Source organism: Nonomuraea sp. NPDC048826 (genome assembly GCF_043198225.1).
Lineage (GTDB): Bacteria > Actinomycetota > Actinomycetes > Streptosporangiales > Streptosporangiaceae > Nonomuraea.
The window spans coordinates 53,582-110,003 of record NZ_JBICUQ010000016.1 but is presented as its reverse complement, the minus strand read 5'-3'; the positions used below and the strand labels follow the sequence as shown (position 1 = coordinate 110,003).

Here is a 56,422-nt window from a genome sequence, read left to right as displayed (position 1 = left end):
CGTCGATGAGCAGGGCGCCGTGGGTGCTGCCCTGCACCCCTCGTTGATCCACTTTGTAGTCGAGTGCGAGTCGGTAGCCGAGTTCGCGTGCGGGTTGGGCGAAGTGGGCGGGTTGTTGGTCGGTGTAGGCGCGGTCGACGACGGCGAACGCTGCGGGCATGCCGAGGGTGGGCAGGGGTTTGAGGGTGGTGATGGCGTTTTCGCCGATGCGTTTGCCTGGCGTGTCCAGGACCAGGCCGAGCGCCAACTGCGGGAAGGAGCCGGAAACAGAGCGGGTGCGGGCGGCGACGGTGAGGGTGGCGCTGTAGCCGTACTCGGGTGGGCTGTTTCCGGCCGAGTGGTGCCAGCCTGCGGTGATCTCGGTGGAGGCGATCAGTTCGCCGGTGGAGCGGCGGGCGCGGGGTGGCCGGGCGAAGACCGGGGCGCCGGTGGTGTCGATGCCGACATCGCCGCGGAAGTGACGGAGGTAGCCCCGGCCTTTGGCCCAGCGCACTGGGGTGAGCACCAGCGCGGTGGCGATGTTCTGCAGCAGTTCCCGCTTGTGCGAGTGTGCTGGGTCGTCGTCCTCCCACGCGGTGGCCAGCGCGTCGGCCTGGTGCTGGGGCAGACGGGCGCGCCGATCGTGGCGGGCCGGATCCAGCACGGTGGTCAGCCGGTCGAAGGCCCGGTAGAAGCGGCGGGAGGAGGCGAGCACCTGGTGGATGTCTTCGGGGTTGATGTCGGGCAGGCCGAGCCGATGGCGTGCGGCGGCGGTCAGGCAGAACGCGGCGATCCGCCAGGCTTCGATGAGAGTGGCTTTGCCGGTGTGGTTGATGGACAGCAGCAGGCAGGTCAGCACCGTGGCGATGGGCAGCCCGGGCGGGCCGGGCCTGGGGCCGAGTTCGTCGTCGATCAGCGGCATGATGCCGGAGTCGTCCAGCAGCCGGGCGTAGTGGCTGGTGACGGCGTCGGGGATCTGTGCCGTCTGCTTGGCAGGAGGCCGAGGCCGGGTGGCTCGGGCTCGGGTGGTGCGCGGCGGCCAGGCGCGTGGCTTCGCCGTACTCACATGGCGCGGCCGCGCAGCAGCGCGACCGCGGTGGGCTCGTCCAGGGCGGGGACGAAATGTTGGTAGCGGGCCAGCGCGGAGGCGCTCATCCCGGCCGCGTCGGCCACCACGCCCAGATCGATGCGGGCGCTCAGCAGTTCGACGATCCAGGAGGAGCGCAGTCGGCGCACCGACAGGGCGGGCAGGCCGCCGGTCGGGGTGTGGCGGGCCGTCCAGGAGCTGAACAGGTTCTTGGCGTGCCGGGCGGCGCGCCCGGGCCGGAAGACGAAGGCGTCGCCGGGCCGGTCGGCGGCGTGGACGAGGACGTCCTCCCAGGCGGCGCGGCAGACGATCAACCGCTGCGTGTCGGGGACGGCGACCACGATCGCGCCGCAGTCCAGGCGGCGCAGATGCCCGGTGCGGACGGCGGCCACCTCGCCGGAGGTCAGACCGCAGCCGAAGGCGAGCGCCATCAACGCCAGCGCGTCGCCTCTGGCCTGGCCGGGCAGGCGTTCGGCCCAGCCGCGCAGGCGGCCGAGCTGGGCCGGCGAGTAGGGCGGGCTGACCGTCTTGGGGGCCTTCATCGGCGGCGGCGCTTGTTCGCCGCGTTCCAGCCAGGCCAGCGTGGCGCGCATGTGCCGCAGCCAGCTGCGGTAGGTCTGTGCCGAGCCCGGGGTCAGGTCGGTGCAGCCGGTCAGGACGAACGCGTCGATCGTCTCGTGTCGCAGCCAGACTTCCGGGTCGTCTGGCAGGCCGGAGCGGTGACACCACACGGCCAGCCGTGCGGTCGCGGTGAGCAGCCGCTCGATGCAGTAGGGGGAGCGGTCGGCGCTGGCGGCGACCAGCATGCGCACGTGCCCGGCGATCTGTTCCCATTCCGGCGGGACCTGCTGCGGCCGGTAGCCGGTGATCTTCGCCGAGGTTTCCGCGTCGAGAGTCACACCCCATCCATAGCGGCAGAACAACCTGCCGTTACGGAGGGCGACGACATCTACCGAAAGGAGCCGTTTGCCATGGTCGGAGGACGCGGGCGTTCCCGCTCTCCCCGGGAGTTGGCCGACGACCCGGAGAACTGGCCCCACGCGGACCTGTCCGGCTATCCGGCCGCCGCCGTCGTCCAGGCCATCGCCGCGGCTCTGCAAGCAGTGATGGCCGAACGGGGGCTGAGTTTCCGCCGGCTGGCCGAGGTCAGTGGGGTGAACCGGCAGACCGTCAACGACGTGGTTGTCGGGCGTTGCTGGCCGGACGTGGCCACCATCGCCCAACTGGAGGCCGGCCTGGCCGTCCGGCTGTGGCCCGCTTCGCCCGCCGGGTCCGGTGGAAGCTGACCCGCGCCGGATCCCTTCTCGCCCTGGTGAGGACATTGTCGATCCTTCCCGTCCTGCCTCTGCCGGTGGCTGGGCAGGCGAAATCAGGGCTCGACGTCTCCCCAAGACACCTCGTTCGGGTTACTCTCGGGAATGCGGGAGCCACTGTCGGTTAGTCCTGCTGGTCGCTCACGCAACCTCGGGTGCCGCCGAGGGCCTAATCTCGGCGGCACCCCACTCATCAATCACCTCATCCGGTCACGATGCCGGAATCTCGCCCCCTTCCCAGGACGGGGCGTTGCCGTTCACGCTTGAGGAGATCGCATAGGTGCCGCCCTCGCAGCGCACCAGCCATCCGTCGGCGGCCAGACGCAGCAATCGCGACCGCATCGACTCCACCTTCCCCCGCTCATCGCTCTGGCCCAGCGCCACCACCACATCCCGGACCCGCATCGGCCGCTGCGCCGTGGCCAGCAACGCCACCGTCTGCCGGCGCACCCCCCGCAGCACCGGCAGCAGCGCCGCCTCGACGGGTTCGTCCGCGTCGCTTGGCTTGTCTTCGTGGTGCCGCGCCGATGGTGCTGGATCACCCGGCGCGGCCTCGGCCCCGCGCTCGTCGCCGCGCTCATCGTCCTGGGCTGCCAGGGTCAGGAGCGTTTCGCGGGTGATGGACAGGCGCCGCAGTTCTTCCTCCGCCGAGGCCAGTTGCTCGCGCAATGCGGCGGCCTTCCCGGCGGCGGCCGTCTCGGCCAGGGCCAAACGTTCCAGCAGTGACGTCACATCCGCCTCCATGAAAGGGCGCAGATGCGCCCCTCCCGGTCCGCTTCACGCCATGTGATCCGACAACTCCACACTGTAAGCGGGGAAGCGCTGGCAGTCACTACCGTCAAATAGATCAACATCTGCGTGTGTGATTTCCACCCGAACTGGCACGCTCGCCGGAGCGCAGGAGCTGGCAAGATCTTGAACCCTGTCGCGACCCATGCGCCGAACAGGACAAGGAGCCACCAGATGAAGACCCGACAAGGTGCTCGCGTCGTGTTGTTAGATCACGATGACCGGCTTCTCATGATGCAGGTCCGTAACGATGGCAACATCGTCGTCCCCGGTCATCCCGTGCCAGAGCTGTTCTGGATCCTGCCCGGCGGGGGCGCGGAGCCCGGTGAGAGCCTCCTTCAGGCCGCCCGCAGAGAGCTCTTCGAAGAGACCGGCCTGACCGACGTCGACTGGGGGCCATGCCTGTGGACCCTCGACGTGGACGCCTTCTGGGCCGACCAGCCGCTGCACATGCATGAGAGCTACTTCCTCGCCCGAGTTCGTAACAGCCAAGACATCAGCAGAAACCACCTAGAACCCGCAGAACACGAAACGATCGCCGAACACCGATGGTGGTCGCTCGCCGACCTGGTCACCGCACAGATCACTCACACCCTCCGGCCTCCAGGGCTACCTCTTCTGCTCGCTGACGTCCTGAGCGGGAAGAGACTGCCCAGCGAACCGCTCGCCTTGGACATGTAAGTCAGCCGACGAAGCCGGGAAACGATCACCCAGGATTCGGGAAGCGATCTTCTCAACCCCCTCTACATCCCAGGCCAGACGTACTCGTGAACGCCCCCTTCATGACCGTCCGCCAGTTGCGCTGGATCGCCCTGCACGGCCTTCGCCCTGGCTCGTCGTCTTGGGCGGACAGGGCCAAGACCGTTTCGCGGGTGATGGACAGACGCCGCAGTTCTTCCTCCGCCACGGCGAGTTGCTCGCGCAGTTCGGCCGCCTTCTCAGCGGCAGCCGCCTCGGCTTGGGACAAACGTTCCAGCAGTGACGTCACTGTCGCCTCCACGAAAGAGCGCAGATGCGCTCATCCGACCCAACTTCACGCTGTGTAGTCCAACAACTCCACACTGTAAGCTGAGAAGTTCTGGCAGTCACTACCGCAATCAAGATCAACACCTGCATCCGAGGAGTTGACGGGCGCTCAGTCACCTGCCAACACCGCTACGGAGCGGGCGGAGGGGCCAACATCGCCGCCGGGGAAGGCTGAGGAGTCCGGGGCGTGGCGTGGCCGTGTGCGGATCAGCCGTCGAATTCGAAACCCGCGGCCTCGGCCGCGGCGATAAGCCCGCGCACCCGATCGCCATCCGTGGCGACCGCGCTCATCAGCTCGGCCAGATGCCGCAGCGCCTTTTGATCGTCGCCGTAAGCGCAGAACATGCCGGCCTCCGAGTCGTACTGGAATCGCGCCTCGAGCGTCGGTGCCTCCGTGCTCACGAGGAACCGCCCGATGCCTTCCCAGAAGTATCCGTTCGGCTCGTGACCGGACTCTTCAACGAGTTCGTCCACCTGGGTCGTTCCTGCGTCCAGCAGCAGCGAGAACTTTCCGGGCGCGGTTTCGAGCAATCTCATCGGGCTCATTCGGGGGATCGTCGCACTCTCGGCGGGCGCCGGCAACGTCGGAAACCGCCAATTCCGACGCCGTGGTGTCCCGGCGCGGCCATCAAGCTCTGGTCTGGTGAGGACGCGCAGCGGAGGGACTGTGGGCCCCGCCGAGGAAGGTCAAGGCGCTCGAGCCCGCATGCCAGCCCGGCGCAACCCTGGGAAACGATCACCTCCGAGCCTGGAAGCGATCTTGTTCGCTGCTCTTCCGTCCCTGGCCAGACCTACTCGTGAACACCCCACCGACCGTGGGAGGGTCTCCGGGAACCTGGTCCTTGATGACCGGCCCGCCGACCAGGAGATCCGGTTAGGACGGCGCATTGCCCACTTGGCCCACCGCCCATGAGAAGACGGCGTGTAGACGTTCTTGCGGAACCTGAGTTATGCCCCTTACGAGGCGAGCATGTCGAGCAGCCCACCCACGACAACGAAGACGAACGCCGCCCAGCGGAGCATATGTAGTGGCCGCTGCCGATACAGAGCCCACCCGGCGAGCCTCTCCGCTCCGCCACGCAGGAACCACCACAGTGCTTTGATCTTCAACCACTTCGCAGACTTGCCCAACAGTCCATGATGCTCGGCCGGGACTTGCTCCGCGAGAAACGCCTCGATGCGAGCACGTACGAAAGCGACCTGATCAACGCACATATACCTCGTTTTAGGAGGATGCAGCCTATCCATGTCCTGAGCGTTGTGGCAGTGCGCATTGGGCAACGCCGTCGTCACGCTGGAGTGGAAGTCTTGATAGGTCTGGAGTGAACAGTCCAATCCATGAGGTGCCCTTCGAGGGGGCTCTGAGTACAGGTAGGAGAGAATTACGATCGATGCGGCGGTGTGGGGCATTCCGCCGCTAAGTATCTTTGACCCAACGAGGTCGTCCCATACCGTGCGCTCCAAGCGGGCGATCGCCGATTCCTTCGATCTGTTCTGAGCGTGATCCCAGGCGGCCTTAGCACGTTGCTTCGTCAAGAGGCCGTGGGCGCGTAGCTTTCCCGCGTCGAGCAGATCGATTACGACCGCCAGTCCGCCTGCAAACAACAGGCCCTTGCCGATGCGGCCCCACCACACTATGCCGAGTCCCCACAGTTCCATCTGCGTGGTCGTTCGCCCGTCAAGCCAGGTGGCGATGACGTCGGCTAATCCACTCATCAGACGCTCCTGAACAGTTGGGTCCGTCCCTCTTGGAAGTCCTTCGTATCGGCCCCGCTGTTAGTCGAACGAATCAGCTCCACCGGAGGTGCCCTGTGTCTGGGAATCTGGTCCTCGATGACCGGCTCGCCGACCAGGAGATCCATTACACCGCCGGATCGCCCACCTCACCCACCGCCCCTGAGGAAAAGGAGCATCGCGTGCGGGTCATCACCGCTGGCACGCCGGAGCCGTACGCGCTACGCCTGGTCGCGCACGCCTCCAACGGGCCTCGGCTCGGGACGCTGCCGCATTGCCTCGGCTTCGAGGCCGGGTGCCCGTTGAACGACGTGCCATCGCTGCGGCTCACCTACCCGGCGGGCGGGATCGGCGCCGGCTAGCTGGAGCAGCCCGCCGAGATCGCCGTCGAAGTGGCGGTCAGCGGCGGCCTGTGGCTGGAGCCGAACGACGCCCGCTTCCTTCGGGTCAAGCGGGGAAGCAACGCCACCGATGCCACCGGTGCCCGCACCTACGACTGCCCCGGCTACGCCTGAATGCTGCGCAAGCTGGTACTGCATCCAGGCCCGGTCATGGCGGATGGCAAGAGGTTGTTCTCCGCCGTCAGCGCGGACGCGATCCTGCGCACCTTCCTCGATGAGGGGCAGGCGCGCGGCGCGCTGCTACAACGAGGGCACCGTCCTGGGCGAGGACCTAGCGTCCGGGCTCCGCGATCGCGGTGCGGGGCCCGCCCGAAAAGATCGGGCGGGCCCCGCGGTGGGGATCAGAAGTCCGGCTCGTCGCCGGCGGTCGCGCCGGCGGTGACCGGCTCGCCGTTGGTCTGCTGCTCGGGCAACGTGCTCTCCCACGCGCTGTCCTGGGGCGGGGTGTTCGGGCGGTTGCGCCGGGTCTTGTTCACCTGGGCGGTGGCGTGACGCAGCGACGGGCCGATCTCGTCGACCTCGATCTCGTAGACGGTGCGCTTGTCGCCGTCCTTGGTCTCGTACGAGCGCTGCCGCAGCCGGCCCTGGACGATGACGCGCATGCCGCGGGTCAGGCTCTCGGCGGCGTTCTCCCCCGCCTGCCGCCAGATGTTGGCGGTCAGGAAGAGGCTGTCGCCGTCCTTCCACTCATTCGACTGGCGGTCCATGTACCGCGGGGTGGAGGCGATGCGGAAGCGGGCCACCGCCTGGCCGGTGGGGGTGAAGCGGAGCTCGGGGTCGTCGACGAGGTTGCCGACGATGGTGATGACGGTGTCGCCTGCGGCCATGATGGTTCCTCCTTGTGACGTGATTGCGGCGGATTCCGAAACGAGGCGGGGCGGGAGGCGGCGGAGCGCGGGAGCCCCCGCCGCCCGGATGGGCTAGTAGGGGATCTCGTGGTCGGCGACCGTGGACTGGCGGTAGGCCTCGACGGCCTCGCACACGCATCCCAGGCAGATGCGGCCACCGTCGAGGGTCTGCCAGCTGTGCTGGAGGGTGACCTCGTTGCCGCAGCGGGTGCAGGCGGTGATGTCGGTGACGTAGAGGGGGAGGTCGAGGCTGAGGCGCATGTCCGGCTCCTTTCCGTACGGTGCCCCTGCTGGGCGGCCGTTCCGCGTTTCGGTGAGGGAGGACACGCAGGTGGAAGTGACGGAAGGCAAGGCGGCGGCCCCGTGCGGGCTAGATGTTTTGGCGCCCGTCCCTGCTCTTGCGCCAAAAGATCTTGACCGTACGGGGTGAGCGGAGCGAAAGCCGCCTTGCCTGGAGGAACGTGCCTGCGAGGCTGACCGGTCCGAAATGAGGGGCGGGTGACCGGCAGGGACATGCGGCAGGGCCCGGCGATCAGCGTCAGATCCGGCCGCATGATCAGCGCGGCCTCAGCCACTCTCACGTGACGACGGCGGCGTGCTGACCCGGCTTGGCTGGGCCTGAGCGCGCCCGCTGCCGGACCGGCCCCCCGCGCGCGGCCCGGCCGCGGTCACCGCCGGGGCGGACACGTGCACGCCCCCGCCCCGGGCTGCCGGTGGGTGCGGTCGTTCAGCAGGCGGCATCGAGGTAGTCGGCGAGCGTCCACTGCAACGGCTGGAGCCAGCCCGGCTCGGGGCGCCCCATCCGGATGTCGATCTCGTCGAGCGTGGGCATGTGGTCTCGAACCCTGCCCGGCGGAACCTGGAAATGCAGCGCCATCTGGAGCAGCAGGGCCATCGAGTAGAAGGGTTCTGCCGCCAGGACCTGTTCGACGGCGCGGCGGGCGACTTCCCGCTCGCCTTGGTCCCAGGCGGTGTAGGCCAGCAGGGAGCCGACCGGGGCCAGGAACGCGAGCTCGATCCGTTCGGCCACATCCAGCAGCAGGGCGGTCATGACGATCGGCTCGGCCTGCGAGGCCAGCCAGGCTTCGTCGCGGACGCGGATGATCCGCAGGTCCATGCTGAGGCGGATGGCGGTGGCGTCGTCCGCGTTGCCGCCGTCGCGGTAGCGGCTGATCGTCTGGTGCAGCCGGGACCGGGCCTCGGCTACGATCCGGCCGGTCGGCGGCTGGGTGCTGAGCTGGGTGGCCAGGTCGGTGGCGAGCCGGCGGGTGAGGTGCCGCAGCCGTGCGGCGCGGCCGGCGTTCGGCTGGGGAACGGGCAGGTTGGTGGAGGTCATGACGGGCTCCTTGGTCGGTCGAGCCGCCGCCCAGGGGCCGGTCCCCCGGGACGGCGGACAAAGGCGTTCACGGATGGCACGCGGGCGGGGTGACGGCCACCTCGGCGGGGGTGCGGCTGAAGATCAGGTCGTCGGCGTAGGCCACGGCGGCCCGGTCGTCGCCGAGGAACCAGATGCGCTGCCGGCCGAGGTGATCGACGGTGTCGATGCGGGCCAGGACGGGCATCCACCCGCCGCCGTCCGGGGTGTCGGCGGCGAGGCGGACGTGCCAGCCCGGCTCGATGGCGCGGGCCGACCGGAACTCGCCGGTCATGCCGGCGCCGAATGGTGTCCGAGGCCGAGTGCGGCGGCCAGCCGGGGGCCGAGTTCCAGCGCGTCGTGCACGGCGGGCAGGGCGCGGCGCTGCCAGCCTTCCAGCGCTACTGGCAGGTCGGCGCCGTAGCGCAGGTGCTGCCGCAGGGCGGCGGCCAGGGAGGTGGCCTGCTCGATGCCGTTGTTGGCGCCGCGGGCGGTGTTGGGCCGGACCGGGGCCAGCGCGTCGCCCAGCAGGACGGCGTGGGCGTGGCGGCCGACCGGGTAGACCATCCGCTCGGGCGGGGCGATGTCGACGATGGGGGCGGCGCTCCAGGCGGGGGTGGCCTCGATGATGTCGGCTGCGCTGCCGGGCAGCAGATTCCGGGCCAGGTTCGTCACATGCTCGCGAGCGTGGGGGGTGATCTGGTGCGGCAGAACGTAGGTGCGGCGAGTGGGCGCGGCGCCGAGCAGGGTGCGGAACTCCGGTTCGCTGTGGTTGAGGTTGAGAGTCCAGTCGGTGGCGATGCTGCCGTCGCGCTGGAGGATGGGGAACTGGTGGAACTGGGCGCCGTAGGGCTCCAGCCTCAGGTAGTCGTCCAGGTCCGGGCACAGGGACGGCGACTGGCCGCGCCAGGCGACGTATCCGCCGTAGCGGAGTTCGCGGGCCGGGTCGAGCAGGCGGCGGCCGGTCGAGCGGCGGCCGTCGGCGAAGACCACCAGATCGGCGCTGAGCGGGCCGGCGGCGGCGATTTCCAGCTGGGCGCGCCCGTCGGAACCGGTGGTGAGATCGGTGACGCGGCTGCCCAGGCGCAGCCACCTTTCGGGGAGGCGCTGCAGCAGGGAGGTGTTGATCAGGTGCCAGGCGGTGGAGCGGCCCGGGTAGAAGGTGTGGGTGCGGCCGGCCTCGCGACGGTCGGCGACCTTGACCGCGACGACGCGCTCGCTGGTGAAGGGGACGAACTCGTGTTGCGGGACGCCGATGGAGTCCAGGACGTCCAGGGCGGTGTGCTCCAGGCCGATGACGCCGCCGGCCTGCGCGTGCAGGTGCGGGGAGGCGTCCAGGACGGTGACGTTCGTCAGGCCGGCCTGGTGGAGTAACAGGGCCAGGGTGGGGCCGGTGATGGAGGCGCCGACGATGGCGATCGCCGGCTGGTCGTCGGGCTGGGAGGACGGTGCGGGGCGCGCGGGGGCGAGCGGGGACATGGCAGCTCCTTGCCGGTGGCTGATGGGCTGCCGGATGTGGGGAGCCTGGCGTCGATCTGGCCGAGGCGGCGGGGGTTCCCCTTCCGGCGGCGGCCGTCAGCGACGCGGGGAGCTGCGCGCGCAACCGTGCGTGTCTGGCGGTTCCAAGATGTTTTGCGCCAGCAAAAGATCTATGGATCGCCAGACCTCGCCCTCCGAAGGCCCCGCTGGGCGGGGGCGAGAGCAGGGTTGCGGGAGCGGCGACCGTGTCGCAGGCTGCGAAGCCCGGAAGGGGCACTGTCGTCCTGGCCAGGGCATGCCAGGCGGTCAGCCATTCCCGCCCACGGGACCATCCCCGCGTGCCCGGGGAGCACGGCGCGGCCGATTGGATCCGCGCGGCCGCTTCCGGACCATCCCCGCGTGCGCGGGGAGCACTCTCGCAGTCAGGTGGATGAGGTGCTGCGCGAGGGACCATCCCCGCGTGCGCGGGGAGCACTGGGTGACGCCCAGCAGGTTCTCGCCCTGCCCGGGACCATCCCCGCGTGCGCGGGGAGCACTCAAATTCCGTGCTGGTGCTGAAGACGTACAGGGGACCATCCCCGCGTGCGCGGGGAGCACCTGGGACTCGACGAGACGCAGGCGTTGCGGCTGGGACCATCCCCGCGTGCGCGGGGAGCACCCGAGCCATCGGGCGATGCCCACCGGGACCGCGGGACCATCCCCGCGTGCGCGGGGAGCACCGGTTCCTCAACGTCGAGGAGGCCAAGACCCGGGGACCATCCCCGCGTGCGCGGGGAGCACGACACGCTGGCGTGCATCGTCACACACCAGGCGGGACCATCCCCGCGTGCGCGGGGAGCACGCCACGACGAACCCGGACGGGCCGCAGCACTGGGGACCATCCCCGCGTGCGCGGGGAGCACGACGGCTTCTTCGACGCCTGCTTCTTTCAAGAGGGACCATCCCCGCGTGCGCGGGGAGCACCGGTTCACGGTCGCGTCCCGTCCGCAGACCCGAGGACCATCCCCGCGTGCGCGGGGAGCACCGGATGCGCTCCTCGGCGCCCTCCAGGAGCGGGGGACCATCCCCGCGTGCGCGGGGAGCACGGAAGCTGATCTTCGCCACCGCCCAGGGCAACGGGACCATCCCCGCGTGCGCGGGGAGCACTGGCACAACCACGCGAACATGGTTGACCCTGAGGGACCATCCCCGCGTGCGCGGGGAGCACGAGATCTGCATGTATCCGAGCATCTCGCCGCTGGGACCATCCCCGCGTGCGCGGGGAGCACAGAGTGCCCGCCAGCAGCTTGGACACGGTCAGGGGACCATCCCCGCGTGCGCGGGGAGCACTTCGAGCTGGGCGAGCGGGTCCGCAACGTGGACGGACCATCCCCGCGTGCGCGGGGAGCACACTCGACGACCTGCAGGTTTATCACGCGATCAAGCAGATTTCGAGCACTTTCAAAGAGCTGGACATTTGCCCCATGCAATCCGTATCACTCCAAGTCGGGATGTGTTGGCTAATTACCATCTCGGGCAGATCGTGATCACGAGCTCGGGGTCAACGGCTGACGACTGTTCCCGGAGGTCCCCTCAGCGGTTACGTCAGGCAATTGCATGGTTGTTCAGCTCCGTTGCAGTGGATTTGGTATGAACAGGTCCTCGTCGCTGCCGCCTCACAGCATGATCGAGCATTCGGACGATCAGACGGTGGGGACGCGATGTGAAGTCACGAGTCGACCTGTTCGGGGCGTAGCCCGAACAGCTCCAGGCACTCGCTTGCGCCGTCGACCGTGATACCGGGCATCCGGTGGTGTGCCCACGCGACTGCGTCGAGCAGCATGCGATGCTCGACGACCCTTCTGCCGTCTTCGGCGTAGGCGCGTCGCCCGTTGCCGACGTAGCCGAGCTTGCGCGAGACCCGCTCGGAGGCTGCGTTGCCGTCCACGTAGCAGGTGTGCGCCTCTACCGCGCCGAGATGGGCGAATGCCAGCTCCAGGACGGCGGCGCGCGCCTCGGTCCCGTACCCGTGGCCCTGGCGGGTCCGGGTGATCCACGAGCCGGTCTCGATCGTGTGGACGGTCGCGAAGCCGGCCGCCCACATGTTCTGCAAGCCGACCGCGACGCCGTCGACGCGGATGGCGAGCTGGAGGTTCCAGCTTTCCGGCCGCCAGTGGGCCAGCGCCCGCCAGTGCTGCTGCAGCAGGTGCCGCTCGCGCTGCGGTGATGGCTCGTACAGGTATGACTGCTGGTAGCGGGGCTGGTCTGCGGGTTGGAGATCTCCGCACGCCTGGGCCAGGTTGAGCAGGTCGCCCGTGTCGGGGATGGCCAGCTCGAGTCGCCGGGTGGTGATGCGGAGGGCGAGCAGCGGCCACAGGCCCGCCAGTCCGTCACTCATCGGCCGGCCTCCTAGACGGTGCCGTTGGGTTCGTCGCTGCTCTGGCTGATGCCCGCGAGGCGAGGTAGCGCGGCGATCCGGTCGTGCAGGGCGCGGGCTTCCCTGCCGGGATCGCCTGCCGCGGTGAGCTCGCGATCGAGGGCGCGCAGTCGCATGCGGGCCGTTTCGCGCAGGGACTGCGCCGGGATGGTGTCGAGCACCTGGCTCGCTAGTGCGGCGGCGTCGGCCCAGCGGCGCCTGGCGGCTTCGGCGCGTGCTTGCAGCAAGAGGGCCGCCGCCCACCCGGGCCGGCCGTGCGGGATGTGGTCCTGGGAGGCACGGGCGTGCGCGAGAGCCTGGACGGGGTCGCCGACGAGCAGGGCCGCCTCGCCCAGATGCAACAGCAGTTCGGCGGCGTCGAATCCGAATCGGCCCGGTTGGTCGCCGCGCGGGTCAGCCGCCATCTCGTCCTGCGCGCGGCCTGTCAGCCGGGCGGCGTCCGAGCGGCGCGACGGGCCGAACGCGGCGGTGGCGCGCAGCTGCCCCCAGGCGATGATCTGGGCCCGGCGCAGCGGAGTGGCGGCGTATTCGAGTGCCTCGCCGGCCAGATCGAGGGCGTCCTGATAGCGGTCTTGGGTGTACGCGGTCATGGCGTGCGCGCCCAGCGTCCAGCAGATCAGGTCGTGGTCATCGACGGTGGCGCCCAGGCGTGCGGCGGTGGCGAAGTGGATCTGCGCGGCCGCGTAGTCGGCCAGGTGGAAGGCGGTGTTGCCGACGAGCGCGGACATCCAGCCGGCCAGGCGGCGCAGTTCGGCACGGTCTGCGTCAGCCTGCGGCCGGCGCAGCATCTGGGTGATCAGCGTGCGGGTGCGGTGCACTTCGGCGGCGAGGACCGCGGGCGGGAAGGAGGAGTAGCGCAGCGCGTAGTAGCGCACCGCCGCCTCCAGCGCGTCGCGGGTGGCCGGGCCGCCCGCGGGCCCATCGGTCTCCACCGCGAGCTGGACGGATTCGCCTACGACGGTGAGGGCGGCGGACTGGTCGTCGGTCATCGCGTGCCTCCAATGCGGAGCACGGTACCCCGATCCGGCGCCGGGTTGGAGGAGCATCATCGAAGTCCGCTTCGGCAGTCCCAGCTTGTCCGCTGTTGTCCCGTACAGGGTGCAGAGCAGTCCCGCGTACTCGGGCCCGACCGCGATCGTGCCGTGTTCCCACCGGCACAGCATGGCGGAGTTGAGCGCAGGCGGCGCCAGGTCCTGCTCCACGTACAGGGCGGCGATGCTGTTGATCGCCTGCGGCCTGGACCAGCCGTAGGCGAGCCGCCATGCTTCCAACGGCGCCACCTGCGGAAGCGCGGCGCAGATGGCGTGAGCGATTTGGTCGACCATCCACCCGGCGCGCTGCCCGCGCCTGCGGATGTCACCGGCAGCGCGCAGCAGCTCCGCTCGCCGGGCTCGGCTGAGTGCGGCCATGCTGATGCCTCCCACTGCACCACCGCCTCTCCCACCGTAGGCGCGCCGCTACGCGGGCGACATTGCCGCAGGAGGCAATGTTGCGGACCTACACCGGCATTGATGCGTACGCCGCCCCTGCCGGACGGTGGAGGGGAGCCGCCCAGTTGCGCAGACCGGCAGCGGAGGTGGCGATCATTCTCACCCCAGGAGGGCCTCAATGACGGCCACCACCCCTGAGCGCTACCAGGCACCGCAGGGCGGATGGCGTGACCCCCGCTCGTTCGTCGACCCGGACGTGTGGGAGCGCCAGATCGCGCTCCTCGTCCGCGACCACCCATGGGACAAGGTCATGGCCGAACGGGTCTTCGGCCAGGCGATCGCGTACCTCATCACCGCTATGGAGAAGTGGGGACAGCGGCTGGAGATCGGCTGCGGCCCGCTGATCGACCGCGCCGTGCACGGCTTCATCCTCGACACGCGCAACTACGCCGCTTTCTGCGCCAAGTACTTCAACGGCGAGTTCCTGCACCATGTCCCCGAGATCGCGTTCAAGGTCGACGGTTCGGTGCAAAAGACCGCGCACGTCGTGGCGGGTAACGGCTTCGAGGTGGACTGGTCGCTGTGGGAGGCCGACTACGCCAAGTGCACGCCGTGCGCGCCTGGCACCGACTGCCACTGACCCGCGTCTGAACGGCGTGAGGGCCGGGAGCGTCACGCGTTCCGGCCCCTCGCCACGCGCGGGCATGGAGTGGGTGGTTCTCCGGCGAGCATTGAGGGCGGCGCGCTAGCGTGACGCTGGTCCTGTCCCTCGCGTACCTAGGTGCCCGCCATGCCCACCGAGCCCGACCGGCCCGCCGTCACCGATCGTGTCGCCTACTGGGACCGTTACGCCACCGGCATCCGCAAGACCGACGCGCCGCAGACCGCGCTGAAGAACGCGTTCGGCTGGACTCAGTACGAAGGCCACGGCCCCGGCGACGAACTGCTCGGCGATCCGGCCACGGCGCTGGAACTCGGCTCCAGCCGCGGCCACGCTGTCGCCGCGCTGGCCACCAAAGGCATCGACGCGACCGGCGTGGATCTGTCGCCCGTGCAGATCGAGGGCGCTCGCCAGCAGTGGGGGCACCTGCCGAACGCCCACTTCGTGCACGCGGACGCGATCGCCTTCCTCACCAGCAGCGAGCGCCGCTGGGAGGCGATCTACTCCATCTTCGGGGCACTCTGGTTCACCGACCCTGACCAGTGGATGCCGCTCGTGCGTGCGCGCCTGGCTCCTGGCGGCAAGCTGGTGTTCTCGTGCGCGCCCGTCGTACCGGGCACCGCCGGCGTACAGGGCATGTACGGGGCGGGCTTCACCGGTGCGCAGGTGTGGATCTACCGGTGGACGTACGAGCCGGACGTGTGGGCGCGGATGCTGACCGGGACGGGGTTCCGTGAGGTGCGCGCGTGGGTGGAGGACGCTCCGAGACCGGAGAATGTGGGGACGCTGATCGTGGAGGCCCGCGTATAGCTGTGGGGATTTTCACGCCATGGGCGGATGCTCATGCCCTCTGGGCCTGGGCACGGTCGGCGCGCTGCAAGAGCGCATCCGCACCCGGCTGGCCCAGGACTCCAGCCGCGTCCCGGGCCCGGCAGCGACTACGCCGCGGTGGTGCTGTCACCGGAGCTGGTCGACTTCAACTCCCAGGCTGCTCGGGCGATGGCCATCCGGTTCGCGCGCGTCCAGCCGCAGCGAAGAGCCATACGCTCACCGACCCGGCACGCGTTAACATCCGGCTGGGACCATCCCCACGGGCGTGGAAACCACTCCCTGCTCCCGTAGTGGGCGCCCGTGGCCACGGGTTCACCCCCACGGGCGTGGGGACCACGGCGTGGATGCCTGAGACCCTCGCTCAGTCGCCGGTTCACCCCACGGGCGTGGGGACCACTCAGCAGCGGTCGCATTCCCGCCTCCTCATCACGGTTCACCCCCACGGGCGTAGGGATCACGACGCGAACGTCATCCCGCTGCACAAGCACGACGGTTCACCCCCACGGGCGTGGGGACCACAGGCGGCGATCCAGCCGCCGGTCGCGGGGCGGCGGTTCACCCCCACGGGCGTGGGGACCACTGCCACACCACGCTGGATGGCGGTCCTGTCGTCGGTTCACCCCCACGGGCGTGGGGACCACGTTGCTCAGGGGCTTGGGCAGCCATCCCTGCTCGGTTCACCCCCACGGGCGTGGGGACCACTGCCACACCACGCTGGATGGCGGTCCTGTCGTCGGTTCACCCCCACGGGCGTGGGGACCACTCGGCCAGGTGGGCGAGCATCGCCAGGCTGTCCGGTTCACCCCCACGGGCGTGGGGACCACCAGATCATCGGCTTCGGTTCGTTCGAGCGCCGCGGTTCACCCCCACGGGCGTGGGGACCACTCCACCGTGTTGTACCGGTGCAGGCCACGGTCCGGTTCACCCCCACGGGCGTGGGGACCACAGCCCGGCAGCACGTTCAAGGCCACCGTCGCCTGGTTCACCCCCACGGGCGTGGGGACCACGACAATGCGGATGGTGCTCAAGATCGGTTCTCCGGTTCACCCCCACGGGCGTGGGGACCACGTCCGGGAGGTGTCCAGCTTCAGGGCGGCCTCCGGTTCACCCCCACGGGCGTGGGGACCACAGTTGGGATCGACGCAATGAGATGTACGACTTCGGTTCACCCCCACGGGCGTGGGGACCACTCGCAGCAGCCCGATGATGCTGCGGGGTTCGTCGGTTCACCCCCACGGGCGTGGGGACCACGCCGCCAGGGTCGGATTACCAGCCGACACCATCGGTTCACCCCCACGGGCGTGGGGACCACCCCGGAGATCCCGGTTTCATCGGGGCACGTCGCGGTTCACCCCCACGGGCGTGGGGACCACATGGGGATGTCAGCCACGCAGCCACTCCAGAACGGTTCACCCCCACGGGCGTGGGGACCACCGTCGAGAGCTGTAGCGTATCGCCCTCCACCCCGGTTCACCCCCACGGGCGTGGGGACCACGGTCGCATCGTCGGCACCCACCACCTCAGGGCCGGTTCACCCCCACGGGCGTGGGGACCACACCTACGCGAACATCAGCCAGCGCAACCTGCAAGGTTCACCCCCACGGGCGTGGGGACCACCTCAGCTCACGAGTACAAGACCGCGCAAGAGGCGGTTCACCCCCACGGGCGTGGGGACCACCTCACGGCGCTCACCAGAGGGGCGGACAACAACGGTTCACCCCCACGGGCGTGGGGACCACTTCCATTCCAGCGGATTGAAGTTCGCCGGAGCCGGTTCACCCCCACGGGCGTGGGGACCACCGGCGACCAGCGTGGCCGCGGCCGCGCAGCCGAGGTTCACCCCCACGGGCGTGGGGACCACCCTCTAAGGGAGTGCCCGAGAAGGCATGGAAGCGGTTCACCCCCACGGGCGTGGGGACCACATGAGCGGCGGTATCTGCTCCACCTCCAGGTCCGGTTCACCCCCACGGGCGTGGGGACCACGCTTGATGGGCTCCGTGGGGTAGAGCCGGCGACGGTTCACCCCCACGGGCGTGGGGACCACCGACAGCGGCAGCGACGAGACGAGGACGCATCCGGTTCACCCCCACGGGCGTGGGGACCACAGCACCTCCACATCGGTCACGACAGCCGTGACCGGTTCACCCCCACGGGCGTGGGGACCACGGTGGCCAAGAGGCTGGAGCGGATGGCCGAGATGGTTCACCCCCACGGGCGTGGGGACCACGGACTCTCCCCTTATGGGCAACGGGGAGGGGCCGGTTCACCCCCACGGGCGTGGGGACCACGAGAAGAGGGTCCCGCTCTTTAGCTCGGCAACCGGTTCACCCCCACGGGCGTGGGGACCACGTGATCAACCTGTCTGAGCCCGACCAGACCCACGGTTCACCCCCACGGGCGTGGGGACCACGTCCGAGACGAGCTTGTAGTTGAGTCCTGTCGCGGTTCACCCCCACGGGCGTGGGGACCACGGAGTCGCGCAGCTTGCGGGTGGCCGTTTCGGCGGTTCACCCCCACGGGCGTGGGGACCACCCAACCATCCACCCCGAGCGGACGGGGCTCAACGGTTCACCCCCACGGGCGTGGGGACCACCAGGACCGGCGGCTGAACGCGGCCGAGGTGACCGGTTCACCCCCACGGGCGTGGGGACCACGCGGTGCTGCTCGACCGCACCGATGGCGCGGCCGGTTCACCCCCACGGGCGTGGGGACCACCGAGGTAGCCAAGCCCGAGAACGCTGGTGACACGGTTCACCCCCACGGGCGTGGGGACCACTTCGGCATGTTCGGGTCGGACGTCTACCAGCTCGGTTCACCCCCACGGGCGTGGGGACCACCGGTGGCCTGCCTCGCCGGTGACAGTCCAGCGCGGTTCACCCCCACGGGCGTGGGGACCACCCGAGCCCCCACCCGACCAGGACCGCCCCACAGGGTTCACCCCCACGGGCGTGGGGACCACCCTTCCTGAGCAGCCAGGATAGCCCCGACCTGCGGCGATGTGAATGTCGGTGTTTGTCGCCATTTCTCAGCCGGCAGCATGGAAAGCGTGCGCTTGAGCCAAGTCGCTACAGGAACGCTCCATTTCAAGATGCGAGTGCATCTAGCGGAACCACTTGCCATCCCGTAAGCTCCCTCCGCGCTACTGCCACGAATCCATGGGATAAACAGACAATCGGGGAGATTGGTGAAACTAGGGCACGTGGAGCACGAAGCGGTAGACATGCTCATCTGGGGCAAGTCACGCAATTTACCTAAATCCTATCCGCTCGTCTGTCATCTGCTCGATGCTGCCGCCATGGCGCACGTTCTGTGGCATGACTACCTCTCCCCCAATCTGAAACGGCGCATAGCAGACGCTATCGGCACCAAAGCTGACGCCGCTGGGCAACTGGTGGCTTTCTGGGCAGGACTGCACGACATCGGCAAGTGCATGGCTTGCTTCCAGAGCATGGATGTCACACAATTCAGTCGCCTCAGCGGCTACCCAGAGGCGATCGGTGAGAAGCGTCGTCATGAATATGCCGCTCATGTCTGGCTCAGCCAACCGTTCGCCCGCTTGGGCTATGGCGCACGCCGCCCTAAAGACCCTGCCTTCCTCATAGCGCAGTTACTGGGTGGACATCACGGACGGTTCAGCGCAAGAGACCACCGAGAATGCCGGTTCAAACCGACAGAAGTCCTCGCGGAATTAGGCGATGGGAAGTGGGAAGCTCAACGCGAAGCCCTCTTCCGTACCGTCAGTGAAATTACGGAGCCACCACCAGCGCCCGCATCGCTCAGCGCGGAAGCAGCCGCTCTCGCTTGCGGGATCGTCATCCTGGCCGACTGGCTGGTCAGCCAGGACGATTATCTGAAGCAACGCCTGCCACAGATACCCGCCGATACCAGCGGTCTCCGCCGACACTACGAAGACTCACTACGGCTCTCCCCCTCTTTGATCAATGCCGCAGGCCTTCGCCCCGTACGGTTCCGCAGTGCGAGCTTCGCCGACGAGTTCTCCCATATCGAACGCCCGAACGCGTTGCAACACTCGGTCGCCGAGCACCTGCCTACTCTTCTCACGGGCGGTCCAGGCCTGTTCCTAGTGACCGCCCCCATGGGCATCGGCAAGACCGAGGTCGCCTTTCACGGCGCGCGTCTGCTCGGGCAGGCCAGCGGCACTCCGGGCTTCCTTTTCGCGCTCCCCACGATGGCGACGACCGACCAGATGTACGGCAGAGCACGGGCGTACGGCGAGAGCCGGGCCGAGGACGACGCAGCGCTCACGCTGCTGCACAGCATGGCGTGGCTCAACGACGCCTACACGGCCGAGGGTGTCGACACCACGGTGATCAGCGATGACGCGAGCGTGACGGCGCCGGACTGGCTGCACGGCAAGAAGCGCGGCCTGCTGGCTCCGATGTCGGTCGGAACAATTGACCAGGTCCTGCTGACCGTGCTGCCCCTCAAACACATGCCGCTACGGATGCTCGGCCTGGCCGGCAAGGTGCTCATTGTCGACGAGGTCCACGCCTATGACGCCTACATGCAGAAGTTGCTGGCCAAGGCGTTGGTCTGGCTCGGACGGCTGGGAGTGCCGGTCGTTCTGATGTCGGCCACGTTGCCCACACGGATCGCGGCCCGCCTGGTGTCCTCCTACCTGGAAGGTGCCGGCCGCAGCGGGATAGCACTGCCGCCTATCCCGTACCCGGGCTGGACCTTCGCCGACGCGGCCACTGGAAAGATCTCGCCCTTCGAGATCGAGATCGAGCCAAGCACATTGCATGTCGAGCAGCGACTGGTCCCGGTGCGGTCATCCGCTCTGGATCGTTCCCAAGTGCTACGCGACGTGCTGGCGCCGCTGGTCGACGAGGGCGGCTGCGCTGGCGTCGTCTGCAACACCGTCGCCGAGGCTCAGCAGACGTACCTGTTCTTGCGCGACTGGTTCGACACCTTGCCGCAGGCCCCCGAGTTGACTCTCCTGCACGCCCGTTTCCCCGCACGTCGCCGTGAAGAGATCACCAGTGAGATCACCCGCAAGTTCGGCAAGTGCGAGATCTGTCAGCCCTCGGACAGATGTGGTCACCGCCCGAAAGCGGTCGTGGTTGCCACCCAAGTCATCGAGCAATCCCTGGACCTCGATTTTGACCTTGTGATCAGTGATCTCGCTCCCGTCGCGCTGCTGTTGCAGCGAGCCGGACGGTGCCAGCGTCACGCGGGGCGGCTGCGGTCTGCGTGGGCGGCCGGACGGCGACTGGTCGTCCTGAGACCGAGTGACGAGAAAGGCGAACTGGTGCTGCCGCGCTCGTGGCCGTTCATCTACTCGCCCTCCTTGCTGCGCCGCACCGATCACGAGATCACCGACGATGAGATCACCATCCCTGACGACGTCCAAAAGCTCGTGGAGCAGGTCTACGACGACAGCTTCGCCAACGGCGAGCTGAGCGAGGAGGACCTGGAATGGATCGGCAAGGAGATCGCCGAGGAAGGGATAGCGGACATGATCGCTATCCCGTCTCCGGACGAGGTTTCCGGGCTTCACCAGCTCACATCCTCTGACGCTCAGGAGGACCTTGTCGCCACCCGCCTGGGCGCGGACTCAACCCGCGTCCTCTGTGTCTATCAGGGGCCGGATGGCTCGCTCTACCTCGACGAGGCCTGCACTACCAAGCTGCCCGACACCACCAAGCTTTCCCGCCAAGTGATCAAGGAGATCCTCGCGGAAACCATCCCGCTCCGCTCCTCCATGCTCGCAGGCCGCGACGCCGCCAACGACCCACCGTCCAGTTGGAGGGACAGCGCCTGGCTTCGGGACCTTGCGCTCGTCTCTCTCCGGATCGGTGCGGACCGATCCGCCACCGGTTGGGTCGGCCAGCGGGAGTTCCTCCTCCACCCCGACCTCGGCCTGCAGATAACCGCTCATGCCTGAGTTCAAGGGAGCACCTATGCGCCATGGCTACGACCTGCTGAATCGTGATTGGATTCCCGTCCGTCCCAGAGCCGCGGTCGGGATCCGGGAACTGCTCACGCGGGCCCACGAACTCGAAGACATCGTGGCCCCTTTGGCGCCGGCGGGCGCCGGGCTATGGCGTGTCCTGACGGTCTTCGCGGCTCGACTCACCGGCCTGGACAGGCCCGCCAGCTTCGATGAGTGGGAAAGCCGCCGGGAGTCCGTGCTTGATGCCGGCAGGTTCAAGGCGGACGAGTCCTCCTACCTCAGCCGCTATCAGGATCGATTCGATCTCTTACATGGCGAACGACCGTTCCTCCAGGATCCGCGACTGGCTGAGGAATGCGCCAAGACTTCCGGGATCAACAAGCTCGTCCTGTCGCGGCCCGCGGGGAACAACCAGGTGTGGTTCGATCACCACACGGACCTCGAGGCCCGGCCGATCCCGCCCGAGGAAGCGGTCTGGTACCTGCTGGCACAGCTGTACTACGGCCCGTCTGGGCGGTGTACGAGCCGCACGGTCAACGGCAGGAGCGAGGCCAACAGCACCGCCGGTCCACTGCGTGGAACGATCTCCTTTCATCCACTGGGCCGTACGGTCTTCGAATCCCTGGTGGTAGGTATCCCCTATCCGGGAAGCCGGCCCGTGCAGGATGACCTGGCGCCTTGGGAGCGAGACGATCTGCCCGACCCGCTCGGACTGCCTCCGCCTCCGGTGGGAATAGCGGGGGTGCTGACCGGCCGGTTCAGGCACGCGGTCCTGCTGTCCCAGAAGGATGGCCTGGTCGACGATGCGTGGATCACCTGGGCCTGGCGGCAGCCCACGGCCACGGTGCGCGACCCGTACCTGATCTATCAGGAGAACAAGACCGGAGACCTCTACGCCAGAGGCGCGCGCAGCGAGCGGGCGCTGTGGCGGGATGTGGACGCGCTCCTCCTGCATGATGTCGGCGAGGAGCACGCCCGCCAGCCGCAGGTGCTGGATCAGGCTGAGAACCTGCCGTTTGACCTGCTGGACGACCTGCGAGTACGGGCCTTCGGATTCGACCAGGATGGCCAGACGCGTGATCGTCAGTGGTTCACGGCCGCCACGCCCGCCATCCTGTCCCTGCTGAAGGATTCCCAGAGCGCCATGGGCGTGAGCCGGGTGAGGCTAGCCGCGGAGAAGGTCGGGCGGCACCTCGGTTCGGCGTTGCGCAGCGCCTGGGTGGCGATCAACGACCCGTCGAACGGCAACGGTCCTCCGATCCGCTCCGATATCCCGGCCGGTCCCTGGAGAGGCCAGGGAGACGCGCGCTACTGGCCGCGCGCGGAGCAGGAGTTCTGGCGCAAGGTCTTCAGCCGTGACTTCGATGAGCCGGCCATGGACTTCATCAAGGTGGCATTGCAGGTCTACGAGGAGATCACCGAAAAAGCCGGCAGCGCCCCGCGCGCGCGGCGAGCCATCGAGCGGGCGCGGGGCCTGATCTTCGCCGCCCGCAAGCCGGCACCGTCAAGGAGAGCAGATGGCTGATGACACCCCCCTCCAGCGGCAGGCGACGAAACTGGTGGACGAGGCGATCAAGACGCTGTCCTATCCGGACAAGCGTCGCAGGGTCGCCCTTCGCCGGGCGCTCGGGAAATCACCGGAAGATCCCGCGGTTCGCGCGGCTCACATGGTGGTGGCGCCCGTCCTGCCTACGGGCTGTGACCAGGCGACGGAGCGGGCGTTCTACGCTGTCGCCTCCATGATCGCCGCTCAGCCGCGTGACGCCCGGGACAACACCACAGGCTCAGACGAGGACGAAGCGGAAGAGTCTGAGCAGGACCAGGCTGACGACGCCGTCCCCGTTGATCAGATGGAGAGTCTGGGGGCCACGCTGGGTCGCGCGGTGGGTGCCGACGAGCTGCGTGAGAAGACGATGGAGGCCCGGCTGCATCTGATGTGCCGCCAGGATCTCGACGGTATCCACCGGCACCTGCCCCGCCTGATCGCGACGCTGCGCGCGGAACTCCTGCCGGTCAGTTGGACGCGGCTCACTATCGACCTGGCGCGCTGGGGGCGCCAGCGCGACCTCGTCACCAAGAGGTGGCTGCAGGACTACTACCGCAAGGTGCACGACGAGAAGACCAAGCGCGTGAAGAACAAGCAGAAGAGCGAAGGCGAGGACCAGTGACCACGGCCCGATTCATCGACATCCACGTTCTGCAGACCCTGCCCTACAGCAACATCAACCGGGATGATCTTGGATCCCCCAAGAGCGTGGTTTACGGAGGTGTGAGCCGTACGCGAGTCAGCAGTCAGAGCTGGAAGCGCGCCGTACGCTTCGACGTCGAGAACGCCCTGGGCGATCCGGCAGCCCGTACGCGGCGCATCCCTGAGCAGGTGGCCAATCGGCTCACTGATCGCGGCTGGCCCTCTGAGCTGGCCGCAGCCGCCGGCCAGCAGGTGGTTCTCTCGGCGGGTAAGGGCCTGAAGGTCGAGAGTGACGGAGTCACCTCCGTGCTGCTGTACCTGCCGACTTCCGCACTCGACGAGCTGGCTGACCTGGCGGTCGAGCACCGTGACCAGATCCAGGAGCAGGTCGGCAAGAAGAAACCCGTCCCGGTGCTGCCCGCCGCCCGCATCGCTGAGCTGCTGTCCCGCCGCAACGGAGTGATCAATCTGTTCGGCCGGATGCTGGCCGAACTCCCCAGCGCCGAAGTGGACGGCGCGGTGCAGTTCGCTCACGCCTTCACCACTCACGGCACGAGCACCGAGGTCGACTTCTTCACGGCGGTCGACGACCTGAACCCGGGCGAGATGCGCGGCAGCGGCCATATGAACTCCGCCGAGTTCTCCTCCGGAGTCTTCTACCGCTACGCCAGCATCGACCTCACCGGCCTGATGAACAACCTCGATGACCGCACCGCCGCCGCCGAGCTCACCAGCGCCTTTCTGACAGCCTTCATCTCCGCCCTACCCTCCGGCAAGCAGAACTCCACAGCTGCCAGCACCGTCCCCGACCTCGCCTACATCGCCGTCCGAGCTGACAGGCCGATCTCGCTGGCACCCGCCTTTGAGATCCCCATCAAGCTCACAGGCGAGGGCGGGTACGCGGCACGCTCACGAGACGCGCTGGCCTCCTACGCTCAGCGGCTGCACGCGTTGTGGGGGCAGGACAGCCTGGTGCGGCACGGCCACGCGACCATCGACCCCAAGGAACTGGCCGGACTCGGCGACAAAGACCCTTCATATGGCAGCCTCATCCAGCACGCAGTGATGGCCGCCTACCCGGCGGAGTCGAGCGCGTGAGCGGGTTGGTGCTGCGCCTGGGCGGACCGTTGCAGTCCTGGGGTGAGCACAGTGCCTTCACCGACCGCGACACGCAGCGTTTCCCCACGAGGTCGGGGTTGATCGGCCTGTTCGCCGGCGCCCACGGCATGCGGCGCGGAGATGACTTGTCCCGTTTCGACGATCTGACCTTCACGGTCCGCATCGACCGGCCTGGGATCCCCACGATGGACTTCCACACAGTGGGCGGTGGGCGAGCCCGCCACCAGACCGTGCCCACCGCTGAAGGCGGCAGGCGCAGCGTCGAGACGGCCACCATCGTCACCCGCCGGCACTACCTCGCCGACGCCGTCTTTGTCGTCGGCGTGACAGGCCCGAAGGACACGATCGACACCCTGGCGGAGCGGCTCGAACGACCCTGCTGGCAACCGTATCTGGGTCGCCGATCCTGCCCGCCCGATCCGCCCCTGCTACTGCGCCGGGTCCAGGACCCATTCGTGGAGCTCGCCGAACGCGTCCCCGTCTGCCGCACCTACCAGGAAGGCGCGCAGGTCGACTTCGTCCGCGAAGGGGCCCACCCGGAAGCGGCCTCGATCGCCGAACTCGCGGACGTGCCAGTCAGCTTCGCCCCGCTTGAACGCCGCTACCGTCTGCGAACCGTCAGCATCATCCCGCTCTCCGTTCCCCAGGACCTCTGGCTGGGCCGGGGACGGAAGTACCAGGACGCCCTGTACAACTACGCCGGAGGGACACCGTGACCACATGGCTGACCCGGATCGTCCCTGAACCCCGTAGCCACGCCGCCCAGCGGGACCTGCGCGACGCCGAAGCCCTGCACAAGCGCGTCATGTCCCTGGTTCCCGACGGCCTCGGCGACCAGGCCCGTGCCAAGGCCGGCGTCCTGTACCGCTACGACGAGACAGGAACGGTCGGGCCGCACCTGCTCATCCAAACCGGCATGCCCATCGACACCACCCGGCTGCCCCAGCAGTACGGATCTCTTGCCGTACGCGACCTGACTCCCCTGCTGGATGCCCTCAACACCAACATGGGGATCCGCTACCGGATCATCGCCAACACCGCCAAGCGGCTGGGCCGAAACTCCGATCGTCCCGGCAAGCTGGTCTCCCTGCGGGGACCTGAAGCCGACCAGTGGTGGCATGCCCGCGCCGAAGGAAACGGGTTGATCCTCAAGACTCTGATCTCCACCTCTCTGCCTGATGTCCGCAGCAAGGGCAAAGACGGCGTACGGCACGCGGCCACCCGGTTCGACGGCATCGCGCTGATCAAAGATCCAGAGTTGGTCCGGCAAGCTGTGCTGAAGGGCATCGGTCGCGGCAAGGCCTACGGCTGCGGCCTGCTCAGCATCGCTCCGCTGGCCACCTGATGAGCGCGCCTTCCGGAGCCAAGCGGCGCCTGGGCCAGCCGACATTGGCCATGCTCCCCCGTATCTCCGACTCGCTGTCGTTTCTCTACATGGAGAGCGTCCGGATCGTTCAGGACGACACCGGCGTGTGCGCCCAAGTCGAATCACCGCGGGGAATCGAGCGAGTCTACCTGCCAGCGGCGTCGCTGGCCTGTGTCCTGCTCGGTCCCGGCACGTCCATCACTCAGCCGGCCCTTGCCACCTTCGCACGCCATGGCACATCGCTGGTATGCGTCGGCGCGGGCGGCGTACGGTCCTACGCCGGGATCTTGCCCGCCCAGCTCACTACCGAATGGCTGGAGCATCAGGCGCGTGCCTGGGCGGACGAGGACGAGCGCTTGCGCGTGGCCGTCCGGATGTACCAGCACCGCTTCGGCACAGCGCCATCTGGTGCCGGGCTCGCCCAGTTGCGGGGCTTGGAGGGGCAGCGGGTCAAGGCTCTCTACCGGATGCTGGCCACCAAGCACGGGATCACGCGTTTTCGCCGCAACTATGATCCCGCCGCCTGGGATGACCAAGATCCGGTGAACCTGGCGTTGTCGGCGGCCAACGCCGCTCTCTACGGCGTCGTCCACGCGGCCGTGCTGGCGCTCGGCTGTTCACCGGCTCTCGGCTTCATCCACTCCGGCACCCAGATGGCCTTCGTGTACGACATCGCCGACCTGTACAAGGCGAAGATCACCATCCCGCTCGCCTTCTCCCTAACCGGCTCCATGCGGCCGGAGCGAGAGGCCCGGATGCGGCTCCGGGAGGAGTTCCGCCTGTACAAACTCATGTCCAGCATCGTTCCAGACGTCCAGAGGATGATCGCGCCCGATGTAGCTCAGCCGTCCGCCCAAGACGGCGCCACCGACATCGTTCACCTATGGGATCCCGACCTCGGCTCTCTCCCGGCGGGGGTCAACTATGGCGACGAAGCCGCCGGCGACGTCGAGATTCCCTGGTAGCGGTAGCTGGTGACCCTGGCCGGAAGAAGACGTGACTCATGGCATCCATGATCGTTATTTCGACGACCGCCGTCCCCGATCATGTACGCGGCGCCTTGTCCCGCTGGCTCATCGAACCGGCACCGGGGCTGTACGTGGGGACGGTTTCAGCGCGAGTCCGTGACCAGCTCTGGTCAGCCGTCAGCCAGTGCATCGTCGATGGTGCCGCTGTATGCCTGCACCCGGACGACAACGAGCAGGGCTTCACCATCCGCACTGCGGGCGAGCGCCGCCGCGATGTGACCGACTTCGACGGCCTCCAGCTCATTCGCTTCCTTCCTGAGCTTCCCCCTCAACCATGAACGTCAGCAGTGGCAGTCCTGCGAGGCCGCCCGCCATCAACGCCGACAACACCGACACTCTAGAAATGCCCAGGTCACCGGCTTTTTAGCAGATCAGCAAGCCCGTTCCCCACGCCCGTGGGGGTGAGCCGCGCGTCGCTTCGGCGTAGTCTGGAGGTGTCGCCCGTTCCCCACGCCCGTGGGGGTGAGCCGTAGGTGAGCGGCTGGCCGGGTGTCGCGGTGCCCCGTTCCCCACGCCCGTGGGGGTGAGCCGAGCGTCGACCACCTGCGCAAGGTCATCTCTGGCCGTTCCCCACGCCCGTGGGGGTGAGCCACAGGCGAAACCGTCCTCAGCCCGCTCGCCCCGCCGTTCCCCACGCCCGTGGGGGTGAGCCGTGCTGCTCCACGGTCACGAGCAGCGCGTCGGACCGTTCCCCACGCCCGTGGGGGTGAGCCGCGGTGGCCAAGATCGATGCTAGCCCGTCCGCCCCGTTCCCCACGCCCGTGGGGGTGAGCCGGGCGTCCAGCACATTCACTGGTCCGGGGATCCCCGTTCCCCACGCCCGTGGGGGTGAGCCGGTGTCCGGCGGGTCGACGGCGGACATCCCCGTCCGTTCCCCACGCCCGTGGGGGTGAGCCGTCGACTGGGGCCTGACTGGCAGCATCGCCGGCCCGTTCCCCACGCCCGTGGGGGTGAGCCGATCACGAACACCGGGGCGGTATCGCCCCTCAGCCGTTCCCCACGCCCGTGGGGGTGAGCCGGCGACCGCCGCCGTGCGCAAGAACGGCCGCACCCGTTCCCCACGCCCGTGGGGGTGAGCCATCTGACCCCCTGCCGCCACAGGGGGAGCCGGACCGTTCCCCACGCCCGTGGGGGTGAGCCGGCGTGAGGGGGTGGCCATGCTTCCCGTCACCGCCGTTCCCCACGCCCGTGGGGGTGAGCCTTCCTCCTCCTCCGTTATGGGCTCAGAGGGCCGTTCCCCACGCCCGTGGGGGTGAGCCGGCGCAGACATGGTGCGACCATAGCCGCGCACACCGTTCCCCACGCCCGTGGGGGTGAGCCGGTGTACGCGGATGTCGCCGTCTCCAGAGACGACCGTTCCCCACGCCCGTGGGGGTGAGCCGGTCTGCTGGGCCCGCTGCTGGCGGGCGCTGAGCCGTTCCCCACGCCCGTGGGGGTGAGCCGCCAGCAGGCCAGCAACACCGCCTCACCGTCGACCGTTCCTCACGCCCGTGGGGGTGAGCCGGGGCTGCGGCTGGCCGCGCGGGTGTTCACGGCCCGTTCCCCACGCCCGTGGGGGTGAGCCGAATAGCGCAGATGCCCCCACTTGTTGACATTGCCGTTCCCCACGCCCGTGGGGGTGAGCCGCCACCATCCGGGGCGATGATCCCGGCGGTGATCCGTTCCCCACGCCCGTGGGGGTGAGCCGGCGGACAAGCTCGCGAGGCGCCGCGCCCTGGTCCGTTCCCCACGCCCGTGGGGGTGAGCCGTTCGCCGCCGCGATCGACACACTCAAGATCCCCCGTTCCCCACGCCCGTGGGGGTGAGCCGTCATCGGCCGGGTGGGGACGCCGCTGGATTACCCGTTCCCCACGCCCGTGGGGGTGAGCCGTTGAGGAGAAGCCCTCCCCCGCCGCTCGGGGCCCGTTCCCCACGCCCGTGGGGTGAGCCGGTGGGTCGCGTGTCCACGAGAAGGACCTGAGGTCAACACAGGTCGACTCGTACGCTCACGCAATTCTCGACAGGTGGGTTGTGGATGACGGGCGTCTACGAGCGGGGCCGATCTGCTGGGTAATGAGCCGCTCCAGGGCTTCGCGCGTGTTGTCGGACCCGAATAGCCCACCGTCGTCGTGGTGGTCGGCTTCGGGGTCGAGCCCGATGAGGTGGGCCGCTCGGTGGCTGACGTGGATGACTCGCCTGCCTCGCATGTGCCGTACGAGGTGCGGGGTCGTCGTCAATGGCGAGCATGTACTGCCGGAGCGAATATGGTACGGCCCAGAGGTCGACCTCGGTGACGGGGATGCCGTCCATGGACATCTGCTGGTCTCGGATGTCCATGAGCCAATTGCCGCCGGCGGCGAGGGCGACCTGGCCAGGGTAGCAGCAGCCCGCTCGGCACCGGCTGCGGTAATGGGATTGCCACCAGCGTTCGCCAAGGTCCGGGCGGGTTTGATGGCGGTGATGCGGTCGAAGCCCCGCCAGGCCGCCTCTCGGTGGCGAAACCGCTGGGAAAGTCGGTGGTCATGGCGATTCCCTTTATCGTGGGTCCTGGCGTGGCCGTTCGGCCGTGGGATGGGGAGCCTGATGGTCTTCGACAAGGTCGGCGTCGACGATCTCGTGGTCCTGTTCGCCGGCGAGCTGCCGGTGCAGGGTGGCGGCGAAGGTCTGTAGTTGGTCGAGATTGGCCCGTCGCATCGTAGTGCCGGTCATCGCGTGGAAGGTGTGGTGCAGTTCCTTGAGGCCGCCTGGCCAGCTGTGGAGGATCTGGTGACGCAGCCATTCGGCCAGTGTCTGTGGGGTGGGTGCCAGGTTGGCATCGCTCTGGGCCGGAGCTGGTTCTGCGACAGTCGGCTCGGAGGGCTCGCGCTTTCCAACGGGTGCCTCGTCGACGTCTTGGGGGCTGGTCGGCTTGTGGTGCCGGCGGGCTGTGAGCGCGGCGCCGACGGTGTTGAGCACGGTGCGCAGTTCTGGGGTGAGGTGTCCGGCTTCGAGTGCCTGATGCCAGATGTCGCGGATCCGTTCGGGCGTGGTCGCGGCGGCGGCCAGTGCGAGGTAGTCCGGCAGCGTCTGGCCGGGCGGATCGCCGTCGTCGGGGGCGTCGGGTGACTGGGGGTTGTGGCCGCGGGGTAGTTCGGGTGCGTTTCGGCGGGCCAGGTGTGAGCGGTCGGGCACGGTGCCGGTCATCAGCTGGCGTGGTGAGATGCCCTCTACGCGTAGTCGCGGTACCGGGAAGGTGACGGGTTTGCCGTCCTTGAGCGTGCGGGCCTCGGTGACGAGCAGGACGGCGTCGATGTAGTCGCCGGCGCGTTCGATGAAGGCGGCCCGGTCGGGCAGGTCCTCGGCGGCGTTCAGGCCGGAGCTGGCCAGGAGCCAGGTGCCCAGGCTGGGCACGTCCTGCAGCAGGACCGACAGGCGGGTTTTGACCGTGCATCGCAGCCTGCCTTCCGCCCGGCACAGGCAGGGCCGCCCCGACTTTTGTTCGATAGTCTCGCCGTCGCAGCGGCGTTCGCAGTAGGGGCCGTCCCAGTACTCCATCCACTGGGTGACCGAGTGCGGCGGCAGCAGTACGGGGATCTCGTCGGCGGTGGTGGTGACCTGCCATTTGTCCATGCCGCGGGTCATCTCGGTGACGGTTCCGCCGTACAGGTGGGCGGCGGCCTCGATGAGCGGGCGGGAAGCGGAGGTGAAGCGGAAGGTGGACAGTTTGCGCGGGCGTATGCCGTGCTCGGTGGGGACGCTGTCGCCGATGCGGATGTGCCCGTCGGGCCAGTGGGCGCGCTGCCGGCGTTTCATCCGTTCGAACATGCGGGGGTGGATCGGCATCAGGCGTCCTTTCTGGTCGGGGGTTGGATGGGCTTTCGGCCGCGCAGGTCGATGTGGTGCAGGTAGGAGGTGACCGGCTGGAGCCCGCGGAAGGCGGCGAAGGCGTGGTCGTCGGCGGCCAGCGGGATGAACCCGTAGCGGTCGGTGCGCAAGTTGAGCACCGCGGTGCCGGCGAAGTCGGGGACAACGAACTCATGGCTCGCGTCGTGGCCCTCGCTGGCTCCGTACCGGCACTGCGGCGGGCACACGAGCGCCACCGTCGCGCGGCGCAGTGCGGCCAGTTGCAGCGGGAAGTCGTCCCACACGGTGGAGGCCGGGTGCTTGAGGCTGGTCTTGATGTCGATCAGCCACAGCCCGGAGGGGGTGGGCAGCGGGTCGGCCGGCACCGAGCGTGGCCGGTAGCGGGGCACCAGGGGTGAGGTCGGGGACGGGAAGCGGAGGTTGACCCACAGGTCGCTGGTGCCGGCGTAGCCGAGGCGGCGGTTGAGCATCGTGCACTCGGCCGCGATGACGTCGGCCGCGATGTCGACGCCGAAGTCGGTCAGCCATTGCCGGTAGCTGTCGAGGAATGGTTCGGCTTCGGGGTCGGGGGCGATGGGGGCGCCGAGGTTGACGGCTTCGGCCTGGCGGTGGACGCGGCTGCCGAGCAGCATCCGTCGTTCCCATTCGTCGAGGTAGGCGGCTTTGGCGCGTTTGATGAAGGCGTCGAGGTCAGCCGGGTCGGCGGCGGCGCGAAGCGCTTCGGGCAGGTGCTCGGCGAACCACTCGGCGGTGTACTTGGCGGCGGCGGGGGCGAGCGCGTGCTTGGCGAGCTGGCTGAGCACGTTGGTGACGGAGACGAGCATGGCGCCGGTGGCGGGGTCGGCGTAGTAGCGGCCGTGGGCGGTGGGGACGGCGTGCGGCGGGTCGTAGCCGGCCTCGCGTGGCGCTCGGGCGTCCGCTCGCGGACCGGTGGTGGCGCTCATCTCGCCTCGGCCGCCGGGGTGGAGGAGGTGGGTGGCGGGCCGTGCAGGAGGTGCCCGTCGAGGGTGACGCGTAGCTGCCGGCCGGCGCGCTGGTCGCGGGTGTACAGCTCGACCAGGATGCCGCCGTCCAGCAGTTGGCGGACGTAGCCAGTGACCTGGTTGGCCTGGATGTGGGCGATCGGCCAGCCGGTGACGGCGTCCTCGATCATGTCGGCGGTGATCGCTTCGACGGCGACGATGCTGCGGCCGGTGGCAGCGATGATGGCGCTGATGTCGGCGAGGGTGCCCGGCCCCCAGTTGCCGTAGGCGGCCAGCAGGGTGCGGTAGATGTTCTCGATCGCCTGCACGTCGGAGATGAGCGCCTGGGCTCGGGGCACCGGCAGCGGGCGCGGGCCGGGCTGGTTAGACAGGCACACCACGTGCCTCCAATCCGGGGAGGGAGGTAGGGGAAAGGACCGCGGCCCTCGGGTCCTGGGGAGGACGGGCCCGGGGGCCGCGGAGACGAAGGGGGTTCAGGTGCCGGCGGCCAGGTGCAGGGCGCGCACTGCCTGGCCTTCCATCTCGTGCGCGGTGTCGGCGTCGGGCAGCGTCCGGGCGACGCTGGTGACGGCGTGCATGACGCCGCCGGCGCTGGTGTCGCCGCCCTGGATGAAGTGGGACAGGATCTGGCGCTGCTGCTCCTGGCTGTAGGAGAGCTTCCTGGCCACCAGCTCGATCGTGGCGGCGGGGTCGGCGACGCGGGCGCCGGACAGCCGGGCCAGCTGCTCCAGCTTGACGCGGACGTAGTCGACATCCAGGAAGGTGGTGATGGCGTCCCGGGTCTGGGCGGTGATCAGGGCCAGGTTCTTGTCCTGGGTGTCGGCGCTCCAGCGCACCACGCCCTCGTCCATGCGTCCGCCGAGGTGGACGTGCCGGGCGGCGTCGGCGTTGATGGTCATGCCGTTGCGGCAGACCTGCACCACCAGGCGCGGCACGATGGTGAACGCGCCTTCGCCGACCTCGCTGTTGGTGATGACGAACCCGGCGAACACGACCGGGTTGTCGGCGCCGCGCTCGCCGGTGAACGGGCTGCGGTAGTCGCGCAGCAGGTCCGGGGCGAGGGCTCGGACCTGTTCGCAGACGATGCGGACGTACATGCGGCGTTCGGTCAGGTCGCAGCCGTCGATCTGGACCTGCACGCCGCTTTGGCGCACGCCGTCCAGGGCTGCCATGAGGACGTCGAAGTTGTCGATGATGCGGTAGCTGTCGGACAGGAAGGCCCGCGCGATGCCGTGTTCGCCGTCGCCGCGCAGGCCGCGCAGCAGGAAGCGCCGGTCGGCGTCGGCGAGCCAGCCGTTGACGTTGGCGTCGTACAGGTCGGGCTTGTGTTCGCGCAGGCGGCGCAGGTACGGCAGGGGTATGCCGAGTTTGCCGGCCACTCCCCCGTCGCATACTCCGGTCGGGGTGTAGAGCCCGGCGGTGGTGGTGACGCCGCGCTCGGACAGCAGCGGTGGTGTGCTGATGCGCAGGCGGGCGCCTTCGGCGTGGATCTGGTCGCTGTGGACCACGACGTCGACCTTGTGCGCCTGCTGGTGGCGCAGCAGGTCGACGAGATCTTCCAGACCGGCGTTGCGGGTGGTCAGCGCGAGCGAGGATGCGGAACTCATCGGGCGGCTCCAGATGTACGAAAGGTGGCCGGAAAGGGAAAGTCCCGGCCGCGCGACGGACGGCCGGGACCAGAGGAGGCGGGATCACAGCGCGGTGAGGAACTCCTCGTCGCTCGGCAACTGGTCGAAGCGCCATCCCATGACCAGCGCCACCGGCCAGTGTCCGGATTCGGCAGGGTGGGCGGCGGCGAAGCGGCCGCGGTTGTGCGGGGCGGCCTGGCCGCCCCGGTACACCTCGAAGACCTGGGAGTCGAGGTCGACGAGGTAGCCCCATTCGCATGCGGGGTGGTCGACGGGATGGGAGGAGGCGTCGGCGATGACGCCTGCTCGCAGCATCGCCTCGGGGTCGCCCTGGGTTTGCCAGAGCAGTTCCATCCAGGTGATCTCGTGGGTGGAGGCGTGCGGGTCGGCGTACTGGCCGTACCGCTCGATGTCGTCGGCGGTGGGCCGGCCGGAGGTGGCCACGCGCAGCGCGGCGACGCGCTCGCGCAGGACGTCCGGCGTTCCTACGGCGGTGCGCAGCCATGCCAGCACCAGCAGGCCGATTCCGTCCGGGGCTGAGTCGTAGTGGTTGTAGGCGATCTTCTGGGTCTGGTCGGCGACGAAGCCGACGAATCCGCGGCTGGCCATGGTCACCAGCTCGCCAGGTCGGTGCTGATCATGCGGGGTCCTTCTGGATCGTGGGCGGGAACTCGGCTGCCGGCGGGTGGCGGTCATGCCACTCGGAGATCGTCGGTGTGATCGGCCGGCTCCGCCTCGCCGGGTTCGGGGCTGGCGGAGTCGGGTTCCGGGGTGCCGGTGGTGGTGGGGCTCGGGTGCTCGGGCGCGAGGGCTTCGTCCGGAGCGGTGGACTGCTGAGCAGCGGGGGTCGGGTCGGCTGGTGTGTCGCCGAGGTACGGGACGCCGTCGATCAGGGCCTGCTCGATGGGCGCCGGCACGTACGCCTTCTCGCCGAGCTCCGGCCCCAGCTCGTTGACCAGGAACCGCAGCCAGACGGCGGCATCGGCGGTCGAGCAGGGGCTGTGGCGGCCCTCGCGCCAGGTGTTCTTGCACTCGGCGGAGGCCACGCTCATCTGGTACTCCCAGGCCACCGCGATCGGCAGGAGCTGGAGCATGGTCAACCGGCCGGGAGCGGCGGTGGCCAGGGCCGCCTGCAGGGCCGCGGGCCCGCCGAGCTTGCCGTACAGCGTCGACAGCGAGGCCGAGCCGAGCTTGTCGCGCACCGGCGCCGGCATGTCGTTGAGGACCCGGGTGATGAACCTGGCGACCGGCTTGGGCGCGCTCTTGCGCGCCAGCAGCGTGGCCAGCCACTCCTGTCGGACGGTCGCGGCCGCCATCCACGCCCGGTTGCCCTGGACGACGACTTTGCGGGACGGGCCGTCATCCGCGGCTGCGGCGGACGGTGGAAGGGTGATGGCCGGCGGCGGGGTGTAGCCATGCCGTTCGGGGGTGCTGCAGTACATCTCGGGCCGCTCGGTGCGCCAGCTGTGGAAGAACGCGCCCCGGCCGGGGCAGTCGGTGTGCTGCTCGGGGTCGAAGCCCTCCACTCTGCCGGTGAGCCGGCTGAGCCGGACGGCACCGGCCGGTTCGTCCTCGGTCACCGGGATGCCGGCAGCTTCGAGGTCGGCCAGCGCCTGGGCGTGTGCGGCCGCCTCCTGGCGTTCGCGGCGCACCCGTTCGATGGCGTGCCGGCCGCTGTGCCTCCCGCTGGAGATGTAGGAGTCGATCTGGGACAGGGCCTCCTGGTCGCCGTCGAACTCGTCCAGCAGCGCGAGCTCGTCCAGCGTCCAGGCGTACTGCATGGCTTGGGCACTGCTGCGGGTCTGCTGCGACAGCTTGCCCGCGGCGATGGCCTGGGCGACCTGCTCGCGGGTGCGGCCGGTGCGCTTGCGGATCTCGGTCCGGGAAGCGCCCAGCTGGTGGGCCATGAACAGAGCGCGGGACTGCTCGAAGGGGGTGAGGCCGAGGCGGAAGTCGTCGTCGTTCTCCACGACCTGGTCGACCAGCAGGCTCGCCTTGTCCTCGGCTGTGGTCAGGTCGATCAGGCACAGCAGCTTCGGCAGGTTGATCGTGATGGCGCCTTCCAGGCGGCGGTTGCCTTTCACCACCCACCAGCGGTGTTCCTCCTCCCCCGCGCCGCGCTCGTAGTCGGCCGGGATGGGGATGACGGTGACCGGGACCTGCAGCTGGGCCTTGAGCGAGGCGCAGAATTCCTGGGTGATGTGGTAGTCCTCGCGCACGTTGTCGGGGAAGTGGCCGAGCTGGCGTACCGGGATCCGCGCGAGACGGAAGTCTTCCGGCAGTTCCAGGTCGGCGTCGGGCTCAACGATCGCGGGAGCGGAGGCGGATGGCTCGGGCGCTTGGGTGGTGAGGGACATGGGGCGGTGACTCCCATCGGCGTGAAGTGGAGGAGGGCTCCCGCCGCCCGCCCATCCGCGCAGGCGGTAGCGCGGAGGACCCGGCGGGGCGGGCGGCGGGAGGAACGAAGAGACGCCGGCGGGAGGGGCGCCGGCGTCTCTTCGGCTCGGGTGGTTCAGGCCGCGGCGGCGGGCGCGGTCTCGTCGGCGGCGGAGGCGCCTTGCACCATCCGCGGGGAGGCGGCGCTGGGCTGCGACGGGTTGGAGCTTTCGCTGACCATGCTGTAGCGCGAGCACAGCCCGATCGCCGTGGCGGTGATCTTGATGATGCTGCGTACGGTCGGGTGACCGGCGCGGTCCTTGGACTCAAAACTCCGGGCGACCATGTCGCAGCCCTGGACGACGAGCAGGTGGCCTTTGCGGTAGGACTCGCCGGCGCGGATGGCCGCGACCCCGTAGGCGACGACCTCGACCGGCCGGGCCGGAATGTAAGGCGAACCGTCGCGGCCGGGCGTCGGTGGCCCGTTGACCTCCAGCCTGGCCGACCACATGGCGGGCGAGTCGCCTTTGGCGGGGAAGAAGCGGGGCGGGAAAGCGATCCTGCCGGTGATGCTGATCTGGATGTCCATGTGCGAGGCCCTTCCTCGGCCGGCGCCCCTGTGGGGCCGGCGGACTTGATCGGCTGCCGGAAGAGCTGGCCGTGTGGTGGAGCCCGTCCCGGCAAGGCAGACCCGGCGCCGCCGCGGGCGAGGTGCGCAAATCGGGTGGTGCCGGCCGCGGCAAGATGTTTTGCGCCAGCAAAAGATCTCTGCGGTGGCGGGCACGAGCCTCGGCGAGAACCCGGTTCGCGCGCCGCGTCAAGGCGGCGCACAGTCAGCCGGCCGGGACGAGCCCGCCACCCGGTCTCGGAACCGGGCTGATCGCGGATGCCGCGTCGGGGCGGCTACACGGCGAGCTTGGCGCGGCAGCGCTTGGCCTGCTCCACTCCCCCGTCCGCCTCGAACACCACGGCCGCCTCCTGGTAACGCTCCTCAGCCTCCTGCCGGCGGCCCAACGCGGCCAGCGCGTCACCGGCCAGTTCCTGCGCGCGTGCCTGCCCAGCTCGGTGGAGTAGCTCCGTACTCAGCTCCCACGCCTGCTCGCTCAGCCGCAACGCCGGCTCCGCGCGACCGGCGTTGAGCGCCAGCACAGCCAGTGTCTGCACTGCCAGCCACAGGTAGGACCGATCCTGTGGTTTCTCAGCGAGGTGCTCAGCCACGGCCACCGCCTCGTGGCCCAGAGCGAGCGCGTGTTCGTGGTCGCCGCGAGCGCTGAGCACGGTGGCCATCGCCCGCAGGCAGGCCAACTCCGCATAACCGTTGGCGATCTCCCGGGCGATGCGCAGCCCTCGGCCGGCGTCCGCTTCGGCTTCGCTCAACAGAGCGGAATGGCCGGGGTCGCTCGAGAGCTGGCGGCGGCACACGGCTCGCAGCGCCAGCGACCGCGCCAGCCCAAGAAGGTCTTCGCAGCTCTCCCGCGCGCTCACACAGTCGTCCAGCAGCGGTGACGCCCGTCGCGCACCGCCCGGCCCATGCATGATGAGCGCGGCCAATCGATGACGTACCTCCGCGGTCAGGCGCACGTCGGTGGGCGAGAGAGTCTGCAGCAGGCGACGCCACATGTCGGCGGCGTCGCGGTGGCGGCTCTCGCGGTACAGGTAGGACGCCACGCGCAACGCCAGCCCCATGGCCAGGCGCTGCTGACCGTGTTCGCTGGCGATACGGACCACGTACAGCAGATTCGCCACCTCGGTGGCCATCCAGCCGTCGGCGTCGTCCACGATCAACCGGCGGACGTCCGGCGGCGCGAACATGACCATCCCCAGCGCCCTGACCGGCGGGTCGTGCGGCTTGCGGGCGATCTGCTCGTCGGCCAGGCCGGCGAGTTCCAGCCAGCCCAGCAAGAGCCGGTGGATGGCCTGGTCACGTTCGTTGGGCCGCTCGACCAGGCGCGCGGCGGCGAAGACACGCAGCAGGTCATGCTGCCGGTAGCGCGGCTGGCCCAGTGAATCGACCCCGACCATGGACAGCAGGCTGCGGCGGCTCAAGCGCTCCAGTATCTCCTCGACGTCGTCGACGTTCCCGCCTCCGAGCATCGCCATCTCCCAGCCGGCGAACCCGCCCGGTCTCAGCAGCGACGCGAGGCGGAAGGCCCGCGCTTCGGGATCCGGCAGTGATTCGTAGCTGTCAGCGATTCCGGCCTCGACCGTCATTCCGTCGGCCTGCAGCATGCTCAGCAGTCGTTTGCGCAGTCGGGTGCCGAACGTCGCCAGCGGCCAGTTCGGCTGTCCGGACAGCTGGGCGCCGGCGATCCGCACCGCCAGCGGAAGCCCGTCGCAGGCGTCGACGATGTCGGCGGCGGCGGACGCGTCGGACTGGATGCGCTCGGCACCGATGATCTCGCCCAGCAGGTTCAGCGACTCCTCCGGTGACAGGGGATCCAGCCGCACCATCCGCATGCCGGCTCCGCCGACCAGTTGCGCGCGGCTGGTCACCATCACCGCACATCCCGGCGTACCGGGTAGCAGCGGGTCCACCTGGTGCATGCCGGACGCGTCGTCGAGCACCACCAGGACCCGGCGGCCGGCCAGCACGGAGCGGTACAGCGCGGTGCGGCCGGGGACGGTGGCGGGCAGGTGGCCGAGTTCGACCCCGAGCGCGGCCAGCACCTCCCCCAGCACGTCGGTGATCTCCCGCGGCTGGTCGGACATGCCGGCGAGATGCACGTAGACCTGGCCGTCGGGGAAGTGCGGTCGCAGCAGGTGCGCGACCTGATGGGCCAGGGCGGACTTGCCCACTCCCGGAGGGCCGCTGATGGAGGCGATGGACATGCGCCCGGTGCGTCCGGCGGTGCGCAGATGGCGCGCCAGTTCTTCCATCTCCGCCGCGCGACCGGTGAAGTCGCTCACCGCGGGTGGCAGCTGTGCCGGAGGCAGCCCCCCGGCTCCCCAGGCGGTGGGGTTGAGTGCTTGCTCGTCTTCGTCCAGGGTCCGGAGGTCGAGGGTGTCGTTGGCGATCTCGTCACGCAGCCGGCGCAGCCTGGCCCCTGGGTCCGCTCCGGTCTCCTGGGCCAGCGTCGTCACGAGGCCGTCGTAGTGCTGCAGCGCCTCTATCCGGTATCCCGCCCGGTACAGGGCGGTCATCAGCAGCGCGTTGAGCATCTCCGACAGTTGGTCTTCAGCCAGTTCCCGGCGTAGGTCGCCGATCAGCTGATGGTGCTCACCCGTCTTCAATCGGGCTTTGAGGAGGTCCTGCTGGGCGACCTTGCGTTCCCACAGCAGTTCTTGCCGCCATGTCGCCAGACGGATGGGGTCTTCTGGTACGTCGGCCAGAGGAGGATCGCCCCATAAATCCAATGCTTTTCGTAACGAGGCGACTGCGGCATGTTGATCACCGGTTGATATCTGGACTCGGCCCTCCTCAACCAGCCGCCGGAATTCAGTCAAGTCGAAACCGTCTTCCGGGCGTAGCACGATGCGGTAGCCATGACCACGCGCGGATGGAATGCGCCCTGGAAGCAGTTGGCGAAGCTGCGACAAGGCGGTCTTCAGCGAATTGTCCCGGCCGTAGGTGTCACCCCAGACCGCCTGCATCAGCGTCTCAGCGACGATCCCGTCGGAGCCGGCCAGCAACAGTGTCGCCAACAGCGATCGCCTGGTACGCGTTATCTCGACCGACTTGTCCTCGTCCTCGACGTGGAGCCGGCCCAAGATGGCGAACCGCACAGGAGCCCCCATTTGCTACGTGAAAGGCGATCGGTGATGTGACAGCAGTGATTCCTGATCAAATCTGACCATTATGGATATTACTGCGCAAATCCGCCGGAAGATCATGACCAGGCGACAACCACATCACAACCAGGTCAACACCATGATCTGACAGGTTCGCGGCTCTACGGGTCATGGACCTGGCCACGAAAATAAGCTAGGCCATATCCCTCATTTCTATTGCCCCGAAATGCGCATGCGTTATCTTCTTCGGGTGCAGGGTGCTCGGCGTCCCGGAGTGAACCGCTCCTGCGCCGCTGACTTCTCTCCCAGATGCCCCAGCCAATAGGCTCGGGCAGTGAGTAGGACCTTCGTCTTCGATGTCGGCGAGACCATCGTCCGTGACGACCGCTACTGGGCGTCCTGGGCCGACTGGCTGGACGTACCCACGCATACCTTGTCGGCGCTCGTCGGCGCGGTTGTCGCTCAGGGGCGGGACAACGCTGACGCCCTTCGACTCCTGCGACCCGGATATCGATATCGGGGCCGAGTATGCCGCACGTGAAGCTGCCGGCCGCGGTGAGCATATCGAGGAGTCCGACCTCTACCCAGACGTCCGTCCGGCGCTCGCCGTGCTGCGGGCTACCGGCCACCGGGTGCTCATCGCAGGGAATCGAACACGTCACGCCGCTGAGCTGCTACGCACTCTCGACCTTCCTGCCGACGGAATCGCCACCTCAGGCGAGTGGGGCGTCGCCAAGCCGCACCCGGCGTTCTTCGCCCGCCTGGTGGAGTTCGCCGGCGCTCCACCGGAGCGGATCGTGTACGTCGGCGATCACCCCGCCAACGACGTCGTCCCGGCCAAGGCAGCCGGCCTCCGCGTCGCCCACATACGGCGCGGACCTTGGGGGTATCTGTGGGCCGACGATCCCGGCACGGCCGCAGCCGACTGGCGGATCACCAGCTTGGAGGAGCTCGTCCACATCACCGAATAGCGCGAACCTCTGGGCAGAATCGTCACCGGCTCTCTTAAGTACCGCGAGAGTTTCCAACAGGGCAGACTGTTCCAGGGCATCGTGTGGTTCTCCTTTGCGTGTCCCTTGGCGGTTCCACAGAGACGCACGCGATGGCCCGCTGTCGTGGAAGGCAACGCGCCGATGAGAGCCGATTCGACACCACCCGACGGGACGTAATTGCCTGGAGGGGGCGCGACTCGCACAGAAGACGATCCGGCCGGCAGTTCGCTGCGACCCGTCGGCCGGACCGCCTCTGCCTGGAGTCCTACGACAACATCTTCCGACCTCCAGCAGGCACTGGGCCGCTTCCAGACCGACTCGGCAACCTCGCTGCGGGAGGTTCGTCGCCGGTTACGGTGCTGGCATGCTGGTGCGCTTGTTGTGGAAGCCTCTGCCCGAGTCGTGGCCGGAAGCAGCGCCCCAGCGGTCGGCGGGGCTGCGCGGCCTGGCCGCGCGGGTCTGGGAGGTAGCCGCGGGCGTGCCGCGGGACGACGACGTCGAGCGGCGGGTGCGGCGAGGTGCGATGCAGGCGATCGTCCGTGAGTCCTTCCAGCAGACGGTGGCCGAGCAGGACAGCGAGCATCGCGGGCCGGCCGCGTTCGCTGAGGCGTGGAAGGCCCGCCTGGCGGCTGTCCTGGCGCAAGAGACCGTCGAGGTGACGGGCTGGGGCGAGATCACCATCGCCGAGCTGGACATCGATCTGGGGTGGAGCCTGTACGAGGCGGCCAGCCGTGCCCGGGCAGAGGCGATCGCGCGGGCCGTCGCCACACCCGGCTGTCGTCGAGGGGCGGATGACGGGCCGACCGTATCGTTCGAGTTCTCGATCGCCGCCGATGGGGATGGTTCGCTGGGGCGTGTCCAGTACGCGATCTGCGAGTCTTGCGGCGTTGGCCTGCTGAAGAAGATCAGTTTCTCGCCCGAGTGGCACTGCTGCGGGTTCGGCACGCTGGCCTTGCGTGAGCTGGAGACCCGCCACCCGGCCCTGACCTGGTACACCACCGGCCAGTATGCGCATGCCCAGGGCTTCTATCAGCGATACCGGCACCGTAGCGACAGCCCCTGGACCGCCGATCAGCACCCGTGCCCGCACTTTTGACAGCTCGAGCGCCACTGCTGGAGAGCGGAACTGAACGCCCTTGCGGGCGCGTGGCTTATGCGGGGATGCGGAGCTCGTGGCGTACGCGGTGGCGGAACTGCCGCACGCTGGTTTCTGCCTCCCACGGGGTCAGCGCGTGCAGGAGGTCGTTGACGTAGGTGAGCGACCGGGTGGAGGCGACACGGGAGAGGATGTCCACGGCGCGGTGCCCGTGCTGGAGACCTTCGTCCAGGCGGCGGGCTTGCAGGTGCGCGGATCCGACGATGGCGTTGCGCATGCCGGCCGAGCGCGTGTAGGTGAGGGTGGGCATGGTGGCCATCTCCTCGAACCGCATCACCATGTGCGGCATCTGCAGGTCGCGGTGGATCTCGGTGGCGTCGGCGGCCAGCCGGGCGTGGGTGAAGAAGTCGATCCAGACGGGGTCGCCGTCGTCGGGATGAGCCTGACCGAGCAGGGTCTCGGAGTGGGCCAGCGCCAGGGCGGCGGCCCGGCGGGCGCAGGCGCGTCCGTGTCGCCGCGCGGCGCGGGCGTGAGCGCGGGCCTCGACCAGCTTGAAGAACGCCAGCGTGCGAGGGGTGGCGTGGTCGCGGGCGCGCTCGTAGGCGCCCTGCGCCATGTCGATGGCGTCCTCGACGTGGTCGTTGAGTCCGGCCTGCAGGGACATCGAGGCCAGGATGTAGCCGCCCAGCGGCACGTCGCCAGCAGCGCGGGCCAGGCGCAGGGCCTGGATGTAGTGTCGTTGAGCGCCAGGCTGGTCGCCGACGTCCCAGGCCGCGTATCCGGCCAGGCGGCCGAGTTGGGCGGTGGCAGAGAACAGCTCGCGGCCCACGGCGTCGGTGTAGCAGCCCTTCAGCAGTGGGACGGCGCGCTCGCGCAGGCATGCGGCCACCAGGGAGGAGCCGAAGGAGCCGCCGCCGTACTTGGAGTCGATGTGGCGGGCGTGCTCGGCCGCGTCCCGGAGTTCGGCCAGATCGGCGGCGCCGACGCGGCGGCCTCTTGACTGCGGGGGCTGGAGGGCGGCGTCGGCGTCGGCGGGCTGGATCAGCCACCGGGTGCTGGGCGTGCTGAAGGCCGCGGCGGCGAAGGCGAGGCGGCCGAACGCGCGGCGGTTCACCTGGTCTCCCAGGGTCCACCAGGCGGCGGCGACATCGATGGCGCGCGGAAGCTCACGAGGGAAATCCAACCCGATCTCGAGGGAGGTTGTCGCCGGTTGCGGCATGCCGATTTCGGCGACGCTGACGGGGCGGCCGAGCCGTTCGCTCAGGGCGGCCGCGATCGCTCGCGGGGTGGGCCAGCGCGGGGTCATCCCGGAGATCCAATTGGCGACCGAAGTGTGGGTGTAGCAGGCGGCCTTGCCCTGGGCCTGGCAGTGCTGATTGACCCGGGCGGCCAGCGCCTTATGGCTGGCGCCGGATTCGGCGATCAGCTTCTCCAGCGCGAGGTTCGGGGGGTGCCCAGATGCGGCCACGACGCCTCCTGGAGGCTCAGTGATGGCTCCGCGCGAACGTGCCACATACGGTAACGCCGGCGGGGCAGCCGGTGAACCTGATCGGCGCTTTGTGAGCCCCCTCATGTGCCCTGCCGGGCGCCGCCATGTTCCGGTTGCGTGGAAGACACCAGCCGGCCGGATCGGTCGGCGCCACGAGCGAGGAGGTGAGCGCGCATGTCCCTGCACCAACTGGCGGGCACGACCGTGCTCGTCACGGGAGCCGGAGGACTGATCGGCAGCCGCCTGACGGCGCAGTTGCGCCGGATCGGCGCGCGCCCGGTGTCTGTGTGCAAGATCGACGCCTACCCTCGGCAGGTGTATCACGACCACTTCGGGATCAGCCTGGACGACCCCGACTTCCACGTCGGCGACATCGCCGAGCCCGGAGTGGTGGACAAGCTCATCGACGGCTGCGACTACGTCATCCACGCCGCGGCCCTTGCCGACGTCGCCGCCTGCACCCGGCGCTCGGTGGATGCCATCAAGACCAACGTCATCGGCACGCAACGCGTGCTGGAGGCCGCCGCCGCGACGCCGAGCGTGCGTCGGGTGGTGTTCGTCTCCTCCGCCAGCGTCTACGGCAACCAGCCCCCGGACGAGGACGGGTTCACCCGGTTCACCGAGGACGCGCACCTGCAGCCGGTGTCGATCTACGGCAGCACCAAGGCGTGCGGCGAGTTCCAGACCGCGACCGTCCTGGGCGAGGCGGGCACCTCGCATGCGATCGTCCGCTACTTCTCGGTCTACGGCGAACCGCAGGTCGTCAAGGAGAACAGCCACTCATGGGTGGTGGCCTGGTTCTCCATGCGCGCCGCACTCGGGCTGCCGCTGCACCTCAACGGCGGCGGCCACCAGGTTCGCGACCTGGTGCACGTGGACGACATCGCCACCGGCACCCTGCACGCCCTGATCGCGCCGGCGGCCCACAACCAGACCCTGAACCTCGGCACCGGCACTGCGACCACCATCCGGCAGGTGGCCGAGCTGGTGCGCCGCCACTACCCGGGCGCCACCGTCACCGAGACGCCGCGGCCGCCCGGCGACCCGCTCGGCGGTTGCGCCTGCACCCGCCGCATGGCCGAGCTGCTCGGCTGGCAGCCCGGCATCACGGTCACCGAGGGCGTCGCCCGATACGCGGCTTGGCTGAAAGACACTCCGTCGGCGGTGCCCGCTTGGCTGCGCCACCCTTCCGCCGCCTGATTCCTGCCCCGCCGTCCCGGCCGCCCTGTGGGTGGCCATGCCCGGGAGAGATGTCCATGTCAGCACGCCCTCAGCCTGCCCTCTCGCTCCGGCAGGCCGCCCTGCAGCGGCGCCTGCCGCTGCACCAGGTCATGGACCAGCCCACCCTCACCTGGATCGCGGCCCACCGGCCCGCGCGGTCCACCTGCACGGTGGCCGTGCCTGATCCGCCGATCCCGATGCTGCCCGAGGTGGCCTGGTTCGCCCTCGTGCAGGCCGTCGACGGCATCCACGGCGTCCGGCACAACGCGCGGGTCTGCTTCCTGGCCGATCTGCTGGCGCGGCACCACGGCCTGGACGACGAGCAGAGCAACGCCCTGCGTCTGGCGGCGGCCGTCCACGACTGCCGCCGCCACGACGACCGTACCGACGCCGGGCATGGGCAACGGGCCGGCCACTGGTTGGCCCGTCACCATCAGGCCGTCACCGCCTCGCTCGGCCTGCACCTGTCGACCGAGGCGGTGACGGCCGCCTGCGCCGCCGTCAGCCTGCACAATGTCGACCACAACGGCTTCTCGGCCGCCCAGCGTGTCTGGTACGCGCGGGCACCGCAGCTGACCGACCTGCTCAAGGCCGCCGACTGCCTGGATCGCTACCGGCTGCCCCTGACCCGCTGGTGGCCCGACCCCGCCCGCCTCCGCGTGTCTGTGCCCGCCTGGATGCACGACGTCGCCGTCGATCTGATGCTGGCCAGCGAGCAGGCCCGCCTCGACGGCGCCACCCATCACGAGGCCATCACCGTCGCCTGCCACACCGTCTCCCATCTGCCCTAGGAGCCTCCTGCCATGGACTTCGACGTCTCCACCGTCACCGCGCCCGCCTTCGCCGACCCGGTCTGGGAGGATACGCACACCGACTACAGCCCTGGCCATCGGCCGCGCCCCGTCCCACGCGGCCTGGCCGCCGACGACACCGAATGGCGCACCTACCTCCAGCACACCCCCAACGGCTGGCTGCTGCGCGCCGGCTCGCTGCTGGAGACGCTGGCCAGCGGACGGCCGATCTACCTCATGCACACCACCGCCAACCTGGCGGCCATCCGCGCCAGTGGCCAGCTCTACCAGGCCCCCGGCTGCATGGTCGGAGCCTTGTACTGCGTCCTGCTCACCCCCCGCCCTGCCGGGCTGCGGCCCCACAACCTGGGCGCCTGGCTGCTGGCGAACAAGGCCCACCGCGACATCCTGATCTTCGAGGTCACCCCTGGCGGGCCGGTGCCTGCCAAGGGGATCGACTACCTGCGGCTGGGCACCGTGCACCTGGCCTCCTACCTCGACAACCGAGCCTTTCTCACCCCAACCGAGGACAACCAGCTGCGCGCGGCGGCCGTGCAGCGAATCCGGCAAGCAGCAGACGTCCTGGACATGCTTCTCGCCGTCGCGTGCGGGACCGCCACGCCGGCCGACCGGTTTCTCGACCAGCTCGCCGCCGCAGTGCCCCTGGTGCCGTTCCTTGGCTATCTGTACTTCGAGGCGACCTCGGAATATCTGATGCTGCACTCGACCGGTCCGCAGACGCGCGCCTGCGCCGAAGCCGGGGAGATGAACACGCTGCTGTCCAAGGACCTGGCGTTCGCCGCGGTGGACACGATGGGCGAGTTGTTCGACCTGGCGTTGTTCCGGCCCGACCACGCCCGGCTGCGCGAGCTGATCAGGCAGGTCGAACCCGGCCTGGTCGACGGCGTCGCCGAGTACGTCCGCCACCGCCTGGCCCACCTGTTCGCCTGCGTGGCACTGGACCCCTCCCAGGACGCCTCCGCCGTCACCTTCGCCCAGGCCACGTTCGACTCACTCATCCGCACGGCACCCGGGCTGCTGGGGCAGATGCTGTTTCGGATGGTGCGTACCAGCCCCCGCTACCCGCAGCTGTACCCGGCCTTTGAGCAGCCCAAGGCGAGCAGAGCATCGGCGTTCTGGAATGCCCAGGGGATCCCCGCGCCGTTCAACGGGGTGATCCCGAAGGGAGAGATCGGCTTGAACATGGCCTGGCCCGCCGGCGCCCGCGTCTGGACCTCCGAGGTCGGCCAGGGGTTGCTCCACCCCGTCGAGGAGCTGGCGCTCACTTTGGTGCCGCGGCTGTCGGATCTGCGCGACACCGCGCTGGGCCGCGCCCGGTTCACGCTGCCTGACGGTGACCAGCGGCGCAAGCACTGACCCGATCTCCGCTCGCCCTGAAAGCGGCCGTCGCCTGGGGTAGTCTCGGCCCTTTCCTTTCCCTTCGCGGGACGTCGCTGGAGGACAGCCCGTCCTCCAGCCCGAGGGACAGAAAGGGCGAAGCGGGCATATGACGGTTGGCCGATGCACCCACAGCCTCGACATTCGAGACGACGTCGTGGTCAAGCGCTACACCTCGTGGGCACGAGGTGAACCACGCCGGGAGTGGGCGGCGCTCACCCTGCTCGCCGAGCATGCGCCCGGCCTCGCGCCCACGCCCATCGAAGCCGCGCTGGAGGCGCACCCGCCCATGATCGTGATGAGCAGGCTGCCCGGCCATGTCCTGCGCGGCGAGCACGCCACCAACGAGCAGATCATGGCCATGGCCGCCGCCCTGAACCGGCTGCACCAGATCCCGGCCCACGCGGTAGAAGCCGTCGAGCCCGCCGCATGGGGACCCGCCGCCGCGGTGGACAAGACCCGGGCCTGGGCCGACAAGCAGCCCGATCTGGGCGACGACCCGCTCGTGCGGGAGGCGTTCCGCGCGGGGGCCGCCTGGCTGGCTTCCACCGACCCCGACAAGCTCACCAGCAACCCACTGCCGCCCGTCCTCGGCCTGGCGGACGGGAACCGGGCGAACTACCTGTGGTCGCCTGATGAGGGTCGCGTACGGCTGATCGACTGGGAAGACTCCGGCCGCAGCGACCGCGCGTTCGAACTGGGCGAGGTCTGCGAACACATCTCCCGCCACGACGGGGCCTTGGATGCCGGCCAGCTCCTGCCTCACCTTGACCTGGCCCCCGGCGAAGCCGGACGGGTACGCGACTTCCGCCGGCTGATCGCGCTGGGCTGGTTCCTCCAACTCGGCCCTGACGGACCTGCTACGCCCCACAACCCCGCCGGAACCCTACAACGCCAAGCCGAACGGACTTTGCACTTGCTCGCCTGAGCACGTCCCGCGCCTTCCTACGGGCTCAACACAGCCGATGGGAAGCGGTGATCACCTCGTGATGTCCTCCACAGCCGGCGGACGAAGCGGACGCCAGCCTCCGCCGTCCAACTTGGCGTTCTTCGCTCACCTGGTGGAGTTCGCCGACGGGCTGGCGTGTCGCCTATTACCGGAGCGTCGCTCGCCTCACTCAGCAGCAGTTGGCCGGTGCCACGATCATCCATGTGGGACGCTACGCAAGATCGAGAGTGGAGCTCCACGGGGTAGACGACTACTGAGGTACCTCTACGTGCCGAGCGACTCGATCAGATGATCGTCGAGATCAGCGACAAAGCTCTCTCCTCGCCAAGCCCGCAGATCGCGTCGTGCGCCACGAAGGCGAAGAGCAGGGACTCGCCCTCCCGTTTCGGCAGCGAGATCGATACACCCATGCAGAAGTTCAGCCGCCGACCGCGGATCCCCCAGTCGAATCCGAGCGAGAGCTTGATCGGTCGACACGATCGCCCGCTGCACGCGCTCACGGGGAGCGGCCAGAGCCTGAGCCGCGCGGGAGAAGTAGTCATGGGCGTGCAGCGGATCCCCGACATACAGCGATATGACGCCCTCGAAGCCGCGTAGGTGAGCGGGTGACAAGGAATCCGCCGCTGGATCGTCGGGGCGGTCCTTGTCCAGGTCGTACCAGGCGAGCGCCAGCGCGGCCTTGGCCTGCTTCTCCGCGCCGGCCCGGGCCGCGATCTCTGCTTGCAGGGCATGTGCTCGAGCTCTGACCGTGACGCTCTGACCCTGCCGTGCGTCGCGCACCGCCGCATCGATGAGCGCTCTGGCGGCTTCGAGGCCGGGGGTCGAGTACAGGGTGACGAGTGCGTGACTCATGTGCACGACCGAGCGACGCCACGGTACACCGATGCGCCCGACCAGATGGGTCGCAGCCGCGTACAACGTCTGTGAAGCATCGTCGTCCCGGGTCTCGAACGCAAACCGGCCGGCGAGTTGATACGCCTGCGCAGTGATCAATTGAAGCTGACCGGCGAACGCGTCAGGTATGGGCAGTTCGAGCAGCCGGCGGCAAGATTCGAGGATGGGCGCGAGGAGAAGCTGCAGACGGACGAACGGGATGCTGCCGACTTGACCATTCACATCGGACACGGCGTCACGCAATGCGGACAGCAGGTCCTCATCGAGCTGCGATGGGTTGGTTAAGACCGCGGACAAAGCGCGTCGCGTAGGCGGCCCGAGCAGCGCGAACAGATGCACACCGCTGTCCGTTGTCGTCCGTACGAGAAGCATGCGTAGTTCGGTGCGGCGTCGTTCACCCTCACCGAGATGCCCGAGGGCTTCGAGCAGAGCTGCAAAGTCGCTGCCGCCGCCGAGGGACATCTGCCCATGAGCGTCGCGAGCGTACAGGTGGGCGAGGAGCAGTTGGTACCGCTCGCTCGGCAGGATCGGAGCCTTACTACTCTCCCACCGGGCGACGGACCGCTGCACACTGGCCAAGCTGGTGTCGAAGGGCTGCCCAAGCTGGACCGCCATGTGAACAAGGGCTCGGGCCGTGTCGGCGAGGGACCACCCGCGGGCAAGCCGCAGCCGCTTGAGCATGGCGGCGCCGACGCGTCGGTCGTGCGCGCTCATGCACTTATGATGCCCGGGTCCGAGCTCAGACGGGAACGATCAGCCGAGGTTTGCCTTGTGAGGCGCCGTACTCAAGCGTCTGCCAAGTGCCCGAGGTCGCCGCTCCCTTCTCCAGCGGGAACCCGATGACCATGCTGGCGTGATCGACCATCCACCGGTTGCGCGCATGATAGGCGGGCGTCTTCAGTTGCCCGGCCCCCAACTCGACGATCTCCGCAATGCGGTCGCGGCACTGGGCGATGGCTTGACGTGCTTCGGCGGGCTGGTCGTGAACGGTGCACGGCACGACGACCGTGATCTGCGCTTCCGAGTTACCGGCTAGCCACAGCAAGGACAAGCTGTCGATACCCGTGGCACCTCCGATGTAGAAGCGAGCGTCGTGGACCGCGAACGGCGCCAGGTAAGTGGCGAACATGTCCGCGTACCAGCTGAGTTCGCGATGCCCTGTTGACCGCGTCCCGGTGATGGCCGCAGCGAGAGGCATTGATCATCTCCGTGTCATAGGTTGTCAGATCCCGCCTGCATGCTCAGAACGGTGGGATCGAGGCATGGACGCGAATCCTCCGGCCATTCTCCACGAGATTCTCAGGACGCGCGGGTTGTCCGTGACGGTGAGGGAGAACGGCACCGTAGCCGTCGGGAACCCCTTGCATCCGCGCATCGGTGCGGTGGTGACCACCGTCGACCACCGATACCTCACGGACTACGGATACGAGCTCGGCGAGCAGGGCGACGAACTGGCCACCGCTGACCGGCTCGCCTTTCTGCTTTCAGCGCCGGCCGGATAGGCGCGTGCGTAGCCCTGCCCCATGCCCGTCACCCCGACGGGCCCGAGCTGATCGTCTCCTCCCGCTGCGCACGGCAGCGGACCACCGCCAATCCCGAACCCGGAACCCGAAGAAGGTGGACCTGGTGAGCCCATATACGTGGGATGACCTGCCCCAACAGGTTCAAGGAGCCCTCCAGGGAGTGGAAGCCAACCGCGCCGTCGACAGCCTCCAGCATTCCAACGTCCCGGAAGGACTCCTTCTCATGCCGCCCCCTACTCCCACCGACCACATCGCCGCCACGTACGCCGGCCATCTGCATACATGGACCGGCGAACCGGGCCTGGCCGGCGTCGCCGCGTACCGGATCCAAGCCGAGCTGTGGCAGGGGCATCGTGTCGCGTCGGAGGTCCACCACGGCGGCAAGGTCGCTCTGGTGTCGGTGGACACGGAGCTGGTCTGCTGGACGGACGGGCATCGCTGGTGGTGGTGGACGGGCCGCACCTCGGTCAAGGGGCACCGCCTCTACACCTACGTACGCACCGAGTATCTGGAGGAGGCCGCCCGGCGGGTCGCCGCCCGGTACGCGGAACTGCGGGCTGAGCAGGACAACTCCTGCGCCGCCGCCGTGCCAGCCACTCCCCTTCAACCCGTGTCGGAGGTCAGCACTCGATGAACCTCCCTGATCGCGCCCCCACGTCCGGCGTCGAATCCCTGCCTCGGCAGTCGACGACCGCCCGTCTGTACGGAGCGCTCGGTGAGGGCAAGGACCACTTCCAGATCGACGAGGACAACGCCGCCGCGCTCGACGAGATTCTGCCGGGGATGGCGCGCATCGTGCCGGGCACCCGCGATTGCCTGCGCCGCATGGTGTCCGCCGCGGCGGATCTGGGGATCGGCCAGTTCCTCGACCTCGGCTCCGGGCTGCCTGACCAGCCGCCCAACCTGCATGAAGTGGTTCATGACCGACAGCCCGGCGCGAGTTTCGTCTACGTCGACCGCGACCCGGTGGTGTGCGCGCACGGGCGCGCCCTGCTGCGCGCCCCGCGGGTGACCATGGTCGAGGCCGATGTGCGTGACCTCGACGACGTGTTCAGCCGGCCCGAGGTGCGCATGCGGGTCGACTTCGAGCTGCCGGTGTGCCTGGTGCTCGGCGCGGTTCTGCACTTCCTTGCTGATGATGAGGTCGGCGCGGTGATGGAGGCGGCACACGACTGGTTGCCGAAGGGCAGCCTGCTGCTAGTCACGCACGCCACCAGCGACCAGCCCCACTACACGGCCGAGCAGGTCGAGGCCGCCCGCGACTTTTACCAGGCTCAGACCGGTGAGCGGCTTTACCTGCGCCGGGCGCAGGAGATCGCCGATCTGGTGCTGCCCGGGTGTGTGCCGCTGTGGCCCGGCCTGGTCACCACCGCCTTGTGGCGGGCGGATCCCGCGGCCGGGCCGGACACGCGGGCACCGTACTTCCTGGCCGTGGCCGCCGAGGTACGCCCCCTCGTCGAAGATCAGCATGTCGTCCCCGAGCCGGCCGGATGAACGGCGGCTCCTCAGAGCAGCGGCGAAGCGCGCCTTACGGGATGGTCCGGAGCTACGGCCATACCGGGGGCTTCGCCGCCTTCAGCTGCTCGTGGCCCGATGCGGAGATTCGTCGCACCCGCATCTGGCCACGGGCGTCCACCTCATGCTCTGCGCGGCCCACCCCAGCCGTAGGTCGCCTGCTCGGCGGATGCGGCGGCCGACGCGGAAGGCAGGACGGGGCAGTGACAGGCCACCGCCCCCTGCCCCGTCCTCCATGTCACGAAGGAGAGCTGACCCATGGACGCCGGTATCGCGCTGTTCTGGCTCACCCGGGAGATTGGCACACGATGGCCGCTGCTCCCGCGCACGACGATGACGGTCAGGAGCCGGAGTCGGCTCCTGATCAGGACGAGGCCTAGCCGAGCTGTTCGGCCGGCCGCTACGAGCTGCCCGGCCGCGCCGCGCTGACCCCCCTGTCACGGTGCGGCCGGGCGCCCCTGCCCTGCCAGATGTCCCCTTCCACTTTGTACGCCTTGGGATGTTCACCAATGAAGCCGCTACACAGAGCAATATGGCTTGCACTTATCGTGGTCGCCACGGGGTGCGGAGCTCAGCCGTCAGCCACTCCCCCGAGCGGCCGCCCTCTGCAGAACGTCAAGGTCGGGATCATGCCCATCCCAGACTGCGTCACCGTCCCCCTCGCGAACATGAGGGGCTACTTCGAGGCCGAAGGGCTTCACGTCGAGATCGAGACCGTCCAGGGCGGCGGCGTCGCCCTGCCCAAGCTCAAATCCGGAGCCCTGCACTTTTCGATCATGAACTACACCGCCGCCGTGCTCGCCGAAGACCGCCAGCCCGGCACGCTGCGCATCGTCGCCGACGCCTACCAGTCGGCTCCCAACACCTTCAAGCTCATGGTCGGCAAGAACTCCCCCATCAAGGGGCTGGGCGACCTGCGAGGCAAGCACATCGCGGTCGCGACCCTGCGGTCGGTCGGCACGCTCACCACCGAAGCCGCCCTGAAGATCGCCGGCTTGACCGCCGAGGACGTGCGGTTCTCCGAGATGCCGCTCCCGGACATGATCCCCGCGCTCCAAGCAGGGAAGATCGATGTCGCCTGGATGACCGAGCCGTTCATCACCGCCTACCAGAAGACCGGCGGCGAGACCCTCTACGACGTGATGCAGGGCCAGACCGAGAACTGGCCCATCGCCGGCTGGGCCACCACCGCCGACTATGCCAGCACCCATCCCCGCCAGGTCGCCGCCTTCCAGCGCGCCATCCTCAAGGCTCAGGCCGACGCCCAGGACCGGCAGGTGATCACCGACACGCTGCCCACCTACACCAAGATCAGCCCGGAGACGGCGGCGACCATCACCCTGGGAACCTTCCCCATGAACCTCCACCCGGACCGCATCCAACGGGTGGCCGACGTGATGCTGGAACACCAGTACATCGCGAGCGAACTCGACGTCAGCCGATTCCTGATTCCACCCCCTGCCGTCCACCACTCTCCGGCGCCACCACCTCCCCCGGCCACCCCTTCGACGCCCGCCGCCTCGCCGTCAAAGGTGCCCGCGCCATGACCCTCCACCAGCACTCCGACGCACTCAGCCTCGCCGACCCGTACCAGCAGGTCCAGAAGATGCTCGACGCCGTCCCGGACTTCGCCGCCCTGCACGCCGCCGTCGAGCTGGACGTCTTCGAAGCCCTCGCGACCCAGACGATGACCGGCGACGAACTGGCCGACACCTGCGGAGCCGACCCGGACGCGATGAGCCGGCTGCTGAGCTGGCTGCACGCCCGCGGCTTCGTCTCCTGCAGCCCCACCGGCTACCGGCTCACCGAGCTCGGCCACGTCCTCACCGCCGAGGCCAGCCCGTCCCAGCGGTACGCGGTCCTGGTGGCGGGCTCGACGTACTGGTGGAACGCGATCGGACGCCTGGCCCACACCGTCCGCCGCGGACAACCCACCCAACCGGAAGGTCAACCGGTGTACGAATACCTCGCCTGCACCCCTGGACTGGCCGACCAGTTCGACCGGTTCATGACCGCGCGCAGCACCGCCGTCGGCCGCGACCTCGCCTCCCTCGACGGCTGGACCGACATCCGGCGCGTGACCGACCTCGGCGGCGGCCTGGGCGGAGTCCTGGCCGCCCTCGTGCACGCCCACCCGCATCTGCGAGGCGTCCTGGCCGAGCGCCCCGGCGTCACCGCCCGCGCCCACGCCCACCTGAAGGAGCAGGGCCTGCTCGGCCGCATCGAGATCATCGCAGCCGACATCTTCGAGGAGGTCCCCCGGGGCGCGCAGCGGTATCTGCTGTCGTCGATCCTGCACAACTACAGCGACGAAGCGTGCCTCAGCCTCTTGACCGAGGTAGGTCACGCTCTGCGCGACAACGCCGGCGGGCAGGTGTGGATCGTCGAGGGCATGCTGCCCCGGCGCACCAGCACGCCCAGCCCCTGGTACGCCACCGACATCCGGATGATGTCCCTGTTCCAGGGCGGCCGGGTGCGCCGCGTCTCACACCTGCGCAGGCTGGCGGAACAGGCCGGGCTGACGATCGTGCACGCCACCCGACTGCCCTGCGGACAGACCCTGCTGGCCGCCCACCTGCGTCCCAACTGATCGGCCCGCCGAGGCGACGCTGACCGGCTCCAGGCCGCAGCAGCCGCGCCGAACCGACGACCAATCACAAGCCCGCCGTGGACAAGAAAGGGACCATCGTGACCGATGCGCCCATCGACGACGACGTCGAGGAAGCCGCAGCGCTGTTTCGCGCTTCCATGCTGCGTGAGCTGTGCCGTCAGAGGGCGATCCAGTCCGAGCTTGTGGCGGCGGCCTTCGCGATCGCGCCGCGCCACCTGTTCACGCCCGGCGAGCCACTGGAAGCCGCCTACGGGGTGGACAACGCGCCGATCGTCAAGCGGGACGGCGACGGGCTGGCCCTCAGCTCCGTATCCGCACCCCATCTCCAGGCCACCATGCTGGAAGCGGCACAGGTCGAGCCTGGCATGCGGGGGTGCGAGATAGGCAGCGGCGGCTACAACGCGGCCTTCGTTCCACCTGGACGAAGCGCATCAGCGAGAAGCACGGATGGAGCATGTCAGGCTGTACGTCAACTGCCGTTTTCGATAGTCAGAAGGCTGATGTGCACCTGCCACTGGCACCGGCGGCGAGGGCGACGTGCCCGGTGACGCCCAGCCCGACGGAACCGCCAATCAGCCCGGTGAATCCGCCCAGTCCGCGGCTTCCCAGGACCACGCTGTCTGCCTCGGCCGACTCCTCGATCAGAGTGTCGACCACGTTGCCGGACCGCGATCGCGTGCTCACCGCGACGCCGAGGGTCAGCTCGCGCGCCCGTTCTACTGCTTCCGCCAGGATTTGGGTTCCGTACTCGTGCATGTCCCCGCTGTAGGGCCACTGTTCGCGGACATGCACGATCCGCAGCTCGCAACCTCCCGCGAGGGCCGTCGCGTTGCACGAGGTCGAGGTCCCCGATCAGGAGGTCCTTGGTCCCGCCACCCGCCCAGCTGCGGTGGCATGCTTCAGTCGGGCGGCAAACGCGCAGGTGCGAGGGGCAGGTTGGGAAGATCTGCACACGGGCGCCATCCGCAGCATGATCGGACGGCCACACGATTCGCGCCGATTTCGAAGGCGGGCAGGAGCCTTTCCGGCTCCCGCCCGCGCTGCGGCCTCAGTGCTCGACGGTGATCCGCCTCCCCTCCTCCTTCTCGCTCTCGGCCAGCCCCACGCTGATCTCGAGGACGCCGGCTTTGTAGGTGGCCTTGACGTCGCCCGTCTTCGCCGCGGCGGGCAGCATCACCGCCCGGGTGAGCGAGCCGTAGACGAATTCGGAGCGGTGCGGCTCGGCGAGCTTGCGGGTCTTCTCGGCCCGGATGAACAGCACGCCGTCTTCCACGGTGACCTCGACGTCCTTATCGGGGTCGACGTCGGGCAGCTCGGCCCGCAGCACGTACCGGCTGTCGGCGACGTAGTCCTCAATTCGGATGATCTGGCCGAACGGCCGGAACCCGAACATCGGGTGCTCCAGCCACTCCGTCAGCGCCGGGAACGGGAACCTCATGCCTCCACGTTCCAGCAGAGCCATGGCAGCCTCCTCTCTCGTGGTTGCCGATCCCACAGCCTCAGCACACCCGACTCGCGGGAGGTGCCATCAGAGCAAAAGGGCCTGTGGGCGCGGACGATCGGCCCCCTTTTCGACAGGCCCGGTCCTACGCGATTTTCGGGGCTGCTTGGCCCTGTTGCGAGGGCGCCGCCGCCCCCACAACAGGTAGACGATCGGGCCGACCGGCTGGACGAAGATGCCCAGCCACCACAGCCCTCTGCGGCCCCGTACCGTCTCCTTGGGGCCGAACGCCAGGTCCACGACCGCAGTGATCGTCAGCGCCGCCTCGGCCGACATCAGGGCCAGCACAAGGCCCTGCTGCCGCTTGGACATCTCTTCCCATCGCATACGCCGCTCCTTCAGCGTGTGTCTTTCTCCGAGCTTGACCATGTCGCGGCGTTTCGCTCCGAATCGAACGACCGCGATCGAACGCCCCTCCGCCTTTCAGGCCGGGATCTGCGCCGCGGTGGGCACCACCCACAGCGGGCAGGGCGCGCGGTGCAGCAGTTCCTGGCTGATCGAGCCGAGCACCATCCCGGCGAACGTGCCGTGCCCGTGTGATCCGACCATGAGCACGTCGGCGCCGGTGGCCGTCTGCCGCAGGACCTCGACGGGGTGGCCGTGCACCACCTCCGCCACCACGGGCACGTCGGGGTGCGGCTCGCCGCACTCGGTGACAAGCTCCTGCAGCAGGGGCAGCGCTCGGCCCTCCTCACCGGGGTCGGCCGGCTGGAATCCGTCCCGCCGCGGCCAGGCCCAGGCATGGACGGCGCGCAGCCTCGCTCCCCGCCGTCCGGCCTCCGCGAAGCCGGCTCGCAGCACGAACCGGGACCGGTACGATCCGTCCACTCCCACCACGATCTCGCCCCGGGACAGTGAGGGCAGCGCAGACACCACGACCGTGTCGCAGGCCGCGCGGCCGGCGACACCGTGGGCCACCGAGCCGACGAGCAGCCCAC

The 56,422-nt window shown here is 69.1% G+C and carries 52 protein-coding genes, 1 pseudogene and 3 CRISPR repeat arrays (2 of these 56 cut by a window edge); of the genes and pseudogenes, 25 read left to right on the top strand and 28 right to left on the bottom strand.

Annotated elements, in window-relative coordinates:
- Positions 1-1,045 carry the 5' portion of a hypothetical protein gene (locus ACGFI7_RS40845; RefSeq protein WP_393414930.1) on the bottom strand. The gene continues 743 nt to the left of window position 1, outside the view, so 1,045 of the gene's 1,788 nt are visible here — the first part of the coding sequence; the start codon lies at positions 1,043-1,045; its stop codon lies off the left edge, out of view.
- Positions 1,042-1,965: a hypothetical protein gene (locus tag ACGFI7_RS40840; RefSeq protein WP_393414927.1), complete on the bottom strand. Its 924-nt coding sequence runs from the start codon at positions 1,963-1,965 to the stop codon at positions 1,042-1,044. Before ACGFI7_RS40840 ends, ACGFI7_RS40845 begins: the two co-directional genes overlap by 4 nt.
- Positions 1,966-2,037: 72 nt before the next feature.
- On the opposite strand from ACGFI7_RS40840, the gene ACGFI7_RS40835 reads away from it, so the two are divergent.
- Positions 2,038-2,352, top strand: a complete 315-nt coding sequence (locus ACGFI7_RS40835; RefSeq protein ID WP_393414924.1) for a helix-turn-helix domain-containing protein — start codon at positions 2,038-2,040, stop codon at positions 2,350-2,352.
- 237 nt (positions 2,353-2,589) lie between these two features.
- Here ACGFI7_RS40835 and ACGFI7_RS40830 read toward each other — a convergent pair whose 3' ends face one another.
- Positions 2,590-3,111, bottom strand: coding sequence for a hypothetical protein (locus tag ACGFI7_RS40830; RefSeq protein ID WP_393414921.1), 522 nt, complete (start codon positions 3,109-3,111; stop codon positions 2,590-2,592).
- A gap of 231 nt (positions 3,112-3,342) precedes the next feature.
- Here ACGFI7_RS40830 and ACGFI7_RS40825 point away from each other — a divergent pair, with 231 nt between their 5' ends.
- Complete coding sequence (locus tag ACGFI7_RS40825) at positions 3,343-3,849, top strand: NUDIX hydrolase (protein WP_393414918.1); 507 nt, start codon at positions 3,343-3,345, stop codon at positions 3,847-3,849.
- Positions 3,850-3,901: 52 nt separating this feature from the next.
- Here the strand turns inward: ACGFI7_RS40825 and ACGFI7_RS40820 are convergent, their stop codons facing one another.
- The 3 genes from ACGFI7_RS40820 to ACGFI7_RS40810 form a co-directional block, all read right to left on the bottom strand.
- Positions 3,902-4,156, bottom strand: a complete 255-nt coding sequence (locus ACGFI7_RS40820; protein WP_393414915.1) for a hypothetical protein — start codon at positions 4,154-4,156, stop codon at positions 3,902-3,904.
- A 245-nt stretch (positions 4,157-4,401) separates the two neighbouring features.
- On the bottom strand, positions 4,402-4,731 hold the full coding sequence (locus ACGFI7_RS40815) for an Imm51 family immunity protein (RefSeq protein WP_393414912.1): 330 nt from the start codon (positions 4,729-4,731) through the stop codon (positions 4,402-4,404).
- 420 nt (positions 4,732-5,151) lie between these two features.
- The gene (locus ACGFI7_RS40810) at positions 5,152-5,910 is read right to left on the bottom strand and encodes a hypothetical protein (protein ID WP_393414909.1); all 759 of its coding nucleotides are present in this window, start codon (positions 5,908-5,910) and stop codon (positions 5,152-5,154) included.
- A gap of 95 nt (positions 5,911-6,005) precedes the next feature.
- On the opposite strand from ACGFI7_RS40810, the gene ACGFI7_RS40805 reads away from it, so the two are divergent.
- Positions 6,006-6,290 carry a hypothetical protein gene (locus ACGFI7_RS40805; protein WP_393414906.1) on the top strand — a complete coding sequence of 95 codons (285 nt, stop codon included), beginning with the start codon at positions 6,006-6,008 and terminating at the stop codon, positions 6,288-6,290.
- 380 nt (positions 6,291-6,670) lie between these two features.
- On the opposite strand, the gene ACGFI7_RS40800 is transcribed toward ACGFI7_RS40805, so the two are convergent.
- The 7 genes from ACGFI7_RS40800 to ACGFI7_RS40770 all read right to left on the bottom strand — a co-directional run bounded on the left by ACGFI7_RS40800 (position 6,671) and on the right by ACGFI7_RS40770 (position 13,835).
- Positions 6,671-7,156, bottom strand: a complete 486-nt coding sequence (locus ACGFI7_RS40800) for a single-stranded DNA-binding protein (protein WP_393414903.1) — start codon at positions 7,154-7,156, stop codon at positions 6,671-6,673.
- A gap of 93 nt (positions 7,157-7,249) precedes the next feature.
- Positions 7,250-7,438, bottom strand: coding sequence for a hypothetical protein (locus tag ACGFI7_RS40795; protein WP_393414900.1), 189 nt, complete (start codon positions 7,436-7,438; stop codon positions 7,250-7,252).
- Between the two features lie 466 nt (positions 7,439-7,904).
- Positions 7,905-8,513, bottom strand: coding sequence for a DUF4192 family protein (locus ACGFI7_RS40790; protein ID WP_393414897.1), 609 nt, complete (start codon positions 8,511-8,513; stop codon positions 7,905-7,907).
- Between the two features lie 67 nt (positions 8,514-8,580).
- Positions 8,581-8,826 (bottom strand): hypothetical protein, encoded by a 246-nt coding sequence (locus tag ACGFI7_RS40785; protein ID WP_393414894.1) that lies wholly within the window; start codon positions 8,824-8,826, stop codon positions 8,581-8,583.
- Positions 8,823-10,010 (bottom strand): FAD-dependent monooxygenase, encoded by a 1,188-nt coding sequence (locus tag ACGFI7_RS40780; protein WP_393414892.1) that lies wholly within the window; start codon positions 10,008-10,010, stop codon positions 8,823-8,825. Before ACGFI7_RS40780 ends, ACGFI7_RS40785 begins: the two co-directional genes overlap by 4 nt.
- Positions 10,011-10,334: 324 nt before the next feature.
- A CRISPR array of direct repeats spans positions 10,335-11,400; the repeat unit is 28 nt; unit sequence GGACCATCCCCGCGTGCGCGGGGAGCAC.
- Positions 11,401-11,718: 318 nt separating this feature from the next.
- Positions 11,719-12,387 (bottom strand): GNAT family N-acetyltransferase, encoded by a 669-nt coding sequence (locus ACGFI7_RS40775; RefSeq protein ID WP_393414890.1) that lies wholly within the window; start codon positions 12,385-12,387, stop codon positions 11,719-11,721.
- Positions 12,388-12,398: 11 nt separating this feature from the next.
- Positions 12,399-13,835, bottom strand: a complete 1,437-nt coding sequence (locus ACGFI7_RS40770) for a tetratricopeptide repeat protein (RefSeq protein WP_393414887.1) — start codon at positions 13,833-13,835, stop codon at positions 12,399-12,401.
- 199 nt (positions 13,836-14,034) lie between these two features.
- On the opposite strand from ACGFI7_RS40770, the gene ACGFI7_RS40765 reads away from it, so the two are divergent.
- The 10 genes from ACGFI7_RS40765 (at position 14,035) to cas2e (ending at position 27,244) form a co-directional block, all read left to right on the top strand.
- Positions 14,035-14,496, top strand: a complete 462-nt coding sequence (locus tag ACGFI7_RS40765) for a glycine-rich domain-containing protein (RefSeq protein WP_393414884.1) — start codon at positions 14,035-14,037, stop codon at positions 14,494-14,496.
- A 150-nt stretch (positions 14,497-14,646) separates the two neighbouring features.
- Positions 14,647-15,327 carry a class I SAM-dependent methyltransferase gene (locus ACGFI7_RS40760; RefSeq protein ID WP_393414881.1) on the top strand — a complete coding sequence of 227 codons (681 nt, stop codon included), beginning with the start codon at positions 14,647-14,649 and terminating at the stop codon, positions 15,325-15,327.
- Between the two features lie 268 nt (positions 15,328-15,595).
- Positions 15,596-18,307: a CRISPR direct-repeat array (repeat unit 29 nt; unit sequence CGGTTCACCCCCACGGGCGTGGGGACCAC).
- 240 nt (positions 18,308-18,547) lie between these two features.
- Positions 18,548-21,256 (top strand): CRISPR-associated helicase Cas3', encoded by a 2,709-nt coding sequence (gene cas3 / locus ACGFI7_RS40755; protein ID WP_393414878.1) that lies wholly within the window; start codon positions 18,548-18,550, stop codon positions 21,254-21,256.
- A 16-nt stretch (positions 21,257-21,272) separates the two neighbouring features.
- Positions 21,273-22,790: a type I-E CRISPR-associated protein Cse1/CasA gene (gene casA, locus ACGFI7_RS40750; protein ID WP_393414875.1), complete on the top strand. Its 1,518-nt coding sequence runs from the start codon at positions 21,273-21,275 to the stop codon at positions 22,788-22,790.
- Entirely contained in the window at positions 22,783-23,433 is a 651-nt protein-coding gene (casB, locus tag ACGFI7_RS40745; protein ID WP_393414872.1) for a type I-E CRISPR-associated protein Cse2/CasB, read from the top strand. Before casA ends, casB begins: the two co-directional genes overlap by 8 nt.
- Complete coding sequence (gene cas7e / locus ACGFI7_RS40740; RefSeq protein ID WP_393414869.1) at positions 23,430-24,551, top strand: type I-E CRISPR-associated protein Cas7/Cse4/CasC; 1,122 nt, start codon at positions 23,430-23,432, stop codon at positions 24,549-24,551. Before casB ends, cas7e begins: the two co-directional genes overlap by 4 nt.
- A complete protein-coding gene (gene cas5e, locus ACGFI7_RS40735; RefSeq protein WP_393414866.1) occupies positions 24,548-25,288 on the top strand; it encodes a type I-E CRISPR-associated protein Cas5/CasD in 741 nt (246 codons plus the stop codon). The genes cas7e and cas5e overlap by 4 nt, the downstream gene beginning before the upstream one ends.
- Positions 25,285-25,917 (top strand): type I-E CRISPR-associated protein Cas6/Cse3/CasE, encoded by a 633-nt coding sequence (cas6e, locus tag ACGFI7_RS40730; protein WP_393414863.1) that lies wholly within the window; start codon positions 25,285-25,287, stop codon positions 25,915-25,917. Before cas5e ends, cas6e begins: the two co-directional genes overlap by 4 nt.
- Positions 25,917-26,903, top strand: coding sequence for a type I-E CRISPR-associated endonuclease Cas1e (gene cas1e, locus ACGFI7_RS40725; RefSeq protein WP_393414860.1), 987 nt, complete (start codon positions 25,917-25,919; stop codon positions 26,901-26,903). The genes cas6e and cas1e overlap by 1 nt, the downstream gene beginning before the upstream one ends.
- Positions 26,904-26,941: 38 nt before the next feature.
- A complete protein-coding gene (gene cas2e / locus ACGFI7_RS40720; protein WP_393414857.1) occupies positions 26,942-27,244 on the top strand; it encodes a type I-E CRISPR-associated endoribonuclease Cas2e in 303 nt (100 codons plus the stop codon).
- Between the two features lie 102 nt (positions 27,245-27,346).
- A CRISPR array of direct repeats spans positions 27,347-28,896; the repeat unit is 29 nt; unit sequence CCGTTCCCCACGCCCGTGGGGGTGAGCCG.
- 584 nt (positions 28,897-29,480) lie between these two features.
- Here cas2e and ACGFI7_RS40715 read toward each other — a convergent pair.
- From ACGFI7_RS40715 to ACGFI7_RS40680, 8 genes are all read right to left on the bottom strand, one after another.
- A complete protein-coding gene (locus ACGFI7_RS40715; RefSeq protein WP_393414854.1) occupies positions 29,481-30,767 on the bottom strand; it encodes a hypothetical protein in 1,287 nt (428 codons plus the stop codon).
- A complete protein-coding gene (locus ACGFI7_RS40710; protein WP_393414851.1) occupies positions 30,767-31,732 on the bottom strand; it encodes a hypothetical protein in 966 nt (321 codons plus the stop codon). Before ACGFI7_RS40710 ends, ACGFI7_RS40715 begins: the two co-directional genes overlap by 1 nt.
- Entirely contained in the window at positions 31,729-32,148 is a 420-nt protein-coding gene (locus tag ACGFI7_RS40705) for a hypothetical protein (protein ID WP_393414848.1), read from the bottom strand. The genes ACGFI7_RS40710 and ACGFI7_RS40705 overlap by 4 nt, the downstream gene beginning before the upstream one ends.
- 96 nt (positions 32,149-32,244) lie before the next feature.
- The gene (locus ACGFI7_RS40700) at positions 32,245-33,378 is read right to left on the bottom strand and encodes a DUF932 domain-containing protein (protein WP_393414845.1); all 1,134 of its coding nucleotides are present in this window, start codon (positions 33,376-33,378) and stop codon (positions 32,245-32,247) included.
- Positions 33,379-33,462: 84 nt separating this feature from the next.
- Positions 33,463-34,008 carry a hypothetical protein gene (locus ACGFI7_RS40695; RefSeq protein ID WP_393414842.1) on the bottom strand — a complete coding sequence of 182 codons (546 nt, stop codon included), beginning with the start codon at positions 34,006-34,008 and terminating at the stop codon, positions 33,463-33,465.
- Between the two features lie 83 nt (positions 34,009-34,091).
- Positions 34,092-35,756, bottom strand: coding sequence for a ParB/RepB/Spo0J family partition protein (locus ACGFI7_RS40690; RefSeq protein ID WP_393414840.1), 1,665 nt, complete (start codon positions 35,754-35,756; stop codon positions 34,092-34,094).
- 155 nt (positions 35,757-35,911) lie between these two features.
- Positions 35,912-36,364 carry a single-stranded DNA-binding protein gene (locus ACGFI7_RS40685; RefSeq protein WP_393414837.1) on the bottom strand — a complete coding sequence of 151 codons (453 nt, stop codon included), beginning with the start codon at positions 36,362-36,364 and terminating at the stop codon, positions 35,912-35,914.
- A gap of 314 nt (positions 36,365-36,678) precedes the next feature.
- Positions 36,679-39,498, bottom strand: a complete 2,820-nt coding sequence (locus tag ACGFI7_RS40680) for a BTAD domain-containing putative transcriptional regulator (protein ID WP_393414834.1) — start codon at positions 39,496-39,498, stop codon at positions 36,679-36,681.
- Positions 39,499-39,959: 461 nt separating this feature from the next.
- Here ACGFI7_RS40680 and ACGFI7_RS40675 point away from each other — a divergent pair, with 461 nt between their 5' ends.
- Positions 39,960-40,475, top strand: coding sequence for an HAD family hydrolase (locus ACGFI7_RS40675; RefSeq protein WP_393414831.1), 516 nt, complete (start codon positions 39,960-39,962; stop codon positions 40,473-40,475).
- A 385-nt stretch (positions 40,476-40,860) separates the two neighbouring features.
- On the top strand, positions 40,861-41,592 hold the full coding sequence (locus ACGFI7_RS40670; RefSeq protein ID WP_393414829.1) for a hypothetical protein: 732 nt from the start codon (positions 40,861-40,863) through the stop codon (positions 41,590-41,592).
- A 55-nt stretch (positions 41,593-41,647) separates the two neighbouring features.
- On the opposite strand, the gene ACGFI7_RS40665 is transcribed toward ACGFI7_RS40670, so the two are convergent.
- Positions 41,648-43,060, bottom strand: coding sequence for a sporulation protein (locus ACGFI7_RS40665; protein ID WP_393414826.1), 1,413 nt, complete (start codon positions 43,058-43,060; stop codon positions 41,648-41,650).
- 195 nt (positions 43,061-43,255) lie between these two features.
- Here ACGFI7_RS40665 and ACGFI7_RS40660 point away from each other — a divergent pair, with 195 nt between their 5' ends.
- From ACGFI7_RS40660 to ACGFI7_RS40645, 4 genes are all read left to right on the top strand, one after another.
- The gene (locus ACGFI7_RS40660) at positions 43,256-44,281 is read left to right on the top strand and encodes an NAD-dependent epimerase/dehydratase family protein (protein WP_393414823.1); all 1,026 of its coding nucleotides are present in this window, start codon (positions 43,256-43,258) and stop codon (positions 44,279-44,281) included.
- Positions 44,282-44,337: 56 nt separating this feature from the next.
- Complete coding sequence (locus tag ACGFI7_RS40655) at positions 44,338-45,093, top strand: HD domain-containing protein (protein ID WP_393414820.1); 756 nt, start codon at positions 44,338-44,340, stop codon at positions 45,091-45,093.
- Between the two features lie 12 nt (positions 45,094-45,105).
- Positions 45,106-46,470 (top strand): hypothetical protein, encoded by a 1,365-nt coding sequence (locus ACGFI7_RS40650; protein WP_393414817.1) that lies wholly within the window; start codon positions 45,106-45,108, stop codon positions 46,468-46,470.
- 130 nt (positions 46,471-46,600) lie between these two features.
- Positions 46,601-47,419, top strand: coding sequence for a phosphotransferase family protein (locus ACGFI7_RS40645; RefSeq protein WP_393414814.1), 819 nt, complete (start codon positions 46,601-46,603; stop codon positions 47,417-47,419).
- Positions 47,420-47,704: 285 nt separating this feature from the next.
- On the opposite strand, the gene ACGFI7_RS40640 is transcribed toward ACGFI7_RS40645, so the two are convergent.
- Together ACGFI7_RS40640 and ACGFI7_RS40635 are read right to left on the bottom strand one after the other, a co-directional pair.
- Entirely contained in the window at positions 47,705-49,048 is a 1,344-nt protein-coding gene (locus tag ACGFI7_RS40640; RefSeq protein ID WP_393414812.1) for a hypothetical protein, read from the bottom strand.
- A gap of 25 nt (positions 49,049-49,073) precedes the next feature.
- Positions 49,074-49,532, bottom strand: a complete 459-nt coding sequence (locus ACGFI7_RS40635; protein WP_393414809.1) for a hypothetical protein — start codon at positions 49,530-49,532, stop codon at positions 49,074-49,076.
- A gap of 64 nt (positions 49,533-49,596) precedes the next feature.
- Between ACGFI7_RS40635 and ACGFI7_RS40630 the strand changes: the two genes are divergently transcribed.
- The 6 genes from ACGFI7_RS40630 (at position 49,597) to ACGFI7_RS40605 (ending at position 54,531) form a co-directional block, all read left to right on the top strand.
- Positions 49,597-49,836: a hypothetical protein gene (locus ACGFI7_RS40630; protein WP_393414806.1), complete on the top strand. Its 240-nt coding sequence runs from the start codon at positions 49,597-49,599 to the stop codon at positions 49,834-49,836.
- A gap of 181 nt (positions 49,837-50,017) precedes the next feature.
- Positions 50,018-50,491 (top strand): hypothetical protein, encoded by a 474-nt coding sequence (locus tag ACGFI7_RS40625; protein ID WP_393414803.1) that lies wholly within the window; start codon positions 50,018-50,020, stop codon positions 50,489-50,491.
- Positions 50,488-51,351, top strand: coding sequence for an SAM-dependent methyltransferase (locus tag ACGFI7_RS40620; protein WP_393414800.1), 864 nt, complete (start codon positions 50,488-50,490; stop codon positions 51,349-51,351). The genes ACGFI7_RS40625 and ACGFI7_RS40620 overlap by 4 nt, the downstream gene beginning before the upstream one ends.
- A 491-nt stretch (positions 51,352-51,842) precedes the next feature.
- Positions 51,843-52,919 (top strand): ABC transporter substrate-binding protein, encoded by a 1,077-nt coding sequence (locus ACGFI7_RS40615; protein WP_393414797.1) that lies wholly within the window; start codon positions 51,843-51,845, stop codon positions 52,917-52,919.
- Positions 52,916-53,962 carry a methyltransferase gene (locus ACGFI7_RS40610; protein ID WP_393414794.1) on the top strand — a complete coding sequence of 349 codons (1,047 nt, stop codon included), beginning with the start codon at positions 52,916-52,918 and terminating at the stop codon, positions 53,960-53,962. Before ACGFI7_RS40615 ends, ACGFI7_RS40610 begins: the two co-directional genes overlap by 4 nt.
- A gap of 77 nt (positions 53,963-54,039) precedes the next feature.
- Positions 54,040-54,531 (top strand): hypothetical protein, encoded by a 492-nt coding sequence (locus ACGFI7_RS40605; protein WP_393414791.1) that lies wholly within the window; start codon positions 54,040-54,042, stop codon positions 54,529-54,531.
- Here the strand turns inward: ACGFI7_RS40605 and ACGFI7_RS40600 are convergent.
- The 4 genes and pseudogenes from ACGFI7_RS40600 to ACGFI7_RS40585 all read right to left on the bottom strand — a co-directional run.
- Positions 54,473-54,793: pseudogene (locus tag ACGFI7_RS40600) on the bottom strand (universal stress protein); the annotation flags it as partial. The gene ACGFI7_RS40605 and the pseudogene ACGFI7_RS40600 overlap by 59 nt on opposite strands.
- A gap of 238 nt (positions 54,794-55,031) precedes the next feature.
- Entirely contained in the window at positions 55,032-55,445 is a 414-nt protein-coding gene (locus tag ACGFI7_RS40595) for an Hsp20/alpha crystallin family protein (protein ID WP_393414788.1), read from the bottom strand.
- 66 nt (positions 55,446-55,511) lie between these two features.
- Positions 55,512-55,811: a PLD nuclease N-terminal domain-containing protein gene (locus ACGFI7_RS40590; RefSeq protein ID WP_393414786.1), complete on the bottom strand. Its 300-nt coding sequence runs from the start codon at positions 55,809-55,811 to the stop codon at positions 55,512-55,514.
- A 96-nt stretch (positions 55,812-55,907) separates the two neighbouring features.
- Positions 55,908-56,422, bottom strand: partial view of a universal stress protein gene (locus tag ACGFI7_RS40585; protein ID WP_393414783.1) — the 3' portion only. 343 nt of this gene lie beyond the right edge of the window; only the last 515 of its 858 coding nucleotides appear in the window; its start codon lies off the right edge, out of view; it ends in the stop codon at positions 55,908-55,910.

Coding starts and splice junctions, on each gene's coding strand:
- ACGFI7_RS40655 (WP_393414820.1), top strand. CDS start 44,338: ATGTCAGCACGCCCTCAGCCTGCCCTCTCGCTCCGGCAGGCCGCCCTG.
- ACGFI7_RS40640 (WP_393414812.1), bottom strand. CDS start 49,048: ATGAGCGCGCACGACCGACGCGTCGGCGCCGCCATGCTCAAGCGGCTG.
- ACGFI7_RS40815 (WP_393414912.1), bottom strand. CDS start 4,731: ATGAGATTGCTCGAAACCGCGCCCGGAAAGTTCTCGCTGCTGCTGGAC.
- ACGFI7_RS40770 (WP_393414887.1), bottom strand. CDS start 13,835: ATGGCCGCACTCAGCCGAGCCCGGCGAGCGGAGCTGCTGCGCGCTGCC.
- ACGFI7_RS40710 (WP_393414851.1), bottom strand. CDS start 31,732: ATGAGCGCCACCACCGGTCCGCGAGCGGACGCCCGAGCGCCACGCGAG.
- casB (WP_393414872.1), top strand. CDS start 22,783: ATGGCTGATGACACCCCCCTCCAGCGGCAGGCGACGAAACTGGTGGAC.
- ACGFI7_RS40715 (WP_393414854.1), bottom strand. CDS start 30,767: ATGCCGATCCACCCCCGCATGTTCGAACGGATGAAACGCCGGCAGCGC.
- cas1e (WP_393414860.1), top strand. CDS start 25,917: ATGAGCGCGCCTTCCGGAGCCAAGCGGCGCCTGGGCCAGCCGACATTG.
- ACGFI7_RS40620 (WP_393414800.1), top strand. CDS start 50,488: ATGAACCTCCCTGATCGCGCCCCCACGTCCGGCGTCGAATCCCTGCCT.
- ACGFI7_RS40650 (WP_393414817.1), top strand. CDS start 45,106: ATGGACTTCGACGTCTCCACCGTCACCGCGCCCGCCTTCGCCGACCCG.
- ACGFI7_RS40785 (WP_393414894.1), bottom strand. CDS start 8,826: ATGACCGGCGAGTTCCGGTCGGCCCGCGCCATCGAGCCGGGCTGGCAC.
- ACGFI7_RS40775 (WP_393414890.1), bottom strand. CDS start 12,387: ATGAGTGACGGACTGGCGGGCCTGTGGCCGCTGCTCGCCCTCCGCATC.
- ACGFI7_RS40690 (WP_393414840.1), bottom strand. CDS start 35,756: ATGTCCCTCACCACCCAAGCGCCCGAGCCATCCGCCTCCGCTCCCGCG.
- ACGFI7_RS40630 (WP_393414806.1), top strand. CDS start 49,597: ATGGACGCGAATCCTCCGGCCATTCTCCACGAGATTCTCAGGACGCGC.
- ACGFI7_RS40765 (WP_393414884.1), top strand. CDS start 14,035: ATGACGGCCACCACCCCTGAGCGCTACCAGGCACCGCAGGGCGGATGG.
- ACGFI7_RS40810 (WP_393414909.1), bottom strand. CDS start 5,910: ATGAGTGGATTAGCCGACGTCATCGCCACCTGGCTTGACGGGCGAACG.
- ACGFI7_RS40660 (WP_393414823.1), top strand. CDS start 43,256: ATGTCCCTGCACCAACTGGCGGGCACGACCGTGCTCGTCACGGGAGCC.
- ACGFI7_RS40645 (WP_393414814.1), top strand. CDS start 46,601: ATGACGGTTGGCCGATGCACCCACAGCCTCGACATTCGAGACGACGTC.
- cas2e (WP_393414857.1), top strand. CDS start 26,942: ATGGCATCCATGATCGTTATTTCGACGACCGCCGTCCCCGATCATGTA.
- ACGFI7_RS40685 (WP_393414837.1), bottom strand. CDS start 36,364: ATGGACATCCAGATCAGCATCACCGGCAGGATCGCTTTCCCGCCCCGC.
- casA (WP_393414875.1), top strand. CDS start 21,273: ATGCGCCATGGCTACGACCTGCTGAATCGTGATTGGATTCCCGTCCGT.
- ACGFI7_RS40800 (WP_393414903.1), bottom strand. CDS start 7,156: ATGGCCGCAGGCGACACCGTCATCACCATCGTCGGCAACCTCGTCGAC.
- ACGFI7_RS40590 (WP_393414786.1), bottom strand. CDS start 55,811: ATGCGATGGGAAGAGATGTCCAAGCGGCAGCAGGGCCTTGTGCTGGCC.
- ACGFI7_RS40825 (WP_393414918.1), top strand. CDS start 3,343: ATGAAGACCCGACAAGGTGCTCGCGTCGTGTTGTTAGATCACGATGAC.
- ACGFI7_RS40780 (WP_393414892.1), bottom strand. CDS start 10,010: ATGTCCCCGCTCGCCCCCGCGCGCCCCGCACCGTCCTCCCAGCCCGAC.
- ACGFI7_RS40610 (WP_393414794.1), top strand. CDS start 52,916: ATGACCCTCCACCAGCACTCCGACGCACTCAGCCTCGCCGACCCGTAC.
- ACGFI7_RS40760 (WP_393414881.1), top strand. CDS start 14,647: ATGCCCACCGAGCCCGACCGGCCCGCCGTCACCGATCGTGTCGCCTAC.
- ACGFI7_RS40700 (WP_393414845.1), bottom strand. CDS start 33,378: ATGAGTTCCGCATCCTCGCTCGCGCTGACCACCCGCAACGCCGGTCTG.
- ACGFI7_RS40595 (WP_393414788.1), bottom strand. CDS start 55,445: ATGGCTCTGCTGGAACGTGGAGGCATGAGGTTCCCGTTCCCGGCGCTG.
- ACGFI7_RS40695 (WP_393414842.1), bottom strand. CDS start 34,008: ATGGCCAGCCGCGGATTCGTCGGCTTCGTCGCCGACCAGACCCAGAAG.
- ACGFI7_RS40670 (WP_393414829.1), top strand. CDS start 40,861: ATGCTGGTGCGCTTGTTGTGGAAGCCTCTGCCCGAGTCGTGGCCGGAA.
- ACGFI7_RS40795 (WP_393414900.1), bottom strand. CDS start 7,438: ATGCGCCTCAGCCTCGACCTCCCCCTCTACGTCACCGACATCACCGCC.
- ACGFI7_RS40790 (WP_393414897.1), bottom strand. CDS start 8,513: ATGACCTCCACCAACCTGCCCGTTCCCCAGCCGAACGCCGGCCGCGCC.
- ACGFI7_RS40835 (WP_393414924.1), top strand. CDS start 2,038: ATGGTCGGAGGACGCGGGCGTTCCCGCTCTCCCCGGGAGTTGGCCGAC.
- ACGFI7_RS40635 (WP_393414809.1), bottom strand. CDS start 49,532: ATGCCTCTCGCTGCGGCCATCACCGGGACGCGGTCAACAGGGCATCGC.
- ACGFI7_RS40615 (WP_393414797.1), top strand. CDS start 51,843: ATGTCCCCTTCCACTTTGTACGCCTTGGGATGTTCACCAATGAAGCCG.